This window comes from Phreatobacter sp., from assembly GCF_051860605.1.
In the GTDB taxonomy this organism is placed as follows: domain Bacteria; phylum Pseudomonadota; class Alphaproteobacteria; order Rhizobiales; family Phreatobacteraceae; genus Phreatobacter.
In genome coordinates, this window is record NZ_JBHYDR010000005.1 from 334,068 (window position 1) to 375,110 (window position 41,043).

The 41,043-nt window shown below is 68.3% G+C and carries 36 protein-coding genes, 1 tRNA gene and 1 rRNA gene (1 of these 38 cut by a window edge); 23 read left to right on the forward strand and 15 right to left on the reverse strand.

The genetic code is table 11. The features are described 5' to 3' along the window. The 4 genes from ACTIFS_RS11450 to ACTIFS_RS11465 all read right to left on the reverse strand — a co-directional run. Positions 1 to 303, reverse strand: the beginning of a protein-coding gene (locus tag ACTIFS_RS11450; RefSeq protein WP_439574219.1) for a branched-chain amino acid ABC transporter permease. 741 nt of this gene lie to the left of the window's left edge; only the first 303 of its 1,044 coding nucleotides appear in the window; it begins with the start codon at positions 301 to 303; the stop codon falls past the left edge of the window. 196 nt (positions 304 to 499) lie between these two features. Next, positions 500 to 1,384 carry a branched-chain amino acid ABC transporter permease gene (locus tag ACTIFS_RS11455; protein WP_439574220.1) on the reverse strand — a complete coding sequence of 295 codons (885 nt, stop codon included), beginning with the start codon at positions 1,382 to 1,384 and terminating at the stop codon, positions 500 to 502. After that, positions 1,384 to 2,229 (reverse strand): ABC transporter ATP-binding protein, encoded by an 846-nt coding sequence (locus ACTIFS_RS11460; protein WP_439574221.1) that lies wholly within the window; start codon positions 2,227 to 2,229, stop codon positions 1,384 to 1,386. The genes ACTIFS_RS11455 and ACTIFS_RS11460 overlap by 1 nt, the downstream gene beginning before the upstream one ends. 205 nt (positions 2,230 to 2,434) lie before the next feature. Then, entirely contained in the window at positions 2,435 to 3,187 is a 753-nt protein-coding gene (locus ACTIFS_RS11465) for an SDR family NAD(P)-dependent oxidoreductase (RefSeq protein ID WP_439574222.1), read from the reverse strand. 267 nt (positions 3,188 to 3,454) lie between these two features. Between ACTIFS_RS11465 and ACTIFS_RS11470 the strand changes: the two genes are divergently transcribed. From ACTIFS_RS11470 to ACTIFS_RS11500, 7 genes are all read left to right on the forward strand, one after another. Beyond that, positions 3,455 to 4,507, forward strand: coding sequence for a DctP family TRAP transporter solute-binding subunit (locus tag ACTIFS_RS11470; RefSeq protein ID WP_439574223.1), 1,053 nt, complete (start codon positions 3,455 to 3,457; stop codon positions 4,505 to 4,507). Positions 4,508 to 4,593: 86 nt separating this feature from the next. Beyond that, positions 4,594 to 5,100, forward strand: a complete 507-nt coding sequence (locus tag ACTIFS_RS11475; RefSeq protein WP_439574224.1) for a TRAP transporter small permease — start codon at positions 4,594 to 4,596, stop codon at positions 5,098 to 5,100. Then, positions 5,097 to 6,383 carry a TRAP transporter large permease gene (locus ACTIFS_RS11480; RefSeq protein WP_439574225.1) on the forward strand — a complete coding sequence of 429 codons (1,287 nt, stop codon included), beginning with the start codon at positions 5,097 to 5,099 and terminating at the stop codon, positions 6,381 to 6,383. Before ACTIFS_RS11475 ends, ACTIFS_RS11480 begins: the two co-directional genes overlap by 4 nt. 133 nt (positions 6,384 to 6,516) lie before the next feature. Beyond that, entirely contained in the window at positions 6,517 to 7,224 is a 708-nt protein-coding gene (locus ACTIFS_RS11485) for a CoA transferase subunit A (protein WP_439574226.1), read from the forward strand. 14 nt (positions 7,225 to 7,238) lie between these two features. Next, positions 7,239 to 7,898 carry a 3-oxoacid CoA-transferase subunit B gene (locus ACTIFS_RS11490; protein ID WP_439574227.1) on the forward strand — a complete coding sequence of 220 codons (660 nt, stop codon included), beginning with the start codon at positions 7,239 to 7,241 and terminating at the stop codon, positions 7,896 to 7,898. Between the two features lie 204 nt (positions 7,899 to 8,102). After that, positions 8,103 to 10,046, forward strand: a complete 1,944-nt coding sequence (locus tag ACTIFS_RS11495; RefSeq protein ID WP_439574228.1) for an AsmA family protein — start codon at positions 8,103 to 8,105, stop codon at positions 10,044 to 10,046. Positions 10,047 to 10,139: 93 nt separating this feature from the next. Beyond that, on the forward strand, positions 10,140 to 12,833 hold the full coding sequence (locus ACTIFS_RS11500; protein ID WP_439574229.1) for a DUF3772 domain-containing protein: 2,694 nt from the start codon (positions 10,140 to 10,142) through the stop codon (positions 12,831 to 12,833). On the opposite strand, the gene ACTIFS_RS11505 is transcribed toward ACTIFS_RS11500, so the two are convergent. Further along, the gene (locus ACTIFS_RS11505; RefSeq protein ID WP_439574230.1) at positions 12,763 to 13,491 is read right to left on the reverse strand and encodes an ArsR/SmtB family transcription factor; all 729 of its coding nucleotides are present in this window, start codon (positions 13,489 to 13,491) and stop codon (positions 12,763 to 12,765) included. The genes ACTIFS_RS11500 and ACTIFS_RS11505 overlap by 71 nt on opposite strands. A gap of 137 nt (positions 13,492 to 13,628) precedes the next feature. Between ACTIFS_RS11505 and ACTIFS_RS11510 the strand changes: the two genes are divergently transcribed. Then, positions 13,629 to 14,363 carry a sulfite exporter TauE/SafE family protein gene (locus tag ACTIFS_RS11510; RefSeq protein ID WP_439574231.1) on the forward strand — a complete coding sequence of 245 codons (735 nt, stop codon included), beginning with the start codon at positions 13,629 to 13,631 and terminating at the stop codon, positions 14,361 to 14,363. 10 nt (positions 14,364 to 14,373) lie between these two features. On the opposite strand, the gene ACTIFS_RS11515 is transcribed toward ACTIFS_RS11510, so the two are convergent. From ACTIFS_RS11515 to ACTIFS_RS11530, 4 genes are read right to left on the reverse strand one after another with little or no spacing between them, the layout of a single operon-like run. Then, positions 14,374 to 14,868, reverse strand: a complete 495-nt coding sequence (locus ACTIFS_RS11515) for a DUF1178 family protein (protein ID WP_439574232.1) — start codon at positions 14,866 to 14,868, stop codon at positions 14,374 to 14,376. Next, positions 14,865 to 15,728: a carbon-nitrogen hydrolase family protein gene (locus ACTIFS_RS11520; protein ID WP_439574233.1), complete on the reverse strand. Its 864-nt coding sequence runs from the start codon at positions 15,726 to 15,728 to the stop codon at positions 14,865 to 14,867. Before ACTIFS_RS11520 ends, ACTIFS_RS11515 begins: the two co-directional genes overlap by 4 nt. A 15-nt stretch (positions 15,729 to 15,743) precedes the next feature. Beyond that, on the reverse strand, positions 15,744 to 16,001 hold the full coding sequence (grxC, locus tag ACTIFS_RS11525) for a glutaredoxin 3 (RefSeq protein WP_439574234.1): 258 nt from the start codon (positions 15,999 to 16,001) through the stop codon (positions 15,744 to 15,746). Positions 16,002 to 16,031: 30 nt separating this feature from the next. Continuing rightward, positions 16,032 to 16,772: a ComF family protein gene (locus ACTIFS_RS11530; protein ID WP_439574235.1), complete on the reverse strand. Its 741-nt coding sequence runs from the start codon at positions 16,770 to 16,772 to the stop codon at positions 16,032 to 16,034. Between the two features lie 203 nt (positions 16,773 to 16,975). Here ACTIFS_RS11530 and ACTIFS_RS11535 point away from each other — a divergent pair, with 203 nt between their 5' ends. Next, positions 16,976 to 18,493, forward strand: a complete 1,518-nt coding sequence (locus ACTIFS_RS11535; protein WP_439574236.1) for an AAA family ATPase — start codon at positions 16,976 to 16,978, stop codon at positions 18,491 to 18,493. A 9-nt stretch (positions 18,494 to 18,502) separates the two neighbouring features. On the opposite strand, the gene ACTIFS_RS11540 is transcribed toward ACTIFS_RS11535, so the two are convergent. Then, complete coding sequence (locus ACTIFS_RS11540) at positions 18,503 to 19,000, reverse strand: VOC family protein (protein ID WP_439574237.1); 498 nt, start codon at positions 18,998 to 19,000, stop codon at positions 18,503 to 18,505. Positions 19,001 to 19,015: 15 nt separating this feature from the next. Further along, positions 19,016 to 19,453, reverse strand: a complete 438-nt coding sequence (locus tag ACTIFS_RS11545; RefSeq protein WP_439574238.1) for a VOC family protein — start codon at positions 19,451 to 19,453, stop codon at positions 19,016 to 19,018. Between the two features lie 82 nt (positions 19,454 to 19,535). On the opposite strand from ACTIFS_RS11545, the gene ACTIFS_RS11550 reads away from it, so the two are divergent. Together ACTIFS_RS11550 and ACTIFS_RS11555 are read left to right on the forward strand one after the other, a co-directional pair. Then, positions 19,536 to 20,237, forward strand: a complete 702-nt coding sequence (locus ACTIFS_RS11550) for a winged helix-turn-helix transcriptional regulator (RefSeq protein WP_439574239.1) — start codon at positions 19,536 to 19,538, stop codon at positions 20,235 to 20,237. Positions 20,238 to 20,317: 80 nt separating this feature from the next. Then, a complete protein-coding gene (locus tag ACTIFS_RS11555) occupies positions 20,318 to 21,430 on the forward strand; it encodes a sulfite oxidase (RefSeq protein WP_439574240.1) in 1,113 nt (370 codons plus the stop codon). A 30-nt stretch (positions 21,431 to 21,460) separates the two neighbouring features. Here the strand turns inward: ACTIFS_RS11555 and ACTIFS_RS11560 are convergent, their stop codons facing one another. Beyond that, the gene (locus ACTIFS_RS11560) at positions 21,461 to 22,264 is read right to left on the reverse strand and encodes an MOSC domain-containing protein (RefSeq protein WP_439574241.1); all 804 of its coding nucleotides are present in this window, start codon (positions 22,262 to 22,264) and stop codon (positions 21,461 to 21,463) included. Positions 22,265 to 22,511: 247 nt separating this feature from the next. Between ACTIFS_RS11560 and clpB the strand changes: the two genes are divergently transcribed. Then, positions 22,512 to 25,109, forward strand: coding sequence for an ATP-dependent chaperone ClpB (gene clpB / locus ACTIFS_RS11565; RefSeq protein ID WP_439574242.1), 2,598 nt, complete (start codon positions 22,512 to 22,514; stop codon positions 25,107 to 25,109). A gap of 105 nt (positions 25,110 to 25,214) precedes the next feature. Here the strand turns inward: clpB and ACTIFS_RS11570 are convergent, their stop codons facing one another. Next, positions 25,215 to 26,207: a peptidylprolyl isomerase gene (locus tag ACTIFS_RS11570; protein WP_439574243.1), complete on the reverse strand. Its 993-nt coding sequence runs from the start codon at positions 26,205 to 26,207 to the stop codon at positions 25,215 to 25,217. 388 nt (positions 26,208 to 26,595) lie between these two features. Between ACTIFS_RS11570 and secA the strand changes: the two genes are divergently transcribed. The 9 genes from secA to ACTIFS_RS11615 all read left to right on the forward strand — a co-directional run bounded on the left by secA (position 26,596) and on the right by ACTIFS_RS11615 (position 35,743). Next, positions 26,596 to 29,385, forward strand: coding sequence for a preprotein translocase subunit SecA (gene secA / locus ACTIFS_RS11575; protein WP_439574244.1), 2,790 nt, complete (start codon positions 26,596 to 26,598; stop codon positions 29,383 to 29,385). A gap of 125 nt (positions 29,386 to 29,510) precedes the next feature. Then, positions 29,511 to 29,586: transfer RNA gene (locus tag ACTIFS_RS11580), tRNA-Ala, on the forward strand. 314 nt (positions 29,587 to 29,900) lie between these two features. After that, complete coding sequence (locus ACTIFS_RS11585) at positions 29,901 to 30,605, forward strand: class I SAM-dependent methyltransferase (RefSeq protein WP_439574245.1); 705 nt, start codon at positions 29,901 to 29,903, stop codon at positions 30,603 to 30,605. Beyond that, positions 30,602 to 31,258: a methyltransferase domain-containing protein gene (locus tag ACTIFS_RS11590; RefSeq protein ID WP_439574246.1), complete on the forward strand. Its 657-nt coding sequence runs from the start codon at positions 30,602 to 30,604 to the stop codon at positions 31,256 to 31,258. The genes ACTIFS_RS11585 and ACTIFS_RS11590 overlap by 4 nt, the downstream gene beginning before the upstream one ends. Positions 31,259 to 31,316: 58 nt before the next feature. Beyond that, positions 31,317 to 32,024, forward strand: coding sequence for a FadR/GntR family transcriptional regulator (locus ACTIFS_RS11595; protein WP_439574247.1), 708 nt, complete (start codon positions 31,317 to 31,319; stop codon positions 32,022 to 32,024). Next, positions 32,021 to 32,914: an amidohydrolase family protein gene (locus ACTIFS_RS11600; RefSeq protein ID WP_439574248.1), complete on the forward strand. Its 894-nt coding sequence runs from the start codon at positions 32,021 to 32,023 to the stop codon at positions 32,912 to 32,914. The genes ACTIFS_RS11595 and ACTIFS_RS11600 overlap by 4 nt, the downstream gene beginning before the upstream one ends. Positions 32,915 to 32,956: 42 nt before the next feature. Continuing rightward, a complete protein-coding gene (locus ACTIFS_RS11605) occupies positions 32,957 to 33,946 on the forward strand; it encodes a TRAP transporter substrate-binding protein (protein WP_439574249.1) in 990 nt (329 codons plus the stop codon). A gap of 4 nt (positions 33,947 to 33,950) precedes the next feature. Then, on the forward strand, positions 33,951 to 34,472 hold the full coding sequence (locus ACTIFS_RS11610) for a TRAP transporter small permease (protein ID WP_439574250.1): 522 nt from the start codon (positions 33,951 to 33,953) through the stop codon (positions 34,470 to 34,472). Next, entirely contained in the window at positions 34,469 to 35,743 is a 1,275-nt protein-coding gene (locus ACTIFS_RS11615) for a TRAP transporter large permease (RefSeq protein WP_439574251.1), read from the forward strand. Before ACTIFS_RS11610 ends, ACTIFS_RS11615 begins: the two co-directional genes overlap by 4 nt. 14 nt (positions 35,744 to 35,757) lie before the next feature. On the opposite strand, the gene ACTIFS_RS11620 is transcribed toward ACTIFS_RS11615, so the two are convergent. Then, on the reverse strand, positions 35,758 to 36,513 hold the full coding sequence (locus ACTIFS_RS11620) for an SDR family NAD(P)-dependent oxidoreductase (protein ID WP_439574252.1): 756 nt from the start codon (positions 36,511 to 36,513) through the stop codon (positions 35,758 to 35,760). Positions 36,514 to 36,697: 184 nt separating this feature from the next. Here ACTIFS_RS11620 and trmFO point away from each other — a divergent pair, with 184 nt between their 5' ends. After that, positions 36,698 to 38,128 (forward strand): methylenetetrahydrofolate--tRNA-(uracil(54)-C(5))-methyltransferase (FADH(2)-oxidizing) TrmFO, encoded by a 1,431-nt coding sequence (gene trmFO / locus ACTIFS_RS11625; RefSeq protein WP_439574253.1) that lies wholly within the window; start codon positions 36,698 to 36,700, stop codon positions 38,126 to 38,128. Between the two features lie 35 nt (positions 38,129 to 38,163). On the opposite strand, the gene ACTIFS_RS11630 is transcribed toward trmFO, so the two are convergent. Further along, the gene (locus tag ACTIFS_RS11630) at positions 38,164 to 40,035 is read right to left on the reverse strand and encodes a M23 family metallopeptidase (protein WP_439574254.1); all 1,872 of its coding nucleotides are present in this window, start codon (positions 40,033 to 40,035) and stop codon (positions 38,164 to 38,166) included. 888 nt (positions 40,036 to 40,923) lie between these two features. Between ACTIFS_RS11630 and ACTIFS_RS11635 the strand changes: the two genes are divergently transcribed. Continuing rightward, positions 40,924 to 41,043, forward strand: a 16S ribosomal RNA gene (locus ACTIFS_RS11635); the annotation flags it as partial.

The following is a 41,043-nucleotide window of genomic DNA, read 5'->3' on the forward strand; positions in this document are numbered from 1 at the left end:
CAGGTTGAGGATCACCGGCGTGCCGTAATTGCCGTCGAAATAGGCGACCGTATAGGCCCCCACCGCCATGAAGGCGGCATGGCCGAGGCTGACCTGGCCGGTATAGCCGGTGAGGATGTTCAGTCCGGTGGTGGAGATGACGTTGATCATCACCAGCACGGCGAGGAACATCCAGTAGGCCGAGCCCACGAGCGGATAGGCCAGCAGGCCGACGATCAGGACGGCGAACCAGACGCGCTGCGTGTCGGTCTTGAACAGGCCCTCGTCGGCCGCGTAGCTCTCCTTGGCGGTGCCGACGCGCATCAGGCTGCCCCACTCGCTTGATGCCGCATGCCGTTGCCGGAATACCGGTGCCCACTTTTCCGCGGCATGCCGAGAGTCCCGGGTTGCAGCATGCCGTTGCCGGAAAACCGGTTCCCACTTTTCCGCGGCATGCCGGGAGTCCCGGGCTGCCGCATGCCGTTGCCGGAAAACCGGTGCCCACTTTTCCGCGGCATGCTCAGAGCCTCTCGATCTCGTGGGTGCCGAACAGGCCGTAGGGCCGCACAACCAGCACGACGAGCAGGATGGAGAAGGTGGCGAGAAGCTTGAACTCGCCGCCGAGGAAGCGGCCGACCATCGCCTCCAGCCAGCCGATGAAGAGACCGGCGATCAGGGCTCCGGCGATGGAGTCGAGGCCGCCCACGATGACGACGACGAAGACCGACAGGCCGAACAGCCCCATGGCCGAGGAGATGCCGCCGACCGAGCCGACGAGGATGCCGGCCAGCGCCGCCACCACGGCCGCCAGCATCCAGGAGAAGGAGAACACGCCCGGCACGTCGATGCCGACCGAGGATGCGGCGGCCCTGTCGGTCGCCGTGGCGCGCAGCGCGATGCCGCCGCGCCAGAAGGCGAAGACGGTGATCAGCACGGCCATGGCGCTGGCGGCGATGACGAAGGAATAGGCGGTCTTGGAGGGGATGAAGGCGTCGGCGATGATGATCGGCTGCTGGGGCAGGAACTCGGGCAGGCGGCGCGGCTCGGCCGACCAGACGAGTTCGACAACGCCGATCAGCACCGAGGTCAGTCCGATCGTCACCATGAAGACGGAGACCGGATTGTCCTTCAGGAGCGGGCGGATCATGGTCCGCTCGATCAGCGCTCCGACGGCGGCGGCGACTGCGAGCGTCAGCGGCACCGAGGCCCAGATCGGCAGGGCAAGGCCCGCCGAGAAGCCGTAGAATACGAAGGCGCCGATCATCAGCATCTCGCCGATGGCCAGATTGATGACCTTGGTGGCCTTGTAGATGATGACGAAGGCGACGCCGGTGAGCGCCATGAGCGAGCCGGTTCCAAGGCCAGCAAGGCTCGTCTCGACGATGTCCAGGAACTCGATGGCCATCAGGCGACCTTCTCCTCGGCGCTCTTGCGCGCATCCCCCGACGAGCCGAGATAGGCCTTGATCACCTCGGGATTGGCGCGGACCTCGGCGGGCGTGCCGGCGGCAATGCGCCGGCCGAAATTGAGCACGCAGACATGGTCGGAAATGTCCATGACCATGCCCATGTCATGCTCGACCAGCAGGACGGTGACGCCCCATTCCTCGCGCACGTCGAGGATGGCGCGGGCCATGTCCTCGGTCTCCTCGCGGTTCATGCCCGCCACCGGCTCGTCGAGCATGAGGACGCGCGGGCGCATGGCCAGCGCGCGGGCCAGCTCCACCTTCTTCTGCAGCCCGTAGGGCAGGATCGCGACCGGGACATTGCGGATGTGGTCGAGCTCGAGGAAGTCGATCACGTCGCGCTCGATCTCGGCGCGCAGCTCCATCTCCTCGCGCCGGGCCCGTCCCCAATAGAGGAAGGCGTCGAACACATTGGACTTCAGGTGTGCGTGGCGGCCGAGCTTGATGTTGTCGAGCACGGTCATGCCGCGGAACAGCGCGATGTTCTGGAAGGTGCGGGCAAGGCCGAGCCGGGCACGGTCGCGCGCGGGCACGCCGGTGATGTCCCGGCCGTCGAGCAGCACGCGCCCGGTCTTCGGCGTGTAGAAGCCGGATATGGCGTTGAAGGCCGAAGTCTTGCCTGCACCGTTCGGGCCGATCAACGCGGTGATCGAACCGGGCGCAACGTTCAGCGAGACGCCGTCAAGCGCCTTCACGCCGCCGAACTGCAGCGAAAGGTCCTCGACGTCGAGACGTGCAGCGGGCGGCCGCACGGGCGCGACCGGATCGGATGGCGACAACGCCATGGCCTCCTCTGGATCGGCGCGCGGGTTCCCGTCTTCGCCGTAAACTGCGTTTCACTCTATGAAATCTGATTTCAGATTGCCGAAATCAGATTATCGGGACCTTTCGCCGCGTCAACAAACATTCCGATGATTGCGGCACAATTCCACCCTTCGGACGATGGCAAAGGCCGGCAACATCGCCAAAAGCGCGGCGTTTCGGCGCGGTTCAGCCCTGCAGGCTCGTCAGGCCGGCGCCGGCAAAGCCACCATCGGCTGCAATCGCCTGGCCGGTGACGAAGCTTGACTGGGTCTCGTCGAGCAGGAAGGCGACCAGCGAGGCGATCTCGTCCACCGTGCCGTAGCGGCGCATGGGGACATGGCGCAGCCAGTGATCGCGCGTCGCCTGATCGTGGATCTCCGCGACCATGGGCGTCTCGACGGGACCGGGACAGACGGCATTGACCCGAATGCCCTTGTGGGCGAGGTCGACGGCCAGGACCTGGGTCATGTTGATCACCGCCGCCTTGGACGAGCCGTAGGCGACGCGCCCCTTGGAGCCGCGGACCCCGGACACCGAGGCGATGGTGACGATCGAGCCGCCACCCGTGTCCTGCATGACGCGCGCTGCGGCCTTCGCCGCGAGGAAGGTGCCGAGGACATTGACCTCGTGGATGGCGCGGAACAGGTCGGCGCCGGTCTGCAGCGCCGGAACGTCGGCGCCCCGGCCGGCCGAGGTGACGCAGCCGATCAGGCGGCCCTGCCCGGCAGCCGCCTCGATCCAGGCCTCGACCGCCGTCTCGTCGGTCACGTCCACCGCGGTGTAGGTCGCGCGGTCGCCGAGCCGGGTCTCGGCCGCCGCCAGCGCCCGGATGTCGCGGTCGCAGACGGCCACCTTCCAGCCGCGCGCGACGCAGGCCGCGGCAGAGGCGAGCCCGATGCCGGACGCTCCTCCGGTGATGGCGACGCAGTCCTTCGGCATAAGCCCTGTTCCTGTCCGTTTGTGATCGGGGCGCGCATCGAAGCACCGGACCGGGCAGGTGTCACCCCGGCCCTCTCGCGGTGGCCCGAGGGCTGTGCCATGATCAGCGCTGCGGCAGGCGCACGCCTCCCTTCCATACGCGCCAATACGGCCGCGCTTGTCACGCGCCCTGCGCTCGTCCCATCATGCGGTTACCGATCAGCCGGACCAGCAGACGTCCGGATCGACCGTGGGAAACGGAACGCCTGTCGCACAAGGGGGACGATCATGTCCGAGACCAGCAAGATTCATGTCCTGTCGCGCCGCGTCGTCGTCGCCGGAGCCGGTGCCGCAGTGATGGCACCCTGGGTTTCGAAGGCCCAGACGCTGAAGACCGAATACAAGCTCTCCGTGGTCGGAAACCGGCCGATCGCGCTCTCGGAAGGCGCCTTCCAGTGGGCCGAGATGGTGACCCAGCGCACCAACGGCCGCATCAACGTGAAGGTCTATCCGGGCTCGCAGCTGGTCGGTGGCGACCAGACCCGCGAACTGGTCGCCATGCGCCAGGGCATCATCGACTTCACCGTGTCGTCGACCATCAACATCTCGCCGCAGGTGCGCGAGATGAACCTGTTCTCGCTCCCCTTCCTGATGCCGAATCACAAGGCCTTCGACGCGATCACCGGCGGCGAGGTCGGTCAGGCGCTGTTCAAGGTCATGGAGAGCCGCGACGTGGTGCCGCTGGCCTGGGGCGAGAACGGCTTCCGGGAGCTGTCGAACTCCAAGCGCGCGATCCGCACGCCGGCCGACCTGCGCGGCCTGAAGATCCGCTTCGCGGCCGGCGCCATCTTCGCCGACATCTATAACGGGCTCGGCGCCAATCCGGTGCAGATGTCGTTCGCCGACCTGCAGCCGGCGCTGTCCACCGGTGCGGTCGATGGCCAGGAGAACCCGATCAACCTGTTCCTCGGCCTGAAGATGGATGCGCTGGCGCAGAAGCACATGACGGTCTGGAACTACTGCGTCGATGCCGGCCTGTTCCATGTCGCCAAGAGCGTCTGGCAGACCTTCTCGGCCCAGGACCAGGAGATCATCCGCGAGAGCGCCCGCGACGCCGCCAAGGTGCAGATCGGCCTGACCCGCAAGGGCCTCGGCATCCTCGATGCCGACCGCTCGTCCTACGAGGAGCTGGAGAAGCGCGGGGTTGCCACCGCCATCCTGACGCCGGCGGAGAAGCGTGCCTTCGCCCAGGCCACCCGCCCGGTCTTCGACAAGTGGGCCGCCCAGGTCGGCGCCGACCTCGTCAAGAAGGCCGAAGCGGCCGCCGCCGCGGCGTCCTGACGACCTGACAGCCGCGCCCCCGGCCGATGAGCCGGGGGCGTCCTGCCTCCTGCCGACCGCCTGCAGCCTCCGGGAAGTCCCAAGCCTTGGCCGATATCGATCCGATCGCCCCGCCGGCGGTGCCGCGGACCCGAATCCCGCTCAAGGTCGAGGAGGTGCTGGTCGCCACCGCAATGGCCGGCATGGCGCTCATCACCTTCGGCAATGTGGTGGTGCGGTACCTGACCAACGTCTCCTTCGCCTTCACCGAGGAATATTCGGTCGTGCTGATGGTGGTGGTGGCGCTGCTCGGCACCTCGCTGGCCATCGCCTGCGGCCGGCATATCCGCATCGGCGTGTTCGTCGACGGACGCAGCCCGCAGACACGCCGGCGCGCCGAGATGGTGGCCATGGCGCTGACCATCGTCTGCTTCGGCATTCTCGCCATCTATGGCGCGAGCCTCACCTGGGACGAATACCGTTTCGAGGTCGTCTCTCCGGGCCTCGGCCAGCCCCAATGGGTCTATACCGGCATGCTGCCGCTGCTGTCGCTCGCGGTCATGGGGCGGGCGGCGGGCCGCATCATGCGCCTTGCCCGGGGTGAGGACGCATGACCGGCTTCGTTCTCGTCGCGGCCTTCGTCGCCATGATGCTGGCGGCGGTCCCGGTCGGGGTCGCCATCGGCCTTGCAGGCGCGCTCGCCATCTGGCTCGCCGGGCAGTCGATCATGGCGGTGCCCACCAATGTCTATACCGGCATCGCCAAATATCCGCTCATCGCCATTCCCATGTTCGTGCTGGTCGGGTCGGTGTTCGATCGCACGGGCGTCGCGCTCAGGCTGGTTCGCTTCGCCACCGCCCTGGTGGGCGCCGGACGTGGCGCGCTGGCCACCGTCTCGGTGCTGGTCGCCATGGTGCTCGGCGGCATTTCTGGCTCTGGACCTGCCACCTCGGCGGCGGTCGGGCAGGTGGTCACCCCGTCGATGATCAAGGACGGCTATCCGCGCGCCTTCATCGCCTCGACGGTGGGCGCGGCCGCGGCCACCGACATCCTCATTCCGCCCTCCATCGCCTTCATCATCTATGCGGTGCTGGTGCCGGGCGTGTCGGTGCCGGCGATCTTCGCCGCCGGCATGATCCCGGGCATCCTGGCGGGCATATCGATCATCATCCCGATCCTCATCATCTCCTGGCTGCGCGATTTCGGCGGCAAGACGCAGCAGGGCGACGGCGCGCTCTCCGTCTGGAGCACGTTCAAGGAGGCGATCTGGGGCCTGATGGCGCCGGTCATCATTCTCGGCGGCATGCGGGCCGGCCTGTTCACGCCGACCGAGGCGGCTGTGATGGCGGTGGCCTATGGCCTGTTCATCGGCTTCGTCATCTATCGGACGCTGACCCTTCGCGACGTCTACGAGATGCTGGTCGAGGCGGGCGAACTGTCGGGCATCATCCTCATCGTGGTGGCGCTTGCCTCGGTCTTCGCCTGGTCGCTGTCGACGCTTGGCATCGTCCAGCCGATCGCCGACTGGATCGTGTCGCTCGGCCTTGGACCCTATGGCACGCTGCTGCTGCTCGGCCTGGTCCTGATCGTCATCGGCATGGTGCTGGACGGCATCTCGATCTACCTGATCCTGCTGCCCATCCTGATCCCGATCGCCAACAGCTTCGGCTGGGACCTGGTCTGGTTCGGCATCCTGCTGACCATGATGGTGGCGATCGGCCAGTTCACGCCGCCGGTGGCCGTCAACCTCATGGTTTCCTGCAAGATCGCGCAGGTTCCGATGGAATCGACCATTCCCTGGGTCAGCTGGATGGTGCTCGGCATGATGACCGCGCTGGCCATGGTCGTGGCCGTTCCCGACCTGGCCCTCTGGCTGCCGCGGGTGCTCGGCTATTGAGCGGGCGTGAACCTGACGAACGGTTCATCTTGATGCACCGCGGAAAATCCCCCATTGTCCCGCGGTCATTGCGAGCCGCCCATTCCGGGCGGTCGACCGGGGCCGTATCGGCCCGTGTGCGAGGCGATACCAGATGAGTTCGAAGGTCTATTCCTCCGCCAGGGAGGCCCTGGCGGGCCAGATCAAGGACGGCATGACGATCATGTCCGGCGGCTTCGGCCTCTGCGGCATTCCCGATGTGCTGATCGAGGCCGTGCGGGATTCGGGAGCGAAGAACCTCACCGTGATCTCCAACAATGCCGGCGTGGACGGGGCCGGGCTCGGCATCCTTTTGGAGACCAAGCAGATCGCCAAGATGATCTCGTCCTATGTCGGCGAGAACAAGCTGTTCGCCCAGCAGTTCCTGTCCGGCGAGCTGCAGCTTGAGTTCAACCCGCAGGGCACGCTGGCCGAGCGCATCCGCGCCGGCGGCGCCGGCATTCCGGCCTTCTTCACCAAGACCGGCGTCGGCACGGTGATCGCCGAGGGCAAGGAAGTGCGCGACTTCGACGGCGAGACCTATGTGATGGAGCGTGGCCTGTTCGCCGACATCTCGCTGGTCCACGCCTGGAAGGCGGACAAGGAGGGCAACCTCGTGTTCCGCAAGACGGCGCGCAACTTCAACCCGATGATGGCGACGGCCTCGCGCATGACCATCGTGCAGTGCGAGCACCTGGTGGATGTCGGAGAGATCGACGGCGATGCCATCCATACCGCCGGCATCTACGTCAAGCGCATCGTCCACGTGCCCAATGTGGTCAAGCGCATCGAGCAGCGCACCACCCGCCCCAAGGCGGCGTGAGAGGAGACGAGACCATGGCCTGGACCCGTGACCAGATGGCCGCCCGCGCCGCCAAGGAACTGCGCGACGGCTTCTACGTGAACCTCGGCATCGGCATTCCGACGCTGGTGTCCAACCACATCCCATCCGGGATGAGCGTGCAGCTCCAGTCGGAGAACGGCATGCTCGGCATGGGCCCCTTCCCCGTCGAGGGCGAGGAGGATGCCGACCTGATCAATGCCGGCAAGCAGACCATCACCGAACTGCCGACGACGAGCTATTTCTCGTCCTCGGACAGTTTCGCCATGATCCGCGGCGGCCATATCGACCTGTCCATTCTCGGGGCCATGCAGGTGGCCGAGAACGGCGATCTCGCCAACTGGATGATCCCCGGCAAGATGGTCAAGGGCATGGGCGGTGCGATGGATCTGGTCGCGGGCGTCAAGAAGGTGGTCGTGGTGATGGAGCACGTCGCCAAGGACGGCCCGAAGCTGCTGAAGCGCTGCAACCTGCCGCTGACCGGCGCCGGCGTCGTGGACATGGTGATCACCGATCTCGGCGTCTTCGCCATCGACAAGAAGGGCGGCTCCGGCATGAACCTGATCGAACTGGCCGACGGGGTCACGCTGGACGAGATCCGGGCCAACACGGAAGCCGGTTTCGCCGTCGCGCCCGGACTTGCCGCTGCCGCCTGAACACGGCATGAGTCGCCTGACATCTGATCGACGGGGACCCCTTCCGGGTCCCCGTTTCGTTGACAGGCCGGCGGTTGCGGACCGCCCGCCGGCGGCCATCGAAAAGCCATCCGGCCTGACCATGTTCCGCGTCCCGTCAGCGTTGTCTCCATGCCGTCACGCCCCGGCGAGCGGCTCGTGCCACCGAAACCAGGACCGCAACGATTGAGCCTTGCCGCCGCCCTCAAGCGCGTTTTGACACTTGTTGTCGTCGTCGTGCTGGCGCTCGGCGCGACCATGGCTCTGGTGCCCAGCCTGATGCCGTCGGAAGCGGTGCGGCAGACCGTCGCGCGGGAGCTGTCCGGGCGGCTCGGCCTGCCGGTCACGATTGCAGGTACCGTCTCGGTCCACGTCTTCCCGCAACTGCTGGTGCGCCTCGAGGACGTGCGGATCGGCGAGGGTGCGCCGGAGGACCTGCCCGCGCGGGCGGAAGCACTGGTCGGCACGCTGCGCCTGCTCCCGCTGCTCGCCGGTCGCGTCTCGGTCTCCGATTATGTTCTGGTCGCGCCGCGGGTGCTTATCCGGGTGGCCGAGGACGGCGCCTCGAACTGGGATGCCGCCTTCGCCAGCCTGAGGGGCCTGACCGGAGCGAAGGCCGTCGCCTTTCCGGACTTCCGCGTGGTCGATGGCCAGACCATCATCGACGAGCGCAAGACGGGCCGGCATCTGACCGTGTCCGGCATCGACATCGCCGTCTCCTGGCCGGGCAGCGACAGGCAGGCCACCGTTTCCGGCTCGCTGCAGGTCAATGGCGAGCAACTGGACATCAGTGCGGTCATTGCGCGACCCATCGCGCTGCTGACGGCCGAGCCGACGGCCGTGAAGATGCGCATCGTCGGGTTGCCCCTGCGAGCCGCCTTCGATGGTCAGGTGACCAACGGCGCGGCCGTGACCGCGCAGGGGGCGATGACCGTCGAATCCACCTCTCTCAGGCTGATGCTTCGCTGGCTCGGCCAGAACCCCGGGATCGGGCCCTCGCTCGGACGCTTCGCACTGAAGGGCGAGGTTCAGCTCCTGCCCCAGAAGCTTGCCTTCACCAAGGTCAATGCCGAACTCGACGGCAATACCGCCGACGGTGCGCTGACCGTCAGCTTCGAGGGCGACCGGCCGCAGGTCCAGGGAACGCTGGATGCCGGCCGCGTGGTTGCAACGACCTATTTCGCCGATCTCAACCTCACGCCGAGGCCGGGCCAGGGCTGGAGCCGCCGGCCGATCGATCTTTCCGCCGTCACGCATTTCGACGTGGACCTGAGGCTGTCGGCCCGGGAAATGATCGTCGGTTCGGCCAATATCGGGCGCACGGCGGCGGCGCTGACGGCCCGCAACGGGCGCCTGGCCGTCACCCTCGGGGAAGCACAGGCCTATGGCGGCAACCTGCGGGGCGCGCTCGCCGTCGCGCCGCGCGGCGAGGGCTACGAGGTCAAGGCGAGCCTCTCCGTCCAGCGTGCGCAGCTCGGCCAGGGGCTCGGCGAATGGTTCGGCTATCGCCGGATCGGTGGCATCGCCAATGCCCAGATCGCGGTCGAGGCCGATGGCGGGTCCATGGCCGATTTCGTGCGCACGGCGCGCGGTCAGGCCAGCATCAATGCCGTCGAGGGGTCGCTGCGCGGCTTCAACGCCGAGGCGATCCTCAGACGGCTTGAGCGCCGTCCGCTGTCGTCGGCCGGCGCCGATTCCCGTGCGGGGACCACGCCCTATGAGCGGATTTCGGCAACCGTCGTCATCGAGGGCGGCGTGGCGCGCACCGCCGACCTGGTGCTGGAGGGCCGGATCGTCAGCATCCGCCTTGAAGGCGCGGCGGCTCTTGCCAGTCGCGAACTCGACCTGCAGGGAATCGCATCGCTGCGGCGCTCGGCACCTGCGGAGGGCGCCTTCGACCTGCCCTTCGTCATCCAGGGGTCGTGGGACGATCCCTTCGTCCTGCCCGATCCGCAAAGCCTCATCCGCCGGTCGCGTGCGGCCGCGCCGCTGCGCAACGTGACGCGCGACCGCGACGCCCTAAGGGCGGTGCTGGACGCGATCCAGCGTCATGGCCATCCCGACATCGGCGCCGACATTCCGCCGCCGCTGTCGTTCGCCCCCTATCCGCCCTTGCGTCCCGGCGACTGAAACTGTCTCCTGCCGCTGGCCGGTTTCCGGCCCGCGCGCTGCAGCAGCCGCGTGCCGCATTGCCGCCTTCGATCCCGGACCCGTCCGCGCCCGATGACCTCATCCCTCCGCCCTGCCCAGATGCTCCTGCGCACCGCCGTCCTGATCCTGTGCCTCATGCTGATGGGCCTTGCGTCCGCGGACGCCCAGGCGCCGGGGATCGCACCGGCACAGCCACAACCGGCGACGCCCGCGCAGACATCGCCCACGCCGGCCCCGCCGCCGCCTGCGGCGCCGGCCCAGACCCAGCCTGCGGCGCCGGCCCCGCCGCCGCCTGTGGCGCCTGCCCAGACCCAGCCTGTGGCGCCGGCCCAGACCCAGCCTGCGGCGCCGGCCCAGACCCAGCCTGCGGCGCCTGCCCAGACCCAGCCTGCGGCGCCGCCGCCGCCCGCTCCGGCGGCCGCCGCGCCCGCCCGCGACGCGACCGAGGCGGCCAAGACCGTGCTGGACCAGGTCGAGGTCCGCCTCGAGCGCCGGCTTGCCAACGAGGAACTGAATGATGCCCGCCGGCAGCTTGAGCCGGTGCGGGAGGCGCTCGCCCAGGCGCTTGAACAGCTTCAGCCGCGCCTGGCGGAGGCCCGTGGCCGGCTGGAACAACTCGGCCCGGCACCGGCCGAGGGGGCGGCGGCCGAGGCGCCGGAAGCCAAGACCCTGCGCGACCAGCAGACGCGCGCGGTCGCCGATCTCGACGGGCTCGTGCGCAACCTGCGCGTCCAACTCGTGCGGATCGACCAGATCGCCGACCGGATCGTGGAGCGTCGCCGCCAGCTGTTCACCGCCGAACTGCTGGATCGCTCGACACCGATCGTCGATCCGCGATCCTGGGTTCCGCTGATGGAGGCGATGCCGCGCCTCTGGAACTCCACCCGCTATTTCCTGTCCGACTGGCAGGGGCACCTGACCCACAGCGTGGGCACCGCGCGCATCATGGTTGCGGCCAGCATCGCGGTCCTGGCCGCAATCCTGCTGCTGCTGCTGCGTCGCCAGTTGCTCCGCTGGGGCCTGCGCCGCGACACTGCGCGCGAGCCCGCAACGCAGCTGGCGCGCGTACTCGCGGCGGTCCGGGTGGCGCTCGAACGGTCGCTCGCCATGCCGCTGACCGTGGGCGTGTTCCTGCTGATCCTGGCCAATTTCGAGCTGGTGCTGCCGCGTGCCGAACCGCTGGTGCCGACGGCCGTGCTGACCGCAGCGCTGATCGTCGCGGTCACGCGCGGCATCATGCAGGCGGTCCTGCAACCGGGAGCACCGGCCTACCGGCTCGTGCCGATGCCGGAGGCCTTCGCGGCGGCCATTTTCGGCTCGGTCCGGGCGGCGGCCTGGGTGGTGGCGATCGGGGTGGTCGTGCTCGCCTATTCGCGCAGCATCATCGCGCCCGTGGCGGTGACCATCTTCGTGACGGGCGCGACGGCGCTGGCCATCATCATCATCGCCTTCCTGTTCCTGCGCCAGACGGCGCAGCGGCCGGCGGAGGAGGGCGATGCCGGCGGGCCGTCCCCGTCGGCGGGGCCGGCGGGCGAACTGATCCCCTGGACATGGGTGAGGCCGGCGCTCTGGCTGTTCATGGTCGTGGTGCTGGCCGCGCTGATCGCCGGCTACACGGCGCTTGCCGCCTTCATCGCCAGCCGGACGGTGGCCGCGGTGGTGATCGCCTGCGCCACCGTCATCGTGCTGCAGTTCGTCGATGCGGTGATCGCGGAGTGGTTCGGTGCCGGGACAGTCCGGGGCCGGTCGCTGGCCGTCTCGCTCGGCGTCAAGCCGGAACGGCTGGACCTTATGGGAACGCTGCTGGATGGCGCGCTGCGCATCGCCGTCCTGGCCTCCTCCGTGCTGATCGTGCTCGGCCCCTGGGGTTTCGGCGGGGTCGGCGCCACGCTCGACGATGCCTTCTTCGGCCTGAGGCTCGGGGAGGTCAGGACCTGGGCCTTCACCATCGCGGCAGCCGGCCTCGTGATGGCCATCGGCCTTGTGGTCGTGAGGGCGGTTCTCAGCTGGTTCCGCGACAAGGTGCTGCCGCGCACGGGCATGGATTCCGGCCTGCAGAACTCGGTGGCAACCATCCTCGGCTATGCCGGCTTCGCGCTCGTCGTGGCGCTGGGGCTGAGACAGCTCGGGCTCGACCTGTCGAATGTCGCCATCATTGCCGGCGCCCTGTCGGTCGGCATCGGCTTCGGCCTGCAGTCGATCGTCTCGAATTTCGTGTCGGGCCTCATTCTGCTGGCAGAGCGGCCGATCCGCGTCGGCGATTCCATCGTGGTGAAGGGCGAGGAGGGCTATGTCCGCAAAATCTCGGTGCGCTCCACCGAGATCGAGACCTTCGATCGCGCCACCGTCATCCTGCCGAATGCCGAACTGATCACGGGCGTCGTCAAGAACTGGACCCATTCCAACACGATGGGCCGCATCGCGATCCCCGTCCGGGTCTCCTACCAGGCCGATCCGGAGGTCGTGCGCGACGAACTGATGGCGGTCGCCTGCGACAGCCGGTTCGTCGTGCAGGACCCGCCGCCGCGGATCTTCCTCATGCGGTTCGCAGATTTCGGCATCGAGTTCGAGCTGCGCTGCATCGTCACCAATGTGGACTATTCGCTGACGGTGCGCAGCGACCTGCAACTCGCGATCCTGCAGCGCTTCCGCAAGCGCGGCATCCTGCTGATGCCGACCATCAACCAGCGCGACATCAAACCCGAGCCGCCCGAACCGGACCATCCTCCCGGCTGGCGTCCGGGCTCGCGCCGGTCCAGTTCCTGAGGACCATCCGCCCCGGCGGCGTCACCTGCACGAGGCGGCCGCCGCGTTCGCGGCGCAGCCAGCCCCGGGCCATGAACAGGGCGAGCAGCGCACTGCCGAGCGCGCCGCCGAGATGGGGACGGCGTTCGCTCCAGTCGAGGCAGCATCGGCAGACCGGCCGGCGCCCGGTCTCCAGCGCTACCATGTCGACCCCCTGGGCGACGAAGAAGGCGCGGCCTCCGGGCGTGACGGCTGGAACGCTGCCGGCCATGGCCAGATGGCCGGAGGCCAGCAGGCCCTCGAACAGATCGACGGCAAGGCCGCCGGCCAGATGGTCGTAGCAGGTGCGGGCCGCCCGCAGGGCCGGATCGCGCGGGCCGGTGCGGTGCCGAAGCCGTCCCGTGCGCGCGGCAAGACCCATCAGGCCCTCGAGCACCTGCGCCACGTCGGCTCCCGAGAGCCGGAAATAGCGGTGGCGGCCCTGCGCCTCGACCAGCACCAACCCGGCCTCCCGCAGGCGAGCCAGATGGCCGCTTGCGGTCTGGGCTGTGATGCCGGCCTCGCGCGCGAGTTCGCCGGCCGTCAGCGCCTGGCCGGCCATCAGCGCGCCGAGCATGTTGGCCCGGGCCGGATCGCCGATCAGCGATGCAACCTCGGCAATGGACGGGCCATCCTTCATCACGCACTCCCTGGATCGTGGCAACAGGCTAGCGCTGTTCCGTCCATCCTGCTTCGGTCGCGGCCGAAACGTCGAAGGGGCGATTCTGCCAAACCAGCGCGGATGCCGGCTGTGCCCGGCCGCCTCCCGGAACCGCCATGATCACACTTGCCATAGCCACTGTCGTCTTCATCCTCGCCGGGCTCGTCAAGGGCGTCATCGGACTCGGCCTGCCGACCATTGCGGTGGGTCTGCTCAGTCTCGCGATGGCACCGGCGCAGGCCGCCGCGCTCATGCTCGTCCCCTCGCTCATCACCAATGTCTGGCAGATCGCCGCCGGACCGAACCTCTGGCCGCTGACGCGGCGCCTGGCCACGCTGCTGATCGGCATCGCCGTCGGCACGGTGGCCGGCAGCGGCATCATCACCGGCGCCCATGCCGGCCATGCCTCCGTTGCGCTCGGCATCGTGCTGATGATCTATGCCGGCTTCGGCCTGTCGCCGCTGCGGCCGCGCCTGCCGGCTGCCGCCGAGCCCTGGCTGTCCCCGGTCGTCGGCCTTGCCACCGGCGTGGTCTCGGCCGGCACCGGCATCTTCGTCATGCCGTCCGTGCCCTATCTGCAGGCGATCGGGCTGGAGAAGGACGATCTGGTCCAGGCGCTCGGCATCACGTTTCTGGTGGCGACCGTGGCGCTCGGCCTCGGTCTCGCGCGCGAAGGGGTGCTGCCGGCCTCCGTGGCGTTCGCCTCGCTCCTCATGCTGTTGCCGGCGCTTGCCGGCATGTGGCTCGGCCAGGCCTTGCGCGCGCGCATCAGCCCGGCGGCGTTCCGCACGGTGTTCCTCGTGGGTCTCCTGCTGCTCGGGGGCCATCTCGCCACCCGGCCGCTTTGGTAAGGCCGGACGGTCAGTTGCGGTCGTCGGGAAGCGTCGGCAGGGGATGGAACTCGATCCCCTCCTCGTGCAGTTCGCGCGCTTCCTCCGGTGTCGCCGAGCCGTAGATCGAGCGGTGCTCGACCTCACCGTAGTGGATCTTGCGTGCCTCTTCGGCAAAGCGGTCGCCGACGGGATCGGCAGTCCTGGTCAGATGGTCGCGCAATTCGCGCAGGCGGGCGCGCAGCTCCTGCGCGGCGGGCGAGGCCATGGCGACCGGCGCGTCCGTCGCGGGGGCCTGCGGACCGGGCGGCTTGGCGGCGGGGGCCGGGACGGCCGCAGGCGGCCGCTCGGGCGCCCGGTCGCGGCGTGCCACCTGCGGCGCCATCAGGGTCTTCTCGATACGGGTCGAGTTGCAGACCGGGCACGCGACAAGCTTTCGCCGCCTCTGCTCGTCGTAGCTTGCCGAGGAGGGAAACCAGCTCTCGAAGTCGTGGGCCTTGTCGCAGTGCAGCGCGTACTTGATCATGACGCGGCAACGCTGACAGGATCGGGAAGGCTGAAGACCCGGCCATTGGCCAGCGAGGGAATGCGGCCGCGGGTCTCGTCCACCCTGGCAGGGTCGATCTCGGCGAGGATGACGCCCGGCTCGTCGTGGTCGGCCTCGGCCAGCACCGTGCCCCATGGGTCGATGATGAGGCTGTGGCCGTAGGTCTCGCGGCCGCAGGCGTGCCGGCCGCCCTGGGCGGCGGCGATCACGAAGGCGCCGTTCTCGATGGCGCGCGCGCGCATGAGCACATGCCAGTGCGCCTGGCCGGTGGGCACGGTGAAGGATGCGGGAATGGCCAAGATGCCCGCACCGCGCTCGGCCAGCGCCCGGTAGAGATGGGGAAAGCGCAGGTCGTAGCAGATGGTCACGCCGAGCCGGGCCCACGGCAGATCGCACAGCACCGCCGCTTCGCCCGGCGCATAGGCCGCCGATTCCCGATAGGTCTGGCCGTTCGGCAGGTCGACGTCGAACATGTGGATCTTGTCATAGGCCGCAACAACCTCGCCGTCGGGCGAGATCACGTAGCCGCGGTTCGCTGCCTGTCGCTCGCCGATGCGGATGGCGAGCGAGCCGATGTGCAGCCAGATCCCCAGTTCCATGGCCTCGGACTGGAACAGCGGGATCGAGGTATCCTCCGCCTCGCTGCGGATCGCCTCGAAGAAGCGGCTCCGGTCGGGCTGGAGGATGTTGGTCATTTCCGGCGTCTGGACGTAGCTGGCCCCCGAACGCGCCGCCTCGCGGATCAGGGCGATGGCCTGCTCCGTGCTGGCCCTCACATCGACATCGGCGCGCATCTGCACGCAGGCTGCCGTGAAGGATCCGCCGGGGGGTGCGCTCATCGGTGCCATCGCCTCTCAGGCCGTCAGGAGGGGGTCGAGTTTGCCCGCCGCGTCCAGCGCGTGGATGTCGTCCGAGCCGCCGACATGGCGCGTGCCGATGAAGATCTGCGGCACGGTGGTGCGCCCGCCGGCCTTCTGGATCATCTCCGCGCGTCGCTCAGGATGCTTGAGGATATCGACTTCGGTGAAAGCCGCGCCCTTGGACTTCAGGAGGTCCTTGGCGGCGTGGCAATAGGGGCAGTAGTCCTTGGTATAGATGACGATGTCGGCCATGGGGCGGTCCGGGGACGTTGCGGGCAGACGTCAGATATGGACCGCGCCCGGTCCGTCCACAACCCTTGCCGCCGTCAGCACATCGATGCGCGCGGCACCGGCCCGGCGCAGCACGCGGGCGCAGGCCTCCAGCGTCGCGCCCGTGGTCAGCACGTCGTCGACCAGCACCAGGTTGCGGCCGCGCACGAGGGTGCTGCGATCCTCGGCAATGCGGAAGGCGCCGGTCACGTTCTCGATCCGCCGGGCGCGCGTCAGGCCGACCTGATGGGCGGTGCGGCGCACGCGCTTCATGAGCATCGGCTCCGTGGCAATGCCGGTCAGGGCCGACAGATGGCGGGCAAGTTCCGCCGACTGGTTGAACCGGCGCCTGAACAGCCGCGTCCAGTGCAGGGGCACCGGGACCAGCGCGTCGGCGCCGTCCAGTACATCGCGGCCGGCACGGGCCATCCAGCGCGCAAGTGCCGGCGCCAGCTCCAGCCGGTCGCCATATTTCAGGCCGTGGATGAGCGACCGGCCGACATCGTCGAAGCGGAAGGCGGCACGGGCCCGGTCAAACGCCGGCGGGTTGGCGATCGCCTCCGGGGAGACGGCACCGGGACCGATGTCATAGGGCAGCGGCGTGCCGAGACGGTCGCAGACCGGGGCCGTGATGAAGGCGACGCCGCCCCAGCAATGCGGGCAGAGAGCATGATGGTCGCCAACCGGGTTGCGGCAGGCAAGGCATAGCGGGGGCAGGAGCCAGTCGAGCGCGCGGCTGCGGGCCGCAGACAAGCGGCTACGCAGCGACGATGCAACGGCCGGCGGGCTTCGCGCGTTCATGAGGGATGGTAGCGCCGCGTCTTGGCTTGCGCGATACGGGGCCTTCCGCATCGGGTTCGGGGCCGATACTGACCCGGATCAAGGATCGTAACACCAGGTCCCGGCACGGTGATCTGCTCCAAGGACCTGCCAGGACCCCGACGCAAGGACGTGACATGGACCCCGCCGAGGCCGAAGCCATCGCGTTCCTGACCGCCCGGGCCGGCGGGTCGGAGGCGTGCAATCTCGTCTCGACGCACATTTCCCGCGTGATCATCGGGCCGGAGGTCGTGTTCAAGCTGAAGCGCCCGGTGCGGCTTGCCTATCTCGACTTTTCCACGGCCGCGCGGCGCCTCGCCTTCTGCGAGCGGGAATATGCGCTGAACCGCAGGTCGGACCCTGACGGCCGCATCTATCGCGGCGTTCGGCGCATCAGCCGCGGCGCGGACGGCGCGCTCGGCTTCGACGGCGATGGCGATCTCGTCGATGCCGTGGTGGAGATGAATCCCTTCGACAATGACCGCCTGCTCGACCGGCTGGCCGGCGCCGGACCTCTGCAGCCTGGTTTGATCGAGCGGCTGGCCCATGCGGTGGCCGACCTGCATGCGGTCGCCGACGTCTCCGACGATCCGGCCGGCGCGGCGCGCATGGAGCGGGTGCTCGACATCAATGCGGCGGCGTTCGTCGAATCCGGCCTGATGGATGAGGCGGCGGCCGGCCGCTTCGACACGCTGTTCCGGACGGCGCTCGCCCGTCATTCCGCCTTGCTCGATACCCGCGCCATCGCGGGCAAGGTCCGCCGGGGCCACGGCGACCTGCACCTGCGCAACATCTGCCTGATCGGCGAGGACCCGGTGCTGTTCGATTGCCTCGAGTTCGACGAGGATCTGGCGACAACCGATGTGCTCTACGACCTCGCCTTCCTGGTGATGGACCTCTGGCACCGGGGCCAGCGGGCGGCGGCCAACCTCCTCGTCAACCGCCATGCCGACCGCACCGGCGAGCGCGAGGGCCTGGCCCTCCTGCCGTTCCTCGTTGCCGTGCGGGCCGCCGTGCGTGCCCATGTGCTGGCGGCTACCGCACGGGATCCGGAGACGCCGGGACGGTCGGCAATTCGCGACGAGGCGCAGGACTATGTGCGGCTGGCCGAGGCGGCGCTCGCAGAGGCCACGCCGCGGCTGGCTGCGGTCGGCGGCCTGTCCGGCTCGGGCAAGTCGACCCTTGCCGCAGTGCTCGCCCCCGAACTGGCTCCGCTTCCTGGCGCCCGCACCCTCAACACCGACCGGCTGCGCAAGGCGCTGTTCCAGGCCGGGCCGGAGACACGCCTCGGGCCCGAAGCCTACCGGCCGGAGGTGTCCGCCACGGTCTATGGCCGTTTGCGCGAGGAGGTGGCCGTCCTCCTCGCGGCCGGTGTGCCGGTGATCGCCGACGCGGTCCATGCCCGTCCCGACGAGCGGGCCGCGATCGCAGCCGTGGCGCGCAAGGCCGGCGTGCCGTTCCTGGGGGTCTGGCTCGACCTTTCGGCAGAGGCGCTGAAGGCGCGGGTGACGGCCCGGCGTGGTGGGCCCTCCGACGCCACCGCAGAGACGGTCGATCACCAGCTCGGCTACGACCTGGGCGAGATCACCTGGACGAGGCTCGATTCGGGTCGCGACAAGGCCGAGCTGGTTGCCGGGCTGCGGCCGCTGCTCTGAGGCCCGTGGTCAGCCCCGGTGAGCCTTGACCAGTGTGGCGATGTCGATCTTCTGCATGGTCATGATGGCCCGCATGACCCGTCCGGAGGCCGCCGCGTCGCCGGTCATCAGGTCGCCGATGATGGCTGGCGCAACCTGCCAGGACAAGCCGTACCGGTCAGTCAGCCAGCCGCACTGGCCATGCTGGCCGCCCTCGGCAAGGCGCTCCCAGAAGACGTCGATCTCCCGCTGATCGGCGCAGGCGACCGACAGGGAGACGGCCGGGGAGAACGTGAACATCGGGCCGGCGTTCAGAGCCTGCAGGGCCTGCCCGCCGAGACTGAAATCGACGACCAGCTCGGTGCCCTCGGGCATGTGCCCTCCCTCGCCATAATAGGTCACCCGGTCGATGGAGGCGGGCTTGCCGGCGGCGCGGAAGAGTTCCGTGTAGAAGGTGGCGGCTTCCAGCCCCTGCCTGTCGAACCAGAGGCAGGGCCGGACGAGGGCGATTGACGCGGCAGTGGACATCGCTGACCTCCCGCCTCAGGCCGTGGCGGAGCGCGTAGCCTCGAAGGCGGCGAGGTCCATCCAGCAGAACTCCCAGATATGACCGTCCGGGTCCTCCAGCGTGCGCATGAACATGAACCCGTAATCCTGGCTGGCGGCCGGATCGGCAATGCCGCCGGCCTTCTCGCCGCGCGCCACCAGCGCGTCCACCTCCGCGCGGCTTTCCGCGGACAGGCACAGCAGCACCTCCGTGGTGCGGCGGGAATCGGCAATGGATTTCGGTGTGAAACCGGCAAATTTCGCATGGGTCAGCAGCATCACGTGGATATGCTCGGACAGCACCATGCAATGGGCGGTGTCGTCGCAGAAGCGTTCGTCGCGGCGGGCGCCGAGGGCTTCGTAGAAGGCCGTGGCGCGGGACAGATCGGCAACGGGCAGGTTGATGAAGACGAGGCGGGGAGGGGACGCGGCCATGAGGGAACTCCGGTGACATGGGGGCTTGGGGCGTGTGGTCCGGTCTTGACGATCCTGCCAGCACTGGTCATGAATGACAATCATGAAGTTAGAAAAAATAACTGAACAGGAGAAGGCAGGCCCGAAGCGGCGCTATGACGACGCCTGTGCGGTCGCCCACGGCATGGACCTGATCGGGGATCGCTGGGCCTTCCTGGTCATGCGCGAGCTGATGCTCGGTCCCAAGCGCTTCAGCGACATCCGGGAAGGGCTGGCCGGCATCAGCGCCAATGTGCTGACCCAGCGGCTGGAGGGTCTGGAGGAATCCGGGATCATCCGACGCCGGCGCCTGCCGCCGCCGGTCTCGGCGCAGGTCTACGAACTGACGCCGTGGGGCCAGGAGTCCGCCATGGTCATGCGCGTGCTGGCCCGTTGGGCCGCGCGCTCGCCGGGGCATGACCCGAGCCTGCCGTTCAGCGCGGTGTCGCTGGCCCTGTCCCTGCGCACCATGTTCGAGCCGGCGCGGGCCGGCGACATGACGGCCCGCATCGTCTTCGAGACGGAGCAGGAGACGCTCGTTGCGACCCTTGCCGCCGGGGCCCTGAAGGTCGTGCGCGGCGAGACGGGCGAGGCCGACGTGACGGTGGCGGGCCCTCCCCGGGCGGTGGCGGCCGCGATCTATGGCGGGGTGCCGGCAGCTGACCTGATCGCCACTGGCGAACTGAAGGTTGCGGGCGACATGGCGGTGCTCTCACGCTTCGTCACCCTGTTCCCGCTGCCCGACAAGGTGGAATCCGGAGGCTGATTTGCCGCCTGCCGTGCTGGTTCTTCCATGGCAAAGCCGATAGCGTCGCGATCCGGAGCCGTCGCTCTGGAAGGGGCCGCATGTCGGATGACGAACGGGCATTCATCGCCCGCCACAAGCCATCGCTGGTCCTGCTGGACGACAGGGCCCTGAATGGAGAGGCTCCGGCCGGCGCGCTTGACGGCGATCTCACGTCGTTCGGCGCTTTCTTCGTCCGCAACAACGGCGATCTGCCAGCCGCGGCTTTTGGTCCGCCAGATCGATGGCGCCTCATCGTCGATGGCGAGGTCGAAAGGCCGGCCGCATTCGGTCTCGCGGACCTTACGCGGCTGTTCCCGAGCGTCACGATCACGGCCGTCCTGGAATGTGCCGGAAACGGACGGGCCTTCTATGAGCCGCAGGTTTCGGGCGCGCAGTGGCGCTATGGAGCCGTCGGCTGTGCCCGCTGGACGGGCATCCGCATGGCGGATCTGCTGGCCCATGTCGGAGTGACCGACCGGGCGGTCTACACAGCCCATCACAGTCCCGATCGCCTGATCGATGATCCCGACCGGCCGGCGCTTTCGCGTGGCCTGCCGCTGGTCAAGGCGCTGGCTCCCGAAACGCTGCTGGCCTTCGCCATGAACGACCAGCCGCTGCACGCGCTTCATGGTGGTCCCCTGAGGGTTGTGGTGCCGGGCTTTCCCGGCTCTGCCTGGCAGAAGTGGCTGTGCCGGCTTCAGATCCGGGACCGCGAGCACGATGGAGAGAAGATGAACGGCACGGACTACCGCATGCCAGTGAGCCCGGTGGCACCAGGGGAGCCCATTGATCCGGCGCAGTTTGCGGTGATTACCGACATGCCGGTGAAGAGCGTGATCACACGGCCGGGCGACGGCTTCATGCACATGGGCCCCGAGCCGCTGACGGTCAGCGGCTTTGCCTGGAGCGGGTCCGTGCCGGCGGCGGGCGTGGCGGTGTCCGTGGACGAGGGGGCGAGCTGGGTCCCCGCCGAACTGGCGGCCGGAGAAGGTCCTTTTGCCTGGCGCCGATTTCGCGTCGATGTCGCCGTAGCGCCCGGGCCGCTGACCGTCATGGCCAGAGCCACCGACGCCGCGGGTGCCTGTCAGCCCGTGGCACGGGCACCGTGGAACCCGCGCGGTTACCTGAACAACGCGGTCCATCGCATTGTCGGGACCGTCATGCCGCACTGACGGCCTTGGGCTTCGGCCCGCCTGGCCCGATCAGAACGCCACGCCCGCCGCCTGCTCCTCCTCCACCGTCAGGCCATCGCCGGTTGCGACGCGCCCGCCCTGCGCGACAGCGCAATAGATGCCGCAATCGGCATGGCCATAGGTCCGCATCAGCACGGCGGGGATCATCAGGTCGCGCACGGCGCTGCGCGGATTGACGGTGGTGGCGGCGCAGCGCTCGGTGCGCTTGAGGCCGCGCAGCACGGCCTCGCCGAGGGTGATGCGCTTGCCGACCCAGTCGAACTCGGCGAAGGTCGGGACGCCGTCGATATAGAGATTGGCGCGGAAGCGGATCGGGTCGATGGCGACGCCGGTTTCCTTTTCCAGCGCGCGGATCGTCGCCAGGTTGATGATCGAGACGAAACCGGAGCGCGAATCCATGAAGCGGAAGCCTTCGGGTCCGGCCAGAACCCTCGGCGGGCCGGACAGCTCGGCGCCGAACATCATGCGGAAGAAATCCTCGATCTCGCGCCGGCCGGCGGGGGTGCGGATGTCGCCGCGGGCGACCTCGATCTCGTCCTCGACGATGGAGAGCGTGCCGTCGCCGGTGTCGTAGCGCGTGCGCAGGCGCGCGAGCGCCGCCTGCCGGGCGAGAACGAGGAACTTCTGCTTCGGCTGGTGCTCCGGATTGGCGGGATCGAAACCGGACGGACCGTTCTCGATGGCGAACAGCCTGTCTCCGGGGAAGTGCTGGCCTGCGGTCAGGCGCGCCTCGGCGAGCGGCTCGGCCGACAGTCCCTTTACCGGATAGCGGTAGAGCTGGACGAGGCGGGGCAGGGTGGAGCCGACGGTCATGGTCACCTCGCTGGGGGCTGCGATCGGGGCTTGAGGTGGCGCAAGGCGGGAGGTGGGTCAAGTCAGCCAGGGTACACACTTGGCATCGGTCTGTTGCAGAGATGTCTGCAGACGACCGCAGCCCCTTCTCACGGCGCCGTGAGCCCCCATATCAGGCACGAAACCGGTCGCTTCGGGGCCGGACCCAACCATCCGACGCCGTGCGCGGGCCCTTGCGGGACGGGCGGGGCGGGCAAGGGAGCAGTCAATGAACGTCGAGAAATATACCGAGCGCGTGCGCGGCTTTCTTCAGTCGGCGCAGTCGCTGGCTCTGCGCGAGGGCCACCAGCAGTTCCAGCCGGAGCACCTTCTGAAGGTGCTGCTGGACGATCCGGAAGGCCTGTGCGCGGGCCTGATCCGCCAGGCCGGCGGGCAGCCGCAGGTGGCGGCCGCGCACACAGCAGAGGCGCTGGCGAAGATCCCCAAGGTTCAGGGGTCGGGTGCCGGCCAGATCTATCTCGGCCAGGGGCTCGCCCGCGTGTTCGACGCAGCCGAAAAGGCTGCGGAGAAGGCCGGCGACAGCTTTGTCACGGTCGAGCGGCTTCTGCTGGCGCTGGCGCTGGAGAAGGATTCGGAGGCCGGGAAGGCGCTGGCCGCCGCGGGCGTCAATCCGCAGAATCTCAACCGCGCCATCGAGGCGATCCGCAAGGGGCGGACGGCCGATTCAGCCTCTGCCGAGAACGCCTATGACGCGCTGAAGAAATATGCCCGCGACCTGACCGCGGCGGCCCGCGAGGGCAAGCTCGATCCCGTCATCGGCCGCGACGAGGAGATCCGGCGCACGATCCAGGTCCTGTCGCGCCGCACCAAGAACAATCCGGTGCTGATCGGCGAGCCGGGCGTCGGCAAGACCGCCATTGTCGAGGGTCTCGCCCTGCGCGTGATCGACGGCGACGTGCCGGAAAGCCTGAAGGACAAGGCCATCCTGTCCCTCGACATGGGCGCACTGATCGCGGGTGCCAAATATCGCGGCGAGTTCGAGGAGCGGCTGAAGGCCGTGCTCTCCGAAGTGACCTCGTCGGATGGCGGCATCGTGCTGTTCATCGACGAGATGCACACGCTGGTCGGCGCCGGCAAGGCGGACGGGGCGATGGATGCCTCGAACCTTCTGAAGCCCGCGCTCGCCCGCGGCGAACTCCACTGCATCGGCGCCACCACGCTCGACGAGTACCGCAAGCATGTCGAGAAAGACGCGGCGCTCGCCCGCCGGTTCCAGCCGGTCTTCGTCGACGAGCCCTCGGTGGAGGACACCGTCTCCATCCTGCGCGGCCTGAAGGAGAAATACGAGCAGCACCACCAGGTGCGCATCACCGACAGCGCCATCGTGGCGGCCGCGACCCTGTCCAACCGCTACATCACCGACCGCTTCCTCCCCGACAAGGCGATCGACCTGGTGGATGAGGCCTCCGCGCGCCTGCGCATGCAGGTCGATTCCAAGCCCGAGGAGCTCGATGAGGTCGATCGCCGCGTCATCCAGCTCAAGATCGAGCAGGAGGCGCTGAAGAAGGAGAACGACGCGGCGTCGAGGGACCGGCTGAAGCGGCTGGAGAAGGACCTCGAAGGCCTCGAGGCGCAGTCCGCCGAGATGACGGCCCGCTGGAAGGCGGAGAAGGACAGCCTCGGCCGCGCCGCCGAGATCAAGAAGCAGCTCGACGAGGCGCGCAATGCGCTGGCCAATGCCCAGCGCAAGGGCGACTGGGCGAAGGCCGGCGAACTCTCTTACGGGACCATTCCCGCACTGGAGAAGGAACTGGCGAGCGTCGAGCAGCAGAACGAGCAGGCCATGGTCGAGGAGGCGGTGACCGCCGACCACGTCGCCCAGGTGGTCTCGCGCTGGACCGGCGTGCCGGTCGACCGGATGCTGGAGGGCGAGAAGGACAAGCTCCTGCGCATGGAGGACGAACTGGCTCGCCGGGTTGTCGGCCAGGGCGAGGCGGTGAAGGCCGTCTCCACCGCCGTGCGCCGCGCCCGTGCCGGCCTGCAGGACCCGAACCGGCCGATCGGCTCGTTCATGTTCCTCGGCCCAACCGGCGTCGGCAAGACCGAGCTGACCAAGGCGCTGGCCGAGTTCCTGTTCGACGACGAGACCGCGATGGTGCGGATCGACATGTCGGAATACATGGAAAAGCACTCGGTCTCGCGGCTGATCGGCGCGCCTCCCGGCTATGTTGGCTATGACGAGGGCGGGGCGCTGACGGAGGCCGTGCGCCGCCGGCCCTATCAGGTGGTCCTGTTCGACGAGATCGAGAAGGCCCACCCGGACGTGTTCAACGTCCTTCTCCAGGTGCTCGACGACGGCCGGCTGACCGACGGGCAGGGGCGCACGGTCGATTTCCGCAATGTCCTGATCATCATGACCTCGAACCTCGGCTCCGAGCTTCTGGTCATGCAGAACGAGGGCGAGGACGTCGATGCGGTGCGCGACGGCGTCATGTCCATCGTGCGCGGCCATTTCCGGCCGGAGTTCCTGAACCGGGTCGACGAGATCATCCTGTTCGGGCGCCTGAAGCGCGAGCAGATGACCACCATCGTCGAGATCCAGCTGAAGCGCCTGCAGAAGCTGCTGGACGAGCGCAAGATCGTTCTCGACCTGGAACCGGGCGCCAAGGCCTGGCTCGCCGACAAGGGCTACGACCCGGCCTATGGCGCGCGCCCGCTGAAGCGCGCGATCCAGAAGGCGGTGCAGGATCCGCTCGCCGAGAAGATCCTCGCCGGCGAGGTGAAGGACGGCGACAAGGTGACGGTCAGTGCGGGAACCGACCGGCTGGTGTTCCAGCCGTCGGCGCAGGCGCTGGCAGCCGAGTAACGCCGCACGGCCTGGCCTGCGGGCTGGTTCGACGAAAAAGGCCCTCTCCCGGCAGGAGAGGGCCTTTGACGTTCGGCCTTTGCCGTTGCCGGCTTATGCCGGCGCTCAGGGGCGCGGCGTGGCCGGAGCCGGGGTTGCGCCGCCGGGTGCTCCCGGAGCGCCGGGGATCGTCGGCAAGCGCGGCTGCGGCGGGGAAACGAAGCGCTGCACTTCGGAGGCGGCTTCGGTGCGCAGGCGCTGGACGAGGTCGGCCTGCGAGCGCCGGGTCAGGAAGTCCTCGATCTGGCCGCGGACCTGCTCGAAGCTCGGGATCGCCCGCTGGCGGCGCTCCTCGACCTTGATGATGTGCCAGCCGAACTGGGATTTCACCGGGGCTTCCGACAACTGGCCCGGCTGCATGGCGAAGGCGGCCTCCGCGAATTCGGTGACCATCTGGCCCTTGGTGAAGAAGCCGAGGTCGCCGCCGTTGCGGGCGCCGCCCGGGTCCTTCGACTTCTCCTTGGCGATCGCCTCGAAATCGCCGCCGCCGCGGATCTGGGCGATGAGTGCCTTCGCCTCTTCCTCGGTCTCCACCAGGATGTGACGGGCGCGCACCTCCTCCTCGGGCGTGATGCGGGCGCGCTGCTCGTCATAGATCTTGCGCATGGCGTCCTCGGTCACGCGCTCGCGCGTTTCCGCGTTGAGCAGCGTCTCGACCAGCAGCTTGTTGCGGTAATAGGCCATGCGGCGGGCGAAATCCGGCCCGTCCTGGATGCGGCGCTGCTCGGCGGCGCGTGCGGCGAGCGTCAGGTCGATGACGAAGCTGAGCAGATATTCGCGCTTCTGCTCGGGGCTCATCTGGGCGGTCTGCTGGCCACCGATGTCCTCCTCCGCCGCGTCGAGGTCGGCCTGGCGGATCTCGACGCCGTGGACGCGGGCCAGCACACCGTCGGCGGGCGTCGGCAGGGCGGCGGCCGGTGCCGGGGTGGCAGGCGCCGGGGCGGCAGTTGCCGGCGGGGTCGCGGGAGCCGGCGTCTGCGCGGCAAGGGGACCGGAGAGCGCCAGGGACAGTGCGGCCAGGGCAAAAGCGGCCGGGGCTAGGGGCAGGCGAACGGTCATCGGTCGGGGCCTTTGAATGGCAGGGAAGCGTGCCTTCGCCGGGACTTGTGGCGCTTTGAAGGTCAGCACGGCCGGGGTGGCCGGCCGGCATCGGGTCCGGCGAGCCGACATTGGCAGGAATGCCCGTTTCGCGCTGAATTGACAACCCTTGCCCCCGTTCATATCTCTCGCTGGTTTCCGGCTCGAAAGCGCTCCGTGGCGCGCGAGGGCCGGGAATGCATCCCGACGGGTGAGGAGGATGGGGCGCACGGTGCGTCCTGCCGCCCCGACCTGCGGGGTCGCGCCGCGGATCGATTGAACCTGAACCCTGCTCACTGCGACCCACGGGTCGCTGCGGCCCAAGGGTCCCGGCCTTCCTCCCCGCCCGGCCCCAGTTGAAGGAACGCACATGTTCGGCGCGCTCGCCCGCAAGATTTTCGGCAATGGCAATGACCGGCGCGTGCGGGGCTATCGCCCCCGGGTGGAGGCCATCAACGCCCTGGAACCGGAACTCGCCAAGCTTTCCGACGAGGCCCTGCGCGCGCGCACCCAGGCCTTCCGGGCCGAACTCGCCGCCGGCAAGAGCCTCGACGATCTGCTGGTTCCCGCCTTCGCCACGGTGCGCGAGGCGGCCAAGCGGGCGCTCGGACAGCGCCATTACGACGTGCAGATGATCGGCGGCATGGTGCTGCACGAGGGCGCCATCGCCGAGATGAAGACCGGCGAGGGCAAGACGCTGGTGGCAACCCTTGCGGTCTATCTCAACGCCCTGCCGGCCAAGGGCGTTCATGTGGTGACGGTGAACGACTACCTTGCCAGCCGCGACGCCGAATGGATGGGCCAGATTTACGGCTTCCTCGGCATGACCACCGGCACCATCGTGCATGGTCTCGACGACGACCAGCGCCGCGCGGCCTATGCCTGCGACATCACCTACGGCACCAACAACGAGTTCGGCTTCGACTATCTTCGCGACAACATGAAATATTCCGTCGCGGAGATGGCGCAGCGCGGCCATGCCTATGCGATCGTGGACGAGGTGGACTCCATCCTGATCGACGAGGCGCGCACGCCGCTGATCATTTCCGGTCCGCTCGACGACCGTTCCGATTTCTACGGCACGATCGACACCTTCATTCCGAACCTCGACAAGGGCGACTACGAGGTCGACGAGAAGCAGCGCACCTGTGCGCTGACCGAGAGCGGCAACGAGAAGATCGAGCGGCTGCTGAAGGAAGCCGGTCTGGTGAAGGGCGAACTCTACGACGTGGAGAACGTCTCTACGGTCCATCACGTCAACCAGGCGCTGAAGGCGCACCGGCTGTTCCAGCGCGACAAGGACTATATCGTCCGCAACGGCGAGGTGGTGATCATCGACGAGTTCACCGGCCGCATGATGCCCGGCCGGCGCTATTCGGAAGGCCTGCACCAGGCCCTGGAGGCCAAGGAGCGCGTCCAGGTCCAGCCGGAGAACCAGACGCTCGCCTCGATCACCTTCCAGAACTATTTCCGCATGTACAAGAAGCTCGCCGGCATGACCGGCACGGCCTCCACCGAGGCTGACGAGTTCATGGACATCTACAAGCTGCAGGTCGTCGAGATCCCGACCAATCGCGGCATCGCCCGTCTCGACGAGGACGACGAGGTCTACAAGACGGTTCCCGACAAGTTCCAGGCGATCATCGGCGAGGTGGCCGCGGCCCGCGCCAAGGGCCAGCCGGTGCTGGTCGGCACGACCTCCATCGAGAAATCGGAGACGCTGGCCGAGATGCTTAAGGCCCACGGCTTCAAGCAGGTCAACCTCGAGGACCCGGAGGCCTTCGCCCCGCTCTATGACGGCGACCAGGGCACGGATGCGGAGAAGGTCTTCGCCGTGCTGAACGCCCGCTATCACGAGCAGGAGGCCTTCATCGTCTCCCAGGCCGGCGTGCCGGGCGCCATCACGATCGCCACGAACATGGCCGGCCGCGGCACGGACATCCAGCTCGGCGGCAATCCGGACATGCGCATCCGCCACGAACTCGGAGGTCTTGAGGACGGGCCGGAGAAGGAGGCGAGGGCCGAGGCGATCCGCGCCCAGGTGGCGGAGCTGAAGCAGCGCGCGCTGAAGGCCGGCGGCCTCTACATCATCGGCACGGAGCGGCACGAGAGCCGGCGCATCGACAACCAGCTGCGCGGCCGCTCCGGCCGCCAGGGCGATCCCGGTCGCTCCAAGTTCTATCTGTCCCTGCAGGACGACCTGATGCGCATCTTCGGGTCGGACCGGATGGAGGGGATGCTGACCAAGCTCGGCCTCAAGGAGGGCGAGGCGATCGTCCATCCGTGGATCAACCGGGCGCTGGAAAAGGCGCAGCAGAAGGTCGAGGCGCGCAACTTCGACCTGCGCAAGAACGTGCTGAAATACGACGACGTGGCCAACGACCAGCGCAAGGTCATCTTCGAGCAGCGCATCGAGCTGATGAGCCAGGACGACCTGTCCGACATGATCGGCGACATGCGCCACGGCGTGGTCGAGCATCTCGTCCAGACCCATATCCCGCCCGACGCCTATGCCGAGCAGTGGGACACCAAGACGCTCAAGGAAGAAATCTGGCGCGTGCTCAACCTAGACCTGCCGATCCCCGAATGGGCGCAGGAGGAGGGGATCGCCGACGAGGAGGTGATCGAGCGCATCAACAAGACGGCCGACGAGATGATGGCCGCCAAGGCTGCCCGCTTCGGGCCGGACATCATGCGCCAGATCGAGAAGGCGGTGGTCATGCAGGTGCTCGATCACCTGTGGCGCGAGCACATCGTCCAGCTCGACCATCTGCGGCAGGTGGTGGGCCTGCGCGGCTATGCCCAGCGCGACCCGCTGAACGAGTTCAAGTCCGAGGCGTTCCAGCTGTTCGAGGCGCTGATGCAGCGGCTGCGCGAGATGACGACGCAGCAGCTCGCCCTCGTCGAGCTGCAGGAGCCGCCGCCCATGCCGGAACTGCCGCCGATGAGCGCGCACCATATCGACGCGACCACCGGCATGGACGAATTCGCCCAGATGGGCGCTTCGGCGGGCGGCTTCTCGGCAGAGGCGGCGGGCGGCGCGGCGGTTGCCGAGCGGAACCCGAACGATCCGCGCAGCTGGGGCAAGGTCGGCCGCAACGAACCCTGCCCCTGCGGGTCGGGCAAGAAGTTCAAGCACTGCCACGGGCAGTTCATGTGAGGCGGCGGCGGCCGCGCCGTTCAACGTGCGGCGGGCCGGAAACCACCGGCGATCGAGGAGCCGGACCGGTCGCCGATCCTTCTTGACCGCAATCCCGGCGCGCCCTAAAAGGCGCGCTCGCGGGCGGGGCTGTAGCTCAGATGGGAGAGCGCTGCAATCGCACTGCAGAGGTCGGGGGTTCGAATCCCCCTAGCTCCACCAGCCCGCTCATCGACGAAGCCCGGTCCGTTGGCCGGGCTTTTGTTTGTCTCCGGCAGGTCTGCGGTCCGGCCGTTCGGGCGCCCTGAGGAAAGGGTCCGGCCGCCGCCGACCGTGACCTTGGGGCCTTGGCCCGAAGGTCCTTGCTTGAGCTTTCGCCCAAAGTCGGGACTATGCGAGCGCTTCCCGGTCGTGCGTCGTCGAGGTCCGGTGGGACGGGGAGCCTTTCAAGGCATTGACCTCGCACGATCAGCGGCAGGCCGCTCACGCCGCCGGTCGATCAGGCCTCCGCCAGGCATTGCACGCGACGAGGTGGCATGACGGCAGACGCTCCGCTGACCGAGGCCCGGCCTGCTCCTGCGGCCATTGATGCCTGTCCGGTTTGCCGCGCGCGCGGGTCACAGCCGTTCCTGTCGGTGGCGGGGCGCGACTACCGGCGATGCGGGACCTGTGCGGCCCGGTTCCTCGATCCGCGTCACCTGCCATCGCGCGAGGCGGAACAGGCCCACTACCTGCATCACGAGAACGATCCGGACGATCCGGGCTATCGCCGTTTCCTGTCGAAGCTCGCGATCCCGCTGCTCGCGCGGCTGCCAATGGCGTCACGGGGGCTCGATTACGGTTGCGGGCCCGGCCCGGCGCTGGCGGCCATGCTGCGCGAGGCCGGCCATTCGATGGCGCTCTACGATCCGCTTTTTCACCCCGATCCCGAGCCGCTGTCGCACAGCTACGACTTCGTGACCTGCACCGAGACCGCGGAACATTTCCACCGGCCTGCGGAGGCGTTTGCCGGGCTCATGTCGCTTGTCCGGCCGGGCGGCTGGCTTGCCGTCATGACCTGTTTCCAGACCGACGATGCCCGGTTTCAGGACTGGCACTATCGCAAGGACCCGACCCATGTCGTCTTCTATCGCGAGGAGACGCTGCGCCATCTGGCGGCGGCCCGCGGCTGGCGTTGCGAGGTTCCGGTCAAGGACGTGGCGCTGATGCAGAGGCCATCCGCCCAGGAGGACGCCGGATGACGTCATTGCTGCATGAACAACGCCTGGCGGATGCCTGCGAGGCCGTGCGGCAGTGCGGCGCGCGCAGCGTCCTCGATCTCGGCTGCGGCGATGGTGACCTGCTGGTGAGGCTGGCGTCCGAGCCGCAGATCGAACGGATCGTCGGTGTCGATATCTGCGCGGCATCGCTTCAGCGGTTGCGCGCCCGCCTCGAGGCGCTGGGCGTCAAGGCGACGGGGCATGTCGAACTCGTCCACGGCTCGATGATCACGAACGGGGCGGCCTTCAAAGGCTTCGACTGCGCCGTGCTGATCGAGACGATCGAGCATATCGACCCTGACCGGCTGTCGGTGCTGGAGCGGACTGTCTTTGCCGAGATGCGTCCTCGGACGGTCATCATCACGACGCCGAATGCGGAGTTCAACCGGCTGCTCGACGTGCCGCCCCACCGGTTCCGGCATCCGGACCATCGCTTCGAATGGGACCGGGCGAAGTTCCAGCGATGGGCCGAAGGCGTCGCCGGCCGCAATGGCTATCGGGTCGCCTGCCGCGACAGTGCAGGCTGCCACCCGACCCTCGGCGGAGCCAGCCAGATGGCGCTGTTCGCCGTGGCCGCGCACCATGCCGGCAGCGTCCAGGCCCGGGAGGCCGGCCGCTCCGGCCCAGGCTCCTGACCCAGTCGGACGGGGCGAGGACTTGACCGGTTGTCCTGTTGTCTGACAACTAGAGGACATGGAAGGCTTCACACCCCTCAGGCCGAGTGCAAAGCTTGCCGACGAGGTCACGTCGGCGTTGGCGGCGCGCATTGCGTCCGGCGAACTGATGCCCGGCGATCGCCTGCCGGCCGAGAAGGAACTCGGTGTCTCGCTCGGGGTCAGCCGCAGCGTGGTGCGCGAGGCGATCTCCCGGCTGAAGCATGACGGGCTGGTCGAGACGCGGCAGGGCGCGGGCGCTTTCGTCGCGGGGCCGCAATCGGCCAAGAGCTTCCGCCTGCAGCCGACGGGCGCGGATGTCGCCCCCGACCTTGCCCACATCTTCGAGCTTCGGTGCGAGGTGGAGGCGGGCGCGGCGGCCTTCGCCGCCGAGCGCCGGGATGCCGCGGACCTCGTGCAGATCGAGGCGGCACTGACGGCGATCCAGCTGGCCATGGAGGCCGGCCGCGACGGCGTCGCAGAGGACAAGGCGCTCCATGTCGCGATCGCCGCAGCCTCGGGCAATCCGGCCTTCGTCCGCTTTCTCGACTTCCTCGCCAACCAGCTGGAAGAGGCCATCCGCGCAGCCCGGCTCAACAGCCTGAAGGTTGCCGGTCGGCCGATGGCGGTGCAGCGCGAGCATCGCCGGGTGGTCGAGGCGATCCAGGCTGGCGACAGCGCGGCCGCACGGACCGCCATGGCCGCGCATATCCGCGCCGCCGCACAACGACTTGGAGTCGCGCGATGAGCGTTCCTGATGAGAGTGAGAAAGGGATTCCGGAGGTCGCAGGCCCCGATCCGCGACCACGCAGGCCGCGGCTTGCCCTGCCGCCGGGGTCGGTCGACTGCCACGCGCATGTCTTCGGACCCTATGACCGCTTTCCGCTGACCCTTCCCCGCAGCTATTCGCCGCCCGCGGCCTCGCTCGATGACTATCGGGCGATGCTGACGACCATGGGCTTCGACCGTGGCGTGCTGGTCCAGCCGAGCGTCCACGGTACCGACAACCGCGCCATGGTCGAGGCCCTGCATGCCGATCCGAAGCGCCTGAGGGGCGTGGCCGTGGTCGATCCGGATATCGACGAGGCGGGGCTCGACGCGCTTGCCGCGGCCGGCGTGCGTGGGGTGCGGATCAATGTGCTTTTTGCCGGCGGAACCGAACTCTCTGCCACGGAGATGCTCGCCGCCCGCATCGCGCCGCGCGGCTGGCATGTGCAGCTGCTGGTGGATGTCGGCACCATGCCGGATTTCGCTGTTCGCTTCGGCGCCTTTCCCTGCCCCGTGGTGGTCGATCACATGGGCCATGTCGGGCCCGGCAAGGCGGCAACGGCGCCGGGATTCCGCGGGCTGCTGTCGCTCATGGAGGCCGGGCGCGCCTGGGTGAAGCTGTCGGGCGCCTATCGCGTGACCGAGGCCGGGCCGCCTTTTGCCGATGTTGCGGCTGTCGCGCGCGATCTCATCGCCGCCAATCCCGCGCGATGCGTGTTCGCCACCGACTGGCCCCACCCCGCGATCCGCTGGGACATGCCCAATGACGGCGACCTGGTCGACCTTCTGGCCGATTGGGAACCCGACGAGGCCCGACGCCGGGCGATCCTCGTCGACAATCCTCAACGCCTCTACGGCTTTGAAGACTAGTTCTGACGGACCGAAACACCAAGCAGACCAGGGAGAAACGCCATGAACAGACTTTCACGCCGCGCGGCGATGGGCATGCTCGCCGCCGCTTCGCTGTCATCCCCCGCACTGGCCCAGCAGAAGACCGCGCTCAAGCTCGGCTGGACGACTGGCGAGGGGGCCCAGGACCCCTATGCGATCGGCGCCCGGATGTTCAAGGAAGAGGTCGAGCAGCGCTCGGGCGGGCGGATCGACGTCCAGCTCTTCCCGAACCGCGCGCTCGGCGACGAGCGCCCGATGCTCGACGGCATGCGGCTCGGCACCGTCGACATGGGCATCATCACCAATGCCGTGATCGCGCAGATCGAGCCGGCCTTCCAGATCAACGACATGCCTTTCCTGTTCCGTGACGAGGCCCAGGCCCAGCGCGTGCTCGACGGGTCGGTCGGCGACCAGCTGCGCCAGCGCCTGGATACACGCGGCGTCGTGGCGCTTGGCTACATGGAGGGGGGCTTCCGCCACATGATCAACAACGTCCGGCCGATCAACACGCCGGACGACGTCAAGGGCGTGAAGTTCCGCGTGCTGCAGAGCCCGATCTATATCGGCCTGTTCACCTCGCTGGGCGGAACCGCCGTGCCGATGGCCTGGGGCGAGACCTTCACGGCCGTCCAGCAGGGCGCGGTCGACGGGCTGGAGATCCCGGCCGCCGTCATCGACGCCAACAAGTACAACGAGGTCACGAAGTTCCTGTCGCTGACCAACCACATCTATTCCATGATCGGGCTGCTCATCTCCAAGCGCGCCCACGACCGCCTGCCGGCGGACCTGAAGACCGCCGTCCGGGATGCCGCCAAGGCCGCGACCGCCAAGCAGCGAGCCCAGTCCGGCGCCAATGCCCGCCAGATCGTCGAGCAGCTCCGGACCAAGGGCATGCAGGTCAATGCCCTCCCGGACGTCGCCCCGTTCCGCCGCGCCGTCATGCCGATGTATGAGAACTTCCGCCAGCAGATCGGCGCCGATATCGTCCGGGACGCGCTGGCGGCCCAGTAAGGCGATGCCCGGACAGCTTGCCTCCAGCGCCGGCCGGCTCCTGAACGGCACCTGCGGCCTCGTTGCCGCGGTGCTGCGCTGGAGCCTGGTCGCCGCGACCGCGGTCATGCTTGCCGCGATCTTCCTTCAGGTGGTGATGCGCTACGTGTTCCTGCGCGCCCCGCCCTGGTCGGAGGAACTGGCTGTCCTGATGTTCTCGTGGGCAACGCTCGGGGGCCTTGCACTCGGCGTCAGGGAGGGCTTTCACGTCGCCCTGACGCTGCTGGTGGAGGCGCTGCCGGCGCTGGCTGCCGATATCTGGCGGCGGTTGATCGCGCTCGTCACCGCCGGCCTCGGCGCCTATCTGGTCTGGTCGGGCCTGCGCTTCCTCGACGTGACATCCGGGTCCACCTCGGCGGCCATCGAATATCCGATCGAGATCCTGAATGTGATGGCGCCGGTCTCCGGCGCGCTCATCGCCCTGTTCGGCATCGAACACGCATTCGGGCCCCGTCCGGAGCCCATGCCGGCGGAGCCCGTCCCATGAGCGTGACGACGCTGCTCCTGACGGCAGGCTTTGCCGGCCTTGTGGTGCTGGGCTTTCCCTTCGCCATCGCCATCGCGCTGGTCATCGTTGCCGTTCTGGTCGTTGCCGACATCGAGCCCGCCTTTCTGGCCCAGCAGGTGATCGCGGGGTCGCAGTCCTTCAGCCTGCTGGCCATCCCGTTGTTCATGCTGGCCGGCGAGATCATGACGAAGGGGGGCCTGTCCCAGCGCCTGGTCGATTTCGCGTCCACGCTGGTGCGGCACCGCACCGGCGGCCTTGCGATGGTGACGGTGATCGCCGCCCTCGTGTTCTCGGCCATTTCCGGTTCGGCGCCCGCCACCACTGCCGCCATCGGCGCCATCATGATCCCTGCCATGGCCGCGGCCGGCTATGACCGGGCCTTCGCCGCCTCCATCGCCGTGTCGGCCGGCGTGCTCGGTCCGCTGATCCCGCCCTCCATCGCTTTCGTGATCTGGGGCATCGTGTCCGAGCAGTCGATCGGCCGGCTGTTCCTGTCCGGCATCGTGCCCGGCTTCTCGATCGCCTTCGGGCTCCTGGTCATCTGCTGGCTGCATGCGCGCCGTGCCGGTGTGCCGCGCGGCGAAAAGGCGGACTGGGGCGAGGTGGCCCGTGCCTTCGCGCGGGGGAAATGGGCGCTGCTCTCGCCCGTCGTCGTGCTCGGCGGCATCTATGGCGGCATCTTCACGCCAACCGAGGCGGCGGCGGTCTCCTGCATCTATGCCCTGATCGTCGGCGTGCTGATCGAGCGACGCATCACCTTCTCCGACCTGCCGACCATCGTCATCCGCTCGGTGCGCACCAGCGCGATGGTGACGGCCATCATCGCGATCTCTGCCGGCTTCGGCGTGCTGATCGCCCAGGAGCGCATCGCGGTCGATTTCGCCAACTGGCTGGCCAGCAACGTCCAGGAGAAATGGCTCGCCCTTGCCGGGTTGAACGTCGCCTTCTTCCTTCTGGCGGCTGTCATGGACGAGATCGCCATCATGGTGATCCTCGGGCCGCTCCTGATCGCCATCGCGACCAAGTTCGGCATCGACCCCATCCATTTCGGTTCGATCATCGTGACCAACGTGGCCATCGGCATGGCGACGCCACCGATCGGCTATTGCCTGTTCGTCGGCATGGCGATTTCGGGTCTGTCGCTGATGCAGGTCGCCCGCGCCATCTGGCCTCAGATTCTCGTCATGGTCTTCGTTCTGATGCTGACCACCTACATTCCAGGTTTCGCCTTGCTCCTGCAGCCCCGCTAGCGCGAAGGCGGCCCTTACACCCAGCCGCCGTCGACCACATAGTGCTGGCTGGTGCAGGCGGAGGCCTCCTCCGATGCGAGGAACACCACGAAACGGGCAATCTCCTCGGGCATCAGCCAGCGCTTCAGGCACTGGGCGGCCAGCATGGCCTCCTCGCCCTCGGGCGTGACCCACAGTTCCTTCTGCCTTTCGGTGAGGATCCAGCCGGGAGCGACCGCATTGACCCGGATGCCGTAGGTGCCGAAGTCGCGGGCGAGCGACCGGGTGAGGCCGAGCACGGCGGACTTGGCTGCCGTATAGACCGCCATGCCGCCTGTCGCGCTCATCCAGGAAATCGACCCAAGGTTGACGATGGCGCCGCTGCCCGCCGCCATCATGTCGGGCAGAACCGCCTGCGCCGCGAAGAACTGGTGCTTCAGGTTCACGGCGATCCGGTCATCGAAATAGGCCGGCGTCACCTCCTCGGTCGCATGGGGCTCGTCGTGGGCGGCGTTGTTGACCAGCACGCCGACAGGCCCCAGTTCTGCACGCAGTCCGGCCACAGCCTCGCGCAGCGCCTCGATATCGGTCAGGTCGGCCGGGGCGAAGCGCACGTTGCCGCCGAGTTCCGCCGCGAGCTGGTCGCCACGCCCGGCCTGGATGTCGATGAAACCGACCTTCGCCTTCTGCCGGGCGAAGGCGCGCACGATGGCTTCACCGATGCCGCTCGCGCCGCCCGTCACAAGGACGACGCGGCCCTCGAGATCCGGATAGATTGCCCCTGATGCCACGACCTGATGCCTCCCCTGAACGCAGAGCCTTCCGCGCCGGGGTGCGATCATCCGCACGGCTTCCGGCGCAGCAGACGACGGGCATGGCCTGCGGCCCGTCCCGCCGGCACGACCCTCGCCTGCATCGGGGCCCGGCGTCCAGTCCTGCTGTCATCGGCCGACGGGATGGGCTAGAAGGCGGCGCATGACCAGCGCCCCATCCCTCCCGAAATCCGTCCACGTCGTCGGCGGCGGGCTTGCCGGCTCCGAGGCCGCCTGGCAGATCGCCGAGGCCGGCGTGCCCGTGGTCCTCCACGAGATGCGACCCGTGCGCGGCACGGATGCCCACAAGACCGACGGGCTTGCCGAACTCGTCTGCTCCAACTCGTTCCGTTCAGACGATGCCTCGACCAATGCGGTCGGGCTCCTCCATGCCGAGATGCGGCGCATGGGCTCTCTCATCATGCGCATGGGCGATGCCCATCAGGTGCCCGCGGGCGGGGCGCTTGCGGTCGATCGCGACGGCTTCTCTGCCGCGGTCACGGCGGCGCTGGAGGCCCATCCCATGGTGACGATCGAACGGGGCGAGGTCGCCGGCCTGCCGCCGGACGACTGGGACAACGTCATCGTCGCGACCGGACCGCTGACCTCGCCGGCGCTTGCCGCCGCGATCGGTGAACTCACCGGCGAGAAGGAACTCGCCTTCTTCGACGCGATCGCCCCCATCGTCCATTTCGACTCGGTCGACATGGACATCGCCTGGTTCCAGTCGCGCTACGACAAGGCGGGCCCGGGCGGCACCGGCGCCGACTACATCAATTGCCCGCTCGACCGCGACCAGTACGAGGCTTTCATCGACGCGCTTCTGGCCGCCGAGAAGACCGAATTCCGGGAATGGGAGGGGACGCCCTATTTCGACGGCTGCCTGCCCATCGAGGTGATGGCCGAGCGCGGCCGCGAGACCCTGCGCTGGGGCCCGATGAAGCCTGTCGGGCTCACCAACAAGCACAATCCGACGGTGAAGGCCCATGCCGTCGTCCAGTTGCGGCAGGACAACAAGCTCGGCACGCTGTTCAACATGACCGGCTTCCAGACCAAGCTGAAATATGGCGAGCAGGCAGCCATCTTCCGGATGATTCCCGGGCTGCAGAATGCCGAGTTCGCGCGGCTTGGCGGCATTCACCGCAACACCTATCTCAACTCGCCGAAGGTGCTCGACCAGACGCTGCGGCTCAAAGCCATGCCGCGGCTGCGCTTCGCCGGCCAGATCACCGGCTGCGAGGGCTATGTGGAAAGTGCCGCGATCGGCGGCATGGTCGGGCGCTTCGCCGCGGCCGAGCGGCTTGGGCGCGACCTTGCGCTGCCACCGGTGACGACGGCCCACGGCGCGCTGATCAACCACATCACCGGCGGGCATGTGGTCACGATCGACGAGGGACCGCGCTCGTTCCAGCCGATGAATGTCAATTTCGGGCTGTTCCCGCCGCTGGCGCAGTCGCCGACCAAGGCCGAGGACGGCTCGCGGCTGCGCGGCACCGCCAAGACGCAGGCGCGCAAGAAGATGCTCTCGGCACGGGCCCTTGCCGATCTGGAAACCTGGCTCGTCGGCGGCGCAAGTCAGGTCGCAGCCGAGTAGGCGGGCGCGCTGATGGTGCGCGGGAGGCCGGGCGCCTACTGCGTCTGTGCCGTCACGCGCGTCTCGGCCCGGTCGCGGGTCATCAGCCCGTCGATCCGCTCGCGCTCGGCCCGGAAGGCGGTGAGTGTGCGGGCATCAAACTCGCGCCCGCGCGGAACGCGCACGCGCAAGGGGTCGACGAAGCGGCCGTTGACCATGACCTCGTAGTGCAGGTGAGGGCCGGTCGACAGGCCCGAATTGCCCAGATAGCCGATGACCTGGCCCTGCCGCACGCGACTGCCCTCGCTGATGCCCCGGGCGAAGCCGGACAGGTGGGAATAGGTCGTGGTGTAGCCGTTGGCGTGCTCGATCTCGACGCGGCGTCCGTAGCCTCCCGACCAGCTGGCCTTGCTGACGACCCCGTTGCCCGCCGCGACGATGGGCGTGCCGATCCGGTCGGACCAGTCCACGCCGGAATGCATCTTGAAATAGCCCATGACCGGGTGGCGGCGCATGCCGAAGCCCGAGCGCATCTGGCCGCCGGCGATGGGTTTGCGGATGAGGAACTTGCGCACCGAGCGGCCCTGCTCGTCGAAATAGTCGAAATGGTTCTCGCCCGGCACCGAGAAGCGGTAGTAGCGGCGGGTTTCACCGCCAGAGGTCAGCGAAGCGTAGAGAATGTCGCCGCGCGCGCCATCGCCCTCCTCATCGGCCGTGTAGAGCAGTTCGAACAGGTCGTTGGACCCGGCCCGACGGCTGAAGTCGATGTCATTGCCGAACAGGCGGATCATCTCGTCGATGACAGCCTTCGGAATTTCCTGGCGCAGGGCGGTCTCGTAGAGGGCGGCATAGAGGCGAAGGCCCTGGCCGGCATCCTCCTCCTCGTCGTCCTCGGCGGTCGCCGAGGCATCGTCCGGGCTGTCCATGGCCACATAGCGACCATCGTCGGACAAGGCCACGGCCGCCTCGGCCGCCGTGTCGCCCATGATGATCACGCGCACCGGCTGCAGCCGTCCTCCGGCCCCCTGGGCGAACATGACGCGCACGCGCTGGCCCTCGCGCAGGGTGATCTCGCGGCCCCCGCGGTTGAAGGCCATCGCGATCAGCCGCGCTTCCTCGCGGCTGGCGCCGAAGCCCATGACGATGCTGGTGACCGTGTCGCCGGCGCCGGCGACGGCGGCCCTGTCGGCGGGCGCCCGGGCCGGGTCGGCCGCCCGGACCTCGCGCTTGCCGACACGCATGACATTCGGCGCATCATCGGGAAGGCGGCCCTCGCGCACCTCCGGCTCGACCTCGGCCGGCGCTGCCGCCTGAGGATCGGGAGCGGTCCCGGCAAGGCCCGGGACGGGCTGGAACGCGACTTCGCGGACCCGGTCGAGAATTTCCTCCGTCGACAGCGCGAACAGACCCTGTTCGCTGAGGTTGATCGTGGAGAGGTCCCGGCTGATGACCGTCACCTCGCCATCGGTGTCCGGCTCCGACTCAACGACGCGCTGGGGCGCGTCGCCGGCCAGCAGGCGCAGGGGATTGAATGTCGGGATGTCGTATTCGCCGCTGGAGGACTGGACAAGATTGGCAACCACGCGCGTGTGAGCGCGCACGCGGATGATCTCCCTGTCGCCGACCCTGACGGTCTGCGAGACGCGGATGGTCTGGCGCGAGGTCGAGAACAGATCGGTCAGCGGGGTGAGGCGATCGCCCTTGCGCTGGAGATTGGTGGGGCGGTCGGCGGCCGGTCGCAGGTTCTGGGCCTGCGGCCGCATGACCTCGGCGGGCGCGGGCGGCCGTGTCGGGTTCTCGAGCGCCGCCCAGACGGCGCCGCCCATCAGGGCCGCGCCGCACAGGCCGGTCAGCACCGTTCCGGAGAACCAGCGCACGTTGATGCCGCGCGTCTCCAGACGTCGGCGCGTGGTTCCATCCGCGGCCATGGGCGGCTCGTCGCCGAACGCCGCACCGGGCGCTGCATTCCAGGGACGGTGCGCCTGACTGTGAGGCAACAAGCCCGATCCTCCGACTGATTGCGTGGTGGCGTCCGGCTCCGTCGGACGGCCCGGCCCGAAGCCGGCGGGACGTTGCCCGCACGGGCCCCACCCGTCAAGCGAGGCGGATCGCCACTAGCCTGCCGATTGTGGCGGCCTGCGGGCTTCGGCCCGCGTGCGTCCGCGTTATGGACCGGAATGCGCCCGGCCGGTTGGGATGAGGCCGCGTCCGAGCCGTTGGAAAAGGCCCCTGAGCACAGAGAATGGCCAGATCGGGCTCCGGCAGGCCGGATCCGGCCGGTTCACCGGCCTCCCGGGCCTGGCTAGGACAGCAAACCCACCTTGTCGAATCAGACGAAATGCGTTTGTCTGCAATCGGTTAGGTGGCGTGAAAGTGCCTGTCTTCCACAGCCGGCGAACGACCCTGTCGTCGGAACGTCATTTTTTTCGAAAGACGTGTTGACAGGCCGAAAGGGCTTGGCCTATAACCCACCCATCGACGCGGCGCCGCGCTTCAACGGCTCGACCCCGCGTCCCTTGAAGTTCTTCACCGTCATGCGATAGCATACGGCTTCTGGTTCAGCCAGAAGGGACTTTCAGTCGCCCTTGCTGTCTCAAGGGTGGGCGCCGGCTTCCGGTTCCAGTTCTTTGACAACTGAATATGGGAAAGAGAAACGTAGGCGGCGGAGTTCTTGCGGACCGGCCCTCGGGCTGGTCAAGACGAGACCTCGGCAGTGCTACGTTTCAGAGACAACCAAAGTTTTGGTCGCAAGACCTCAACTTAGGTGTGTCCTCTGTCAATTCAACGTAGTGACTTAGCCGGTTCAAGATCTCATTCAACTTGAGAGTTTGATCCTGGCTCAGAACGAACGCTGGCGGCAGGCTTAACACATGCAAGTCGAGCGCCCCGCAAGGGGAGCGGCAGACGGGTGAGTAACACGTGGGAACGTACCTTTT

Bases quoted from the DNA above. Each gene is read 5' to 3' on its own strand.
- ACTIFS_RS11455 (WP_439574220.1), bottom strand. From the start codon at position 1,384: ATGGCCATCGAGTTCCTGGACATCGTCGAGACGAGCCTTGCTGGCCTT.
- ACTIFS_RS11460 (WP_439574221.1), bottom strand. From the start codon at position 2,229: ATGGCGTTGTCGCCATCCGATCCGGTCGCGCCCGTGCGGCCGCCCGCT.
- ACTIFS_RS11465 (WP_439574222.1), bottom strand. From the start codon at position 3,187: ATGCCGAAGGACTGCGTCGCCATCACCGGAGGAGCGTCCGGCATCGGG.
- ACTIFS_RS11470 (WP_439574223.1), top strand. From the start codon at position 3,455: ATGTCCGAGACCAGCAAGATTCATGTCCTGTCGCGCCGCGTCGTCGTC.
- ACTIFS_RS11480 (WP_439574225.1), top strand. From the start codon at position 5,097: ATGACCGGCTTCGTTCTCGTCGCGGCCTTCGTCGCCATGATGCTGGCG.
- ACTIFS_RS11485 (WP_439574226.1), top strand. From the start codon at position 6,517: ATGAGTTCGAAGGTCTATTCCTCCGCCAGGGAGGCCCTGGCGGGCCAG.
- ACTIFS_RS11490 (WP_439574227.1), top strand. From the start codon at position 7,239: ATGGCCTGGACCCGTGACCAGATGGCCGCCCGCGCCGCCAAGGAACTG.
- ACTIFS_RS11500 (WP_439574229.1), top strand. From the start codon at position 10,140: ATGACCTCATCCCTCCGCCCTGCCCAGATGCTCCTGCGCACCGCCGTC.
- ACTIFS_RS11505 (WP_439574230.1), bottom strand. From the start codon at position 13,491: ATGAAGGATGGCCCGTCCATTGCCGAGGTTGCATCGCTGATCGGCGAT.
- ACTIFS_RS11510 (WP_439574231.1), top strand. From the start codon at position 13,629: ATGATCACACTTGCCATAGCCACTGTCGTCTTCATCCTCGCCGGGCTC.
- ACTIFS_RS11515 (WP_439574232.1), bottom strand. From the start codon at position 14,868: ATGATCAAGTACGCGCTGCACTGCGACAAGGCCCACGACTTCGAGAGC.
- ACTIFS_RS11520 (WP_439574233.1), bottom strand. From the start codon at position 15,728: ATGAGCGCACCCCCCGGCGGATCCTTCACGGCAGCCTGCGTGCAGATG.
- grxC (WP_439574234.1), bottom strand. From the start codon at position 16,001: ATGGCCGACATCGTCATCTATACCAAGGACTACTGCCCCTATTGCCAC.
- ACTIFS_RS11535 (WP_439574236.1), top strand. From the start codon at position 16,976: ATGGACCCCGCCGAGGCCGAAGCCATCGCGTTCCTGACCGCCCGGGCC.
- ACTIFS_RS11540 (WP_439574237.1), bottom strand. From the start codon at position 19,000: ATGTCCACTGCCGCGTCAATCGCCCTCGTCCGGCCCTGCCTCTGGTTC.
- ACTIFS_RS11545 (WP_439574238.1), bottom strand. From the start codon at position 19,453: ATGGCCGCGTCCCCTCCCCGCCTCGTCTTCATCAACCTGCCCGTTGCC.
- ACTIFS_RS11550 (WP_439574239.1), top strand. From the start codon at position 19,536: ATGAAGTTAGAAAAAATAACTGAACAGGAGAAGGCAGGCCCGAAGCGG.
- ACTIFS_RS11555 (WP_439574240.1), top strand. From the start codon at position 20,318: ATGTCGGATGACGAACGGGCATTCATCGCCCGCCACAAGCCATCGCTG.
- ACTIFS_RS11560 (WP_439574241.1), bottom strand. From the start codon at position 22,264: ATGACCGTCGGCTCCACCCTGCCCCGCCTCGTCCAGCTCTACCGCTAT.
- clpB (WP_439574242.1), top strand. From the start codon at position 22,512: ATGAACGTCGAGAAATATACCGAGCGCGTGCGCGGCTTTCTTCAGTCG.
- ACTIFS_RS11570 (WP_439574243.1), bottom strand. From the start codon at position 26,207: ATGACCGTTCGCCTGCCCCTAGCCCCGGCCGCTTTTGCCCTGGCCGCA.
- secA (WP_439574244.1), top strand. From the start codon at position 26,596: ATGTTCGGCGCGCTCGCCCGCAAGATTTTCGGCAATGGCAATGACCGG.
- ACTIFS_RS11585 (WP_439574245.1), top strand. From the start codon at position 29,901: ATGACGGCAGACGCTCCGCTGACCGAGGCCCGGCCTGCTCCTGCGGCC.
- ACTIFS_RS11590 (WP_439574246.1), top strand. From the start codon at position 30,602: ATGACGTCATTGCTGCATGAACAACGCCTGGCGGATGCCTGCGAGGCC.
- ACTIFS_RS11595 (WP_439574247.1), top strand. From the start codon at position 31,317: ATGGAAGGCTTCACACCCCTCAGGCCGAGTGCAAAGCTTGCCGACGAG.
- ACTIFS_RS11600 (WP_439574248.1), top strand. From the start codon at position 32,021: ATGAGCGTTCCTGATGAGAGTGAGAAAGGGATTCCGGAGGTCGCAGGC.
- ACTIFS_RS11605 (WP_439574249.1), top strand. From the start codon at position 32,957: ATGAACAGACTTTCACGCCGCGCGGCGATGGGCATGCTCGCCGCCGCT.
- ACTIFS_RS11610 (WP_439574250.1), top strand. From the start codon at position 33,951: ATGCCCGGACAGCTTGCCTCCAGCGCCGGCCGGCTCCTGAACGGCACC.
- ACTIFS_RS11615 (WP_439574251.1), top strand. From the start codon at position 34,469: ATGAGCGTGACGACGCTGCTCCTGACGGCAGGCTTTGCCGGCCTTGTG.
- trmFO (WP_439574253.1), top strand. From the start codon at position 36,698: ATGACCAGCGCCCCATCCCTCCCGAAATCCGTCCACGTCGTCGGCGGC.
- ACTIFS_RS11630 (WP_439574254.1), bottom strand. From the start codon at position 40,035: ATGGCCGCGGATGGAACCACGCGCCGACGTCTGGAGACGCGCGGCATC.